This window comes from Amycolatopsis sp. TRM77291, assembly GCF_054166285.1.
In genome coordinates, this window is sequence record NZ_JBSZHF010000001.1 from 5,399,099 (window position 1) to 5,456,769 (window position 57,671).

At 62.7% G+C, this 57,671-nt stretch carries 49 protein-coding genes and 1 pseudogene (2 of these 50 running past the window's edge); 26 read left to right on the forward strand and 24 right to left on the reverse strand.

Going from position 1 to position 57,671, the window contains the following annotated elements:
- Positions 1-16: the 3' end of an SDR family NAD(P)-dependent oxidoreductase gene (locus tag ACXIZN_RS24980; protein WP_457957170.1), read on the forward strand. Its footprint begins 719 nt before the window's first position; the window shows 16 of its 735 coding nt (coding positions 720-735); its start codon lies off the left edge, out of view; the stop codon is at positions 14-16.
- Between the two features lie 116 nt (positions 17-132).
- Complete coding sequence (locus ACXIZN_RS24985) at positions 133-756, forward strand: TetR/AcrR family transcriptional regulator (protein ID WP_457957171.1); 624 nt, start codon at positions 133-135, stop codon at positions 754-756.
- Between the two features lie 966 nt (positions 757-1,722).
- Here the strand turns inward: ACXIZN_RS24985 and ACXIZN_RS24990 are convergent.
- Complete coding sequence (locus ACXIZN_RS24990) at positions 1,723-3,213, reverse strand: NAD-dependent succinate-semialdehyde dehydrogenase (RefSeq protein ID WP_457957172.1); 1,491 nt, start codon at positions 3,211-3,213, stop codon at positions 1,723-1,725.
- 239 nt (positions 3,214-3,452) lie between these two features.
- Complete coding sequence (locus ACXIZN_RS24995) at positions 3,453-4,712, reverse strand: aminotransferase family protein (RefSeq protein WP_457957173.1); 1,260 nt, start codon at positions 4,710-4,712, stop codon at positions 3,453-3,455.
- 79 nt (positions 4,713-4,791) lie between these two features.
- On the opposite strand from ACXIZN_RS24995, the gene ACXIZN_RS25000 reads away from it, so the two are divergent.
- The 10 genes from ACXIZN_RS25000 to ACXIZN_RS25045 all read left to right on the forward strand — a co-directional run bounded on the left by ACXIZN_RS25000 (position 4,792) and on the right by ACXIZN_RS25045 (position 17,050).
- Positions 4,792-5,469 carry a GntR family transcriptional regulator gene (locus ACXIZN_RS25000; RefSeq protein WP_457957174.1) on the forward strand — a complete coding sequence of 226 codons (678 nt, stop codon included), beginning with the start codon at positions 4,792-4,794 and terminating at the stop codon, positions 5,467-5,469.
- A gap of 482 nt (positions 5,470-5,951) precedes the next feature.
- The gene (locus ACXIZN_RS25005) at positions 5,952-6,494 is read left to right on the forward strand and encodes an NADPH-dependent FMN reductase (protein WP_457957175.1); all 543 of its coding nucleotides are present in this window, start codon (positions 5,952-5,954) and stop codon (positions 6,492-6,494) included.
- 33 nt (positions 6,495-6,527) lie between these two features.
- Positions 6,528-7,901, forward strand: coding sequence for a carboxylesterase family protein (locus ACXIZN_RS25010; RefSeq protein ID WP_457957176.1), 1,374 nt, complete (start codon positions 6,528-6,530; stop codon positions 7,899-7,901).
- Positions 7,894-8,307, forward strand: coding sequence for a RidA family protein (locus tag ACXIZN_RS25015; RefSeq protein WP_457957177.1), 414 nt, complete (start codon positions 7,894-7,896; stop codon positions 8,305-8,307). The genes ACXIZN_RS25010 and ACXIZN_RS25015 overlap by 8 nt, the downstream gene beginning before the upstream one ends.
- A gap of 108 nt (positions 8,308-8,415) precedes the next feature.
- Positions 8,416-9,522 (forward strand): LLM class flavin-dependent oxidoreductase, encoded by a 1,107-nt coding sequence (locus ACXIZN_RS25020; RefSeq protein WP_457957178.1) that lies wholly within the window; start codon positions 8,416-8,418, stop codon positions 9,520-9,522.
- Between the two features lie 74 nt (positions 9,523-9,596).
- Positions 9,597-10,910 carry a flavin monoamine oxidase family protein gene (locus ACXIZN_RS25025; protein WP_457957179.1) on the forward strand — a complete coding sequence of 438 codons (1,314 nt, stop codon included), beginning with the start codon at positions 9,597-9,599 and terminating at the stop codon, positions 10,908-10,910.
- Positions 10,892-11,641, forward strand: coding sequence for an SDR family NAD(P)-dependent oxidoreductase (locus tag ACXIZN_RS25030; protein ID WP_457957180.1), 750 nt, complete (start codon positions 10,892-10,894; stop codon positions 11,639-11,641). Before ACXIZN_RS25025 ends, ACXIZN_RS25030 begins: the two co-directional genes overlap by 19 nt.
- 1,586 nt (positions 11,642-13,227) lie before the next feature.
- Positions 13,228-14,451, forward strand: coding sequence for an MFS transporter (locus ACXIZN_RS25035; protein WP_457957181.1), 1,224 nt, complete (start codon positions 13,228-13,230; stop codon positions 14,449-14,451).
- Positions 14,452-14,883: 432 nt separating this feature from the next.
- Positions 14,884-15,423 (forward strand): flavin reductase family protein, encoded by a 540-nt coding sequence (locus ACXIZN_RS25040; protein WP_457957182.1) that lies wholly within the window; start codon positions 14,884-14,886, stop codon positions 15,421-15,423.
- Positions 15,424-15,808: 385 nt separating this feature from the next.
- Positions 15,809-17,050 (forward strand): bifunctional 3,4-dihydroxy-2-butanone-4-phosphate synthase/GTP cyclohydrolase II, encoded by a 1,242-nt coding sequence (locus tag ACXIZN_RS25045; RefSeq protein ID WP_457957183.1) that lies wholly within the window; start codon positions 15,809-15,811, stop codon positions 17,048-17,050.
- 620 nt (positions 17,051-17,670) lie between these two features.
- On the opposite strand, the gene ACXIZN_RS25050 is transcribed toward ACXIZN_RS25045, so the two are convergent.
- Complete coding sequence (locus tag ACXIZN_RS25050; protein ID WP_457957184.1) at positions 17,671-18,495, reverse strand: NAD(P)H-binding protein; 825 nt, start codon at positions 18,493-18,495, stop codon at positions 17,671-17,673.
- A 96-nt stretch (positions 18,496-18,591) separates the two neighbouring features.
- Here ACXIZN_RS25050 and ACXIZN_RS25055 point away from each other — a divergent pair, with 96 nt between their 5' ends.
- Entirely contained in the window at positions 18,592-19,308 is a 717-nt protein-coding gene (locus tag ACXIZN_RS25055) for a TetR/AcrR family transcriptional regulator (RefSeq protein ID WP_457957185.1), read from the forward strand.
- Positions 19,309-19,645: 337 nt separating this feature from the next.
- Here the strand turns inward: ACXIZN_RS25055 and ACXIZN_RS25060 are convergent, their stop codons facing one another.
- The 5 genes from ACXIZN_RS25060 to ACXIZN_RS25080 all read right to left on the reverse strand — a co-directional run bounded on the left by ACXIZN_RS25060 (position 19,646) and on the right by ACXIZN_RS25080 (position 25,992).
- Positions 19,646-21,220: an APC family permease gene (locus tag ACXIZN_RS25060; RefSeq protein ID WP_457957186.1), complete on the reverse strand. Its 1,575-nt coding sequence runs from the start codon at positions 21,218-21,220 to the stop codon at positions 19,646-19,648.
- 568 nt (positions 21,221-21,788) lie between these two features.
- The gene (locus ACXIZN_RS25065; protein ID WP_457957187.1) at positions 21,789-22,835 is read right to left on the reverse strand and encodes an LLM class flavin-dependent oxidoreductase; all 1,047 of its coding nucleotides are present in this window, start codon (positions 22,833-22,835) and stop codon (positions 21,789-21,791) included.
- The gene (locus tag ACXIZN_RS25070; RefSeq protein ID WP_457957188.1) at positions 22,835-24,373 is read right to left on the reverse strand and encodes an APC family permease; all 1,539 of its coding nucleotides are present in this window, start codon (positions 24,371-24,373) and stop codon (positions 22,835-22,837) included. The genes ACXIZN_RS25065 and ACXIZN_RS25070 overlap by 1 nt, the downstream gene beginning before the upstream one ends.
- 144 nt (positions 24,374-24,517) lie before the next feature.
- On the reverse strand, positions 24,518-25,213 hold the full coding sequence (locus ACXIZN_RS25075) for a PDC sensor domain-containing protein (protein ID WP_457957189.1): 696 nt from the start codon (positions 25,211-25,213) through the stop codon (positions 24,518-24,520).
- On the reverse strand, positions 25,210-25,992 hold the full coding sequence (locus ACXIZN_RS25080) for a FadR/GntR family transcriptional regulator (protein WP_457957190.1): 783 nt from the start codon (positions 25,990-25,992) through the stop codon (positions 25,210-25,212). Before ACXIZN_RS25080 ends, ACXIZN_RS25075 begins: the two co-directional genes overlap by 4 nt.
- A gap of 124 nt (positions 25,993-26,116) precedes the next feature.
- Between ACXIZN_RS25080 and ACXIZN_RS25085 the strand changes: the two genes are divergently transcribed.
- The 6 genes and pseudogenes from ACXIZN_RS25085 (at position 26,117) to ACXIZN_RS25110 (ending at position 32,615) form a co-directional block, all read left to right on the forward strand.
- Positions 26,117-27,565, forward strand: coding sequence for a (Fe-S)-binding protein (locus ACXIZN_RS25085; protein WP_457957191.1), 1,449 nt, complete (start codon positions 26,117-26,119; stop codon positions 27,563-27,565).
- Entirely contained in the window at positions 27,525-29,129 is a 1,605-nt protein-coding gene (locus ACXIZN_RS25090) for an FAD-binding oxidoreductase (RefSeq protein WP_457957192.1), read from the forward strand. The genes ACXIZN_RS25085 and ACXIZN_RS25090 overlap by 41 nt, the downstream gene beginning before the upstream one ends.
- Positions 29,126-29,431 carry a hypothetical protein gene (locus ACXIZN_RS25095; protein WP_457957193.1) on the forward strand — a complete coding sequence of 102 codons (306 nt, stop codon included), beginning with the start codon at positions 29,126-29,128 and terminating at the stop codon, positions 29,429-29,431. The genes ACXIZN_RS25090 and ACXIZN_RS25095 overlap by 4 nt, the downstream gene beginning before the upstream one ends.
- A pseudogene (locus ACXIZN_RS25100) lies at positions 29,431-30,872 on the forward strand (gamma-aminobutyraldehyde dehydrogenase). Before ACXIZN_RS25095 ends, ACXIZN_RS25100 begins: the two are co-directional and overlap by 1 nt.
- 144 nt (positions 30,873-31,016) lie before the next feature.
- A complete protein-coding gene (locus tag ACXIZN_RS25105) occupies positions 31,017-32,201 on the forward strand; it encodes a hypothetical protein (RefSeq protein ID WP_457957194.1) in 1,185 nt (394 codons plus the stop codon).
- Between the two features lie 246 nt (positions 32,202-32,447).
- Entirely contained in the window at positions 32,448-32,615 is a 168-nt protein-coding gene (locus tag ACXIZN_RS25110) for a hypothetical protein (RefSeq protein WP_457957195.1), read from the forward strand.
- A 110-nt stretch (positions 32,616-32,725) separates the two neighbouring features.
- On the opposite strand, the gene ACXIZN_RS25115 is transcribed toward ACXIZN_RS25110, so the two are convergent.
- From ACXIZN_RS25115 to ACXIZN_RS25125, 3 genes are all read right to left on the reverse strand, one after another.
- Positions 32,726-33,214 (reverse strand): CarD family transcriptional regulator, encoded by a 489-nt coding sequence (locus ACXIZN_RS25115; protein ID WP_457957196.1) that lies wholly within the window; start codon positions 33,212-33,214, stop codon positions 32,726-32,728.
- A 480-nt stretch (positions 33,215-33,694) separates the two neighbouring features.
- On the reverse strand, positions 33,695-34,468 hold the full coding sequence (locus ACXIZN_RS25120; RefSeq protein ID WP_457957197.1) for a hypothetical protein: 774 nt from the start codon (positions 34,466-34,468) through the stop codon (positions 33,695-33,697).
- A 143-nt stretch (positions 34,469-34,611) separates the two neighbouring features.
- Complete coding sequence (locus tag ACXIZN_RS25125) at positions 34,612-35,541, reverse strand: DMT family transporter (protein ID WP_457957198.1); 930 nt, start codon at positions 35,539-35,541, stop codon at positions 34,612-34,614.
- Positions 35,542-35,592: 51 nt separating this feature from the next.
- On the opposite strand from ACXIZN_RS25125, the gene ACXIZN_RS25130 reads away from it, so the two are divergent.
- Complete coding sequence (locus ACXIZN_RS25130) at positions 35,593-35,898, forward strand: ArsR/SmtB family transcription factor (protein WP_457957199.1); 306 nt, start codon at positions 35,593-35,595, stop codon at positions 35,896-35,898.
- Positions 35,899-36,971: 1,073 nt separating this feature from the next.
- On the opposite strand, the gene ACXIZN_RS25135 is transcribed toward ACXIZN_RS25130, so the two are convergent.
- Together ACXIZN_RS25135 and ACXIZN_RS25140 are read right to left on the reverse strand one after the other, a co-directional pair.
- On the reverse strand, positions 36,972-38,126 hold the full coding sequence (locus ACXIZN_RS25135) for an alpha/beta hydrolase (protein ID WP_457957200.1): 1,155 nt from the start codon (positions 38,124-38,126) through the stop codon (positions 36,972-36,974).
- A gap of 133 nt (positions 38,127-38,259) precedes the next feature.
- A complete protein-coding gene (locus ACXIZN_RS25140; protein WP_457957201.1) occupies positions 38,260-38,781 on the reverse strand; it encodes a DUF2076 domain-containing protein in 522 nt (173 codons plus the stop codon).
- Positions 38,782-38,976: 195 nt separating this feature from the next.
- On the opposite strand from ACXIZN_RS25140, the gene ACXIZN_RS25145 reads away from it, so the two are divergent.
- Together ACXIZN_RS25145 and ACXIZN_RS25150 are read left to right on the forward strand one after the other, a co-directional pair.
- Positions 38,977-39,636 (forward strand): response regulator, encoded by a 660-nt coding sequence (locus tag ACXIZN_RS25145; RefSeq protein WP_457957202.1) that lies wholly within the window; start codon positions 38,977-38,979, stop codon positions 39,634-39,636.
- Positions 39,633-40,724, forward strand: a complete 1,092-nt coding sequence (locus tag ACXIZN_RS25150) for a sensor histidine kinase (protein ID WP_457957203.1) — start codon at positions 39,633-39,635, stop codon at positions 40,722-40,724. The genes ACXIZN_RS25145 and ACXIZN_RS25150 overlap by 4 nt, the downstream gene beginning before the upstream one ends.
- A gap of 28 nt (positions 40,725-40,752) precedes the next feature.
- Here the strand turns inward: ACXIZN_RS25150 and ACXIZN_RS25155 are convergent, their stop codons facing one another.
- Positions 40,753-41,256 (reverse strand): hypothetical protein, encoded by a 504-nt coding sequence (locus tag ACXIZN_RS25155; RefSeq protein ID WP_457957204.1) that lies wholly within the window; start codon positions 41,254-41,256, stop codon positions 40,753-40,755.
- Positions 41,257-41,821: 565 nt separating this feature from the next.
- Between ACXIZN_RS25155 and ACXIZN_RS25160 the strand changes: the two genes are divergently transcribed.
- The 3 genes from ACXIZN_RS25160 to ACXIZN_RS25170 all read left to right on the forward strand — a co-directional run bounded on the left by ACXIZN_RS25160 (position 41,822) and on the right by ACXIZN_RS25170 (position 47,399).
- Entirely contained in the window at positions 41,822-42,934 is a 1,113-nt protein-coding gene (locus ACXIZN_RS25160) for a sensor histidine kinase (RefSeq protein ID WP_457957205.1), read from the forward strand.
- An 853-nt stretch (positions 42,935-43,787) separates the two neighbouring features.
- Positions 43,788-45,971: a SulP family inorganic anion transporter gene (locus ACXIZN_RS25165; protein WP_457960594.1), complete on the forward strand. Its 2,184-nt coding sequence runs from the start codon at positions 43,788-43,790 to the stop codon at positions 45,969-45,971.
- A 972-nt stretch (positions 45,972-46,943) separates the two neighbouring features.
- Positions 46,944-47,399 carry a riboflavin kinase gene (locus ACXIZN_RS25170; protein ID WP_457957206.1) on the forward strand — a complete coding sequence of 152 codons (456 nt, stop codon included), beginning with the start codon at positions 46,944-46,946 and terminating at the stop codon, positions 47,397-47,399.
- Between the two features lie 312 nt (positions 47,400-47,711).
- Here the strand turns inward: ACXIZN_RS25170 and ACXIZN_RS25175 are convergent, their stop codons facing one another.
- The 10 genes from ACXIZN_RS25175 to ACXIZN_RS25220 form a co-directional block, all read right to left on the reverse strand.
- On the reverse strand, positions 47,712-48,596 hold the full coding sequence (locus tag ACXIZN_RS25175) for a fumarylacetoacetate hydrolase family protein (protein ID WP_457957207.1): 885 nt from the start codon (positions 48,594-48,596) through the stop codon (positions 47,712-47,714).
- Positions 48,593-49,003 (reverse strand): RidA family protein, encoded by a 411-nt coding sequence (locus tag ACXIZN_RS25180; protein WP_457957208.1) that lies wholly within the window; start codon positions 49,001-49,003, stop codon positions 48,593-48,595. Before ACXIZN_RS25180 ends, ACXIZN_RS25175 begins: the two co-directional genes overlap by 4 nt.
- Positions 49,004-49,067: 64 nt before the next feature.
- Positions 49,068-49,628, reverse strand: a complete 561-nt coding sequence (locus ACXIZN_RS25185) for a cupin domain-containing protein (RefSeq protein WP_457957209.1) — start codon at positions 49,626-49,628, stop codon at positions 49,068-49,070.
- Positions 49,625-50,317 carry a hypothetical protein gene (locus tag ACXIZN_RS25190; protein WP_457957210.1) on the reverse strand — a complete coding sequence of 231 codons (693 nt, stop codon included), beginning with the start codon at positions 50,315-50,317 and terminating at the stop codon, positions 49,625-49,627. The genes ACXIZN_RS25185 and ACXIZN_RS25190 overlap by 4 nt, the downstream gene beginning before the upstream one ends.
- A complete protein-coding gene (locus ACXIZN_RS25195) occupies positions 50,314-51,936 on the reverse strand; it encodes an FAD-dependent monooxygenase (RefSeq protein WP_457957211.1) in 1,623 nt (540 codons plus the stop codon). The genes ACXIZN_RS25190 and ACXIZN_RS25195 overlap by 4 nt, the downstream gene beginning before the upstream one ends.
- On the reverse strand, positions 51,936-52,664 hold the full coding sequence (locus tag ACXIZN_RS25200) for an SDR family NAD(P)-dependent oxidoreductase (protein WP_457957212.1): 729 nt from the start codon (positions 52,662-52,664) through the stop codon (positions 51,936-51,938). Before ACXIZN_RS25200 ends, ACXIZN_RS25195 begins: the two co-directional genes overlap by 1 nt.
- 100 nt (positions 52,665-52,764) lie before the next feature.
- Positions 52,765-53,811, reverse strand: coding sequence for an Ldh family oxidoreductase (locus ACXIZN_RS25205; RefSeq protein ID WP_457957213.1), 1,047 nt, complete (start codon positions 53,809-53,811; stop codon positions 52,765-52,767).
- On the reverse strand, positions 53,808-54,803 hold the full coding sequence (locus tag ACXIZN_RS25210; protein WP_457957214.1) for an amidohydrolase family protein: 996 nt from the start codon (positions 54,801-54,803) through the stop codon (positions 53,808-53,810). The genes ACXIZN_RS25205 and ACXIZN_RS25210 overlap by 4 nt, the downstream gene beginning before the upstream one ends.
- A 376-nt stretch (positions 54,804-55,179) precedes the next feature.
- Complete coding sequence (locus ACXIZN_RS25215; RefSeq protein WP_457957215.1) at positions 55,180-56,625, reverse strand: aldehyde dehydrogenase family protein; 1,446 nt, start codon at positions 56,623-56,625, stop codon at positions 55,180-55,182.
- Between the two features lie 189 nt (positions 56,626-56,814).
- A complete protein-coding gene (locus ACXIZN_RS25220) occupies positions 56,815-57,213 on the reverse strand; it encodes a RidA family protein (RefSeq protein WP_457957216.1) in 399 nt (132 codons plus the stop codon).
- 101 nt (positions 57,214-57,314) lie between these two features.
- On the opposite strand from ACXIZN_RS25220, the gene ACXIZN_RS25225 reads away from it, so the two are divergent.
- Positions 57,315-57,671, forward strand: the beginning of a protein-coding gene (locus ACXIZN_RS25225; protein ID WP_457957217.1) for a quinone oxidoreductase family protein. 588 nt of this gene lie beyond the right edge of the window; 357 of the gene's 945 nt are visible here — the first part of the coding sequence; its start codon is at positions 57,315-57,317; its stop codon lies beyond the right edge, outside the window.

Genomic DNA, 57,671 nt, shown 5'->3' on the forward strand with positions numbered 1-57,671 from the left:
GCTCGCCTCCATCTGACCGCGCTGCTGCATGTGAGCACGCCTGAAGCGCACACTCTGCGCTGTGCCTGGCTTTCTGAACGTCCACGGATCCAACACGAGCATAGAAGAAAACCGAGTCACCTTAGGGGCACCATGCGAGAGAACAAACGCAGCCAGATTCTCGATGCGGCCACCCGCGTCGTCCAAGATCAAGGTATAGCTGCCGTCACCTTCGATGCGGTAGCAGCCGCGTCAGGGGTCTCCCGGGGCGGGGTCATGTATCACTTCCCCTCACGCGAAGCGTTACTGGCATCATTACACGAGCATCAGGCGGAGGCCTGGGAGTCGGCAATGATTGCCGTCGCAGGTAAACCCGCGGGGGAAGCCAGCGATGAGGAAAAAGCAGTCGCCTATGCGCGCGCTTGCTCACAGTCAGCGACAAAGGCCGAACTCCAGCTGCTGCTCGAAGCAGTTGCTGATCCGGAGCACAAGGTTCCATGGATTTCGGTAATCGACCGATGGACACCGGCGATCGACACCTCTGAGGATACCGACATCAACGAGGACCAACTCCGCCGTTTCATCGCGCGACTGGCCACCGATGGGCTATGGATGTACGAATCCCTGTCGGCCAACACTCTCCCGGACAAGGTCCGGGAATCGATTGTTGAGTACATCGAACACTGTATTCTCGCACCTACACAATCGGATCAAACGACCGGAGACCATGCATCACCCCTCCCGATGAAATCGCCCGAACCCAAGTACATCGTCTGAAACAACGCGCCATCGGAACTCGGCGTCGCTGCACGATCAACGATGAAGGCAAGCAGGTCGCGCTGCCGCCATCGAGAAGATCGATTTTGCTGAGGATCAGGGTCAGGACGCGATGTTGGCGTGTCGATGCTCGGATGGGGAATTTGCGTGTGCTCACCGGAGGGGCATCGATGCCGGCATCCACGTTGCTACGGGACTTGCCCAGTGAGGCCGTAGTGATCGGCACCTTCGGCGACGGCGATGAGCATCAAGCCGAGTGCGCCGAGCACGAGGCCCGCAGCCACGGCACGTCCGGTGCCCAGACGCGCGACGAGCGCCCCGACCACGGCGACGGCCAGGATGGACGCGATCGTGGTGGGGCAGTTCGACCAGCCCGGCGGTCAGCGGGCCCAGGTTGCGCACTAGTTGCAGTACTGCGAGAAGAAGAACAACAGGCCCATCAACGCGAAGATCGCGACGACGTTGGCCAGCACCGCGCCGCTGAACGCCGACCACCGGCCCCAGCGCCATCCCGCCCGCCGACGCCGCCGCCGACCAGATCGCGATCGCCCGGGTCCGCTCCGCCTGGGCAGGGAACATACTCCAGATGATCGATAGCGTGGAGTGCATGATCCGCGCGGCTGGGTTCGCGGTCAGTGTTACTTGACGTGGTGCTCGACGGCCCAGGCTTCGCCGACAGAGAGGTCTCGGCAGACCAGTGGGCTGCTCAGAGTGCTGCAGCATGCGTCATGCGTACTCAAGACTTTCAGTGGCCCTCGATGGCCCGGCGAACTCTGGCGGCGTCGCCCTGCCCGTGGCAGTGCGGCAGCGCTTCCTAAATGAGCGCGCCTGCTCCCGGCATCGGGCAACGCCACCAGAGCTGCAGAACTTTCCACGCAGCCCGAGATCCGAGAGCGAAGGGCACCTCTGTGCTAGTCCACCTCGACTCAATCATGCGCTGGTCTGTTCGTTTGTGGTCGACCAAGGTCATCCCCGCGGGACGGCCATATACTTGTACTCGAGGAACTCCTCGATCCCGGCACGCCCCCCTTCGCGGCCCAGGCCTGACGCCTTGATCCCGCCAAAGGGCGCGGCAGGATTCGAGACGATCCCCGTATTGATCCCCACCATGCCGACTTCGAGTGCCTCACCCACGCGAAAGCTACGATCCACATCTTGAGTGAAGATGTAGGCTGCCAAGCCGAATGAAGTGGCATTCGCCCACTCCACGACCTCTTCTTCTGTGTCGAACGGCACTACGGGGGCGACAGGGCCGAAGATTTCCTCGTTCATCAGCCGAGACTCAGGCGGGACGTTGGCGAGCACTGTCGGGGCGTAGAAATAGCCCGGCTGTTCGAGGCGCGAGCCTCCGCAAACAATGGTCGCGCCTCTAGACACGGCATCGTTCACCAGCCCCTGCACCTTGATGAGCGCCTGCTCACCGACGAGAGGGCCGACGTCAGTGCCAGGCTTCGCGCCGTCTCCGACTGAGAGTCTGCGCAGGCGGACGGCCAGTCGCTCAGCGAACTCTGAGGCGATCGGGCGCTGGGCGAAGATCCGGTTGGCCGCCGTGCATGCCTCCCCCATGTTGCGCATCTTTGCGGCAACGGCCCCGTCCACGGCGCGATCCAGGTCAGCGTCTTTGAAGACGATGAACGGGGCATTGCCACCGAGCTCCATCGAGGTGCGCATCACGTGCTGGGAAGCCTGCTCCAGCAGACGAATACCCACCGGAGTGGATCCAGTAAAACTGATCTTGCGGGCGATGCCGCTCGCCATCCAGCGTGAGACCACTGAGGAGGGGTCGGAAGTACAGACTACGTTCAGTACGCCTCGCGGGAGGCCGGCTTCCACAAGGATGTCGACCAACACGAGTGACGAGAGCGGAGTGAGGTCGGCTGGCTTGAACACCATGGTGCACCCGGCGGCGATTGCCGGCCCAATCTTGCGGGTCCCCATCGCAAGCGGGAAGTTCCACGGGGTGACCAGCACACACGGCCCGACCGCTTCTTGAGAGACGAGGATGCGTGTGCGGCCGTCACCACTGAGAGTCTGATCACCGCCGATTCGCACCGCTTCCTCAGAGAACCAACGGAAGAACTCTGCGGCATAGAAGACCTCAGCCTTGGACTCGGCGAGTGACTTACCCATTTCAGTGGTCATGATCAGCGCTAGATCGTCCTGGCGTTCCATGATCAGCTCATAGGCTCGGCGCAAGATTTCGCTTCGCACTCGGGGGGCAGTCCTACCCCACTCCTTCTGAGCCTGTCCGGCCGCCTCGATCGCACGTTGCGCGTCCAACTCACCGCCGTCGGCCACGGTTGCGACGGTCTCTTCGGTTGCCGGGTTCACCACACCGAAACGGGCACCGGAAGCGGCCTCGGTCCACTCGCCGTTGATGAACACGCCAGTATTCACGTCGGCGAGGACATCGAAAGCATGCCGTGACGTACGTGGTCGGCTGAGGTCGATGGTCATGTTCAAGCTCCTTGGCTTTTGTCTCGAGGCGTTTCGGCTCGGACGACGATCGAGACGTCCTTACGAATAGCAATCTCCGCAATGCCTTATCGGGTATCGGGCAGCTCGTGCGTCCGATACCACCCGATCTGTGAGGCATACTGCCCGTTGGCGGTCGAAGGTTTGCGGCCCGTCAGTTGTGCGTCCGACCCGCTCCGCAAGACCTGTTCGCACACCGATAGACAGGGCAGACGATATTTTCAGACTGCGGCTGGCTCCACTGCCGGGATACCACTCGCCACCACCTCCACGATGCGGCGCACCTCCTCGTCGGTGACGACGTAGGGCGGGCTTATCTGGAGGGTGTTTCCGCGCAGCACCCGTAGGATGACCCCTTGTGCCAAGGCGAAGTCGGCCACGGCATCCGCGGAGACAGCTGGATCGAGAGCGATGCCGCCCAGCAGCCCGCTGTTGCGCACCTCCATGACACCGTCCACTGCGCTGATTTCCCGCAAAGCAGCGTCGAGAACTCCCGATAATTCGGTAACGCGCGGCAGCAGGTGTTCTGTCTCCAACAGGTCCAAGTGCTTCCACGCCACAGCACAAGCCACTGCATGACCAGCATAGGTCGTGCCGTTCCGGAAGATCGGTGCCGCCGGCCCCTCGTAGAAGGGAGTCCAGATCCTCGGACTGACCAATACGCCGCCGAGGGGCACATAGCCGGAGGTGATGCCCTTGGCCATCAGGAGCATGTCCGGGCAGAATCCGAAGTGCTCGCTGGCGAACATCGAACCAGTACGGCCGAAACCTGTGATCACCTCGTCTGCGATCAGCAGCAGCTCATGTTCAGCTGCGAGCCGCTGCAACCCCTCCAAGTAGCCGGGTGGTGGCGGGAAGACACCACCGGTGCCCATGATCGGCTCAGCGATAATGGCCGCGATGCGATCCGCTCCCAGCTGCTCAATCTGCTTGCCCACCGCTTCGATGTCCAAGTGGTGCATCCGAGCAGTCTCGGGGATGAGAGAGTCACTGCCGTAGCCTTCACGGTTGAAGTCCAGGCCCGCGATACTCGTGCCGTATCCATGCACACCGTGGTATGAGAACTCGCGGCTCAGGATGATCTTCTTGTCGATGCGACCCTGCAGTTGCCAGTGACGCCTGGCCAACTTGCATGCCGTCTCCACCGCCTCGGAGCCACCGCTTCCGAAGATTACCTTCGCATCTGCGAACGGCGCGAGAGGGCGGAGGCGATCCGCAAGCCGGAGAGCCTGGTCATTCGCATAGCGGTTGAAGACGTGGTAGGTCTCCAGCTTCCGCATCTGCTCAAACGCCGCCTGGGCAAGCTCTTCCCTGCCATGACCGACATTGGCGTGCCACAGACCGGCAGTGCCGTCAAGGAGCTTCTGCCCGGTATCGGTCGTGACGTAGGCGCCGGCGCCTCCGGTGATGACGACCCGGCGATCCGTAACGGTGGGCATGTGCGCCTGCGCGCTCCACAGGGCACTAGTGCTCAAGGACATCCATTCACCTCAAGATTGTAGGACAGTTGCGCAGTCATAACATACTTCAGCACTACAGGATGGCGCTAGACTTACGGCCATGTCCGTATTCGAAGACATCGAGTTGAACCGCAGGAGCACGGCTGAGCAGGTCGCCGACGGGCTCGCGGAGAAGATCGTGCGGGGCGAGTTACGACCCGGCGAGCGCATCCGCGAGAGCGTGATCGCCACGACGCTAGGGGTGTCTCGCAACACGATCCGCGAGGCGATGAGGCTCCTGGAGCGAAGTTCCCTGATCACATACACGTTCAATCGGGGCGCAGTGGTGAAACAGCCTTCCAGCATTGAGTTACAGGAGGTTTACCACGCTCGCCGAGTACTCGAAGTCGCAGGCGTGAGCACCCCTGAGCCCACCGCGGCGGCAATGACCCGACTCGATGAAGCCTTTCAACGGTTGACGGAGGCGTCCCATCAGGGAACGCCGGCTGATCTGGTGGCCTCGGATCTGGCGTTTCACGCCGCCCTCGTCGGACTGGCCGGCAGTAGCCGGGTAGATCAGTACTTCGCCGAGCTCACGCAGGAACTGACCTTCTATTTGATGATCATCACGGTCCGTGATCACGAATACGAGCAGCCGGAAGGCCTCATCGACGAGCACCGGGCCATCCTCGATGCCGTCAAGGACGCGAATCCCGGGGCCGCAGGCGTGCTGGTCGGCGAACACATCGATCGAAACGCCCGCCGCGTAGAGCAACTACTCGATGCACAAGCGCCCTGATCCTTGGTCGAGCCTTGACCGTCCATCCCCGACCCTCCTCGCGACGGGCACGAAGCTCACCTTCCGGATGAACCGAGGAAAGGCGCGTTGTTCCTCGGTTCATCCGCCGATCGCGACCTTCGCCAAGCGGCACTCCCCTACTGAGCCACTGCCGACAAACACAGAGGTCGATCACAACCACGCCTCGCGCTCCCAGTCACAGACCCGCACGGATTCCGCGCTTCCCATGAAGCTCGCCGCTCAAGTCAGTGACATTCAGTCCTCGCCCGCCGACGCTCAGTCCTCACGAGACACAGAAGCTTGGCTCAACTGTCCTACAATGCTAATGTCTCGTCATCATGACGGACGTCATGATGACGGCATCAGGGTGTGTCGAGACAGCACCCTCGGCGCACCGACCACGTCGCCGCACGGCCCGCGTCGTCGTTAGGCGGCACCACCCGCGACGACTTCATCCACTCGAATACAGTCAGCGAGGCAAGATGACGCTCAAGATCTCCATCGTGGTCGGTAACCCAAAGCCGGCTTCGCGGACACTGAAGGTCGCCGAAACGCTCGTCCAGAAGTTGTTCAGCGACGCAGCGCGCCAGGTCGAGGTCATCGACCTCGTAGACCACATTGACGAGATCTTCGCGTGGCCGAGTAAGAAGATGGACACGCTCAACGAGCGCGTGGCCACCAGCGACGTGGTCGTGTTTGCTTCGCCGACCTATAAGGCGACCTACACTGGCCTCCTCAAGGCATTCCTGGACAGGTACCCCAACAACGGGCTCGCTGGGGTGACGGCGATTCCGCTACTGACCGGAGGAGACCCCACACACTCCTTGGGGCCGACTGTCAATCTTGCTCCCCTACTGGTCGAACTAGGCGCCACGGTCCCAGGACGGGGCTTCTACTTCGTCATCGGACACATGGACCGCCTCGACGAAGTCGTTCAAAGCGCAGCCGACGAGTACGCCGCAAACCTCCGTCAGCTAGCCAAAGTTGGCATGAGCTTGCACAGCAGTGCTCCCGCACACAGCTGACGCTAGACGCCCGAAACAGAGGAGGTGACGAGAATGGGAGCTAGCCTCGCTTTCCGCGGCATCCGCTACGCATACGCAGAGCGTTTCGGTTCGGCGAAGTTGCTTGCGTTCCAAGGCGCTGAACCCGAGAGACCGCGTGGCCCCGTCCCGCCTCAGAACCCTTCACGATTCGACGTGCTACTCGGCCCTCCAGCCCCACTTGAACAAAGTGAGGACTGTCAGGTTCTATCTGTCTTTACCCCGGAACAGGCGGGCCGTCGTCCAGTAATGATTTGGTTCCACGGAGGCGCGTTCATCACCGGCGGTGGCGAGCTCCCGTGGTACGACGGGACCCATTTTTCCGCTGAACATGACGTGGTAGTTGTCTCAGTGACTGCCCGACTGGGAGTTCTCGGATACCTCGTCCCCGACGGCTCAGCGACCGGCGAGCAACCGAGTCCGGCGATGACTGACCAGATGGTCGCCATCGAATGGGTACGCCGCAACATCGAGCTTTTCGGCGGCGATCCTCACAACATCACCTTGTTCGGACAATCCGCAGGCGGTTTCTCGGTCGAAGTGATGTTGCGATGGGGATTGGGACCCCATGTGCGTGGAGCGATAATCCAGAGCGGATTCATCAAGCAACCGAGCCTCACTCATGATCAAGCTAGTATGGCCCACCAGGCAGCCGACTTCGTGACGCTTCTCGGCAAGGACCCTCGCTCGTCATCGGTAGACGAACTACTGTCCGCGCAGGCAGAGTTCGCGAGGCAAGCAGGCACTGTCGAGGTCTGGGGGCCCATCAGGCCGCCATCGGAGAAACCCATTCAGTTGCCGTTGCTCGCCGGCTGGACTCGTCACGACACCCTGCCGTATATCTTGATGGACAACAACATATTCGAACCACAACCTGAGCATTTCGACAAATTCGCCAAGGAAGTTGCACTCCGAAACCACAACGAGATCAGCGAGGGCACATTCGAACTTCTAGACGACGCAGTTTCCCATGACCAACCGGCCTGGCTGTATGAGTTCGACTGTGTTATTCCCACATCGGGGTGGGGCTCGCCGCATTGCATCGAACTGCCGTTCCTCCTAGGGGATCACCAGGCATGGAGTGCTGCCCCCATAATCCGCGGGGTGGACAGCCAAGCGCTCGAAGAGCAGGGCCGACGGGTGCGCTCAGTATGGACCTCTTTCGCGCGACACGGAGCGCCAAGCAGTGGCTGGCATCGATATGACCCGACAACGAGGATGGTCAACCAAATAAACGTTGCATCCAGGGTAAACACCGCGATTGCTGCGAGCGGAACAGCGCATGGTGCGTCGTTCTCGAATCCCGAAACGACCAGCCAGATCAGCATTGGAGCCGCCGATTTCGGCCGCCACCAATCGCGACCGCACGGAGGAGATGAACATGCCTGACATGGAGTTTTTCCGACCCACCTGGGAATGGGACAGTGATATTCCACTTACTCAGATGGTGAAATGCGGCGACTTTCTCTGGCTGTCCGGGCAGACGGCGTTCGACGAACGGGGGGAGATCGTGGGCCGCGGCGACCTTCCAGCCCAGGCTCGCCAGATCTTCACCAATATGCAGCACGTGCTTGGCCTTGCGGGGTGCGACTTGACCTCAGTCGTGAGGCTTACGAACTACTTCGCGGCTCCCCTGGACGACATTGCGTTAGCCAAGGAGTATTGGAAAGTGAGGCACGAGTTCTTCGGGGATCACCGTCCGGCCAGCACGGGCATGCAGGTGGCCGCCCTGATGACGCCGGAAATGCTACTCGAAGTCGATGCAATCGCGTACGCGCCGGGCGTCAAACTATGACCAGGGGAGGTCGCACAACTATCGAATAAGAAGCGACGATCCTCGTCGAATGATTCGAGGACGACAGTTCAACGGATATCAAAGGTACGCCGAAGAAGGATACGAGAAATGTCGAAAGCAATCAGCGTAGGCGTGTTCGTTCCCGTAGGGAACCATGGCTGGATCCACTCAGTGAACTCCCCGGCGGCGGAGACCGGAACCTACGAGAGGGTCAAGGAGGTCGTGCAGGGGGCGGAGAGGCTCGGGTTCGATTTCGTGTTGAGCCCCGCGATCTGGCGCGGCCGCAAGGGACCGTCGCAGCACTGGATGCACGCACTCGAATCCCTGACAACGTCCGCAGGCCTTCTGGAGGCTACCGACCGGATCAAAGTGTTCAGCACGGTACACATGACAGTCTACCCGCCGGCGACTGTGGCGAAGATGATCGCGACACTGGACCAGATCGGTCCGGGCCGTGTGGGCCTTAACCTCGTGACAGGGTCGAGTTACCTGGACCTCTCGCATGTCGGCCTGTGGAATAACGAGTTCGACCACGACAGCCGCTACGACCTGGCCGACGAGTGGATCGAACTGGTGAAGAAGTTCTGGACCGATGAGGTCATCGATCACAAGGGCAGGTTCTTCCAGACTGAGCAGGGACACATGGGGCCCAAGCCTTCGCGCATGCCCGAGCTGGTGAATGCCGGGTCCTCGCCCCGGGGGTTCCGGTTCGCCGCGGAGAACTGTGATACCGCCTTCATGGTCGTCAGCGACGAGCCATCGTTCCTGGACAACGCCAAGCTGGCTAAGCAGACCGCGCGCGACATGGGCAAGCACGGTCTGAAGACCTTCGGCCTGATCACCCTGATCCCCGGGGAGACCGACGACGACGCGCAGGCTCTGCTTGAGCACTTCGACGCAGGTGTAGACCGGGAATGCCTTGCAGATATCGCTGCCGGATACGCACAGAACAAGGACGCTGCCAAGACTGGCACGAACTCGAAGTTCTTCGCCGACGACGCACCGGCAAGCTCGGTCATGAGCGGTGCCATGAGCGGCTCGTATGAAACGCTGGCCCGTCGTATCGCCCACACGGTGAAGGAGGGCGAGTTGGACGGAGTAATGGTCATCGTCCCGGACTACGTCAAGGATTTGGAGGCCGTCGCCACGCGCATGTTCCCGCTCATGGCCGAGCACGGCGTCACCACCGACCTGACCCAGCCAAGCAACGTCTGACCCCGCAGTCCGGCAGTCCGTACACGCCGGACGTCACCACCTGGCCAATGGCGACCAGGGAAAGGTTGGGAACGATGACCAACTGGGATGCGATAGTCGTAGGCGGCGGCTTCGCGGGAATCATGGCAGCTCGCGAACTGTCAGAAGCCGGTCTCACTGTGCTCGTCCTCGAGGGGAGAGACCGGCTCGGAGGTCGGACCGAGTACCGGGAGATGCTCGGCACGGACGCGAATATCGAACTGGGCGGGACGTACCTTGATGACGCTCAGCCTCACGTCCAGCGTGAGGCCAAGCGTTACGGGGTCGAGTTGCGATTGCCACCCGAGCCGAACCGGTTCATCTGGCACCTCGATGGTCGGCGCTGGGAAGGCGGGTTTCCGGTGCCGTGGGAGGAGGCCGTCGAAGCCGAACGCGCTCTCGCTGAGATCCGTGCCGCCGCTGCTCGAATCAGAATGGATCAACCGCATTATCAGCAGGGCATCGAGGACCTCGACGTATCCATCCAGGATTTTGTCGACCGGCTCTCGGTAGGACCCGTGACCCGAGACTTCTTGTTGGCATGGGCAGCGCTCTACACCGGCGACGATGGGCTCGAGGCCTCCGCGCTCTACCACCTGCACTCCATCTCCACTTTGGGTGGAAGTCCTGTGGCCCTGGCCCCCTCGCTAATCCTAGCCAGCGGGACCAGCTCGCTCATCGAGGCCATCGCGGGCGACTGTACCGGAGAGATCAGGCTCTCAACCCGAGTGACCTCAGTCGTTCAGGGCGAGGAAGGGGTTCTTGTCACCACTGAAGCCGGCGAGGAGCTCTGTGCGGGCCGTACGGTCATCGCAATCCCTGTCAATACTCTCAAGGACGTCAGCTTCGATCCACCACTCGATGAGGCCAAGCAAATGCTTGCGCGCGAAGGCCACATAGCCCGCGGCTACAAATTCTTCGCCCTTGTCGAGAACATCCCCGAGGCTGTCCAAGCAGTCGGCAGAGGCGTCGAGGGTGGAGTCATGTGGCTTTCGACCGACCGCTGGATCGGCGAGCGGAATCTCCTGGTTGGTTTCTCCAGCCCTGAGGAGGGCTTCTCCCCATTCGACATCCGGGATGTCCAGGTGGCGGTCGAGGCATACATCCCAGGTGCGCATGTCGTGGCGGTGGATGGATTTGACTGGAATATGGACCCATTCTCTAGAGGCACATGGATGGTGCCTCGTTCGGGACAGATGACCGGTCTGCCGGGACCACACAACGCCGATGAAGGGCGATTGCACTTCGCCGGCGCTGACCTATCACTGCGGTGGTTCTCGTGGATCGAAGGCGCCCTGGAAACAGGACATGAGGCCGCGCATCGTCTGATCGCGGCAGCACAGCGACAAGATTGGAAATCAACAGCGTGAGCAATGTTGTAGTGGTCACAGGCGCAGCCAATGGCATTGGTGCCGAAACAGCGAAACTCTTGGTGCAGGACGGCTATACAGTCGTGGGCCTGGATCGGGAGCCCGGCGACATCGAGGGCGTCACGTTCTACGAATTCGACGTCACACAGGTCGACCAGCACAGCGCCGTGCTCGACCGGATCGAGGCCGAGCACGGTCCCATCTCTGCTCTGGCGAACGTGGCTGGTGCCTTCGTGGCTACCAGTCTCGAGACGATGACACTGGACCAGTTGCGTAAGCAGCTGGCCGTGTTCCTCGAGGGTGCCGTCTTCCTCGCCCGGACAGCGGGCTTAAGGATGGCGAAAGGTGACGGTGGACGCATCGTGAACGTGAGCTCCACTGCGTCATTCTCCGCGATGCCAGACGCCTTGGCGTACAACACTGCAAAAGGTGGATTGGACGCTGCTACCCGATCGATTGCCCTTGAGTTGACACGCCAAAACGTCCTCGTGAACGTTGTAGCTCCCGGGTTTGTCCGGACACGGATGTCCAGCGATCCGGAAACCGGGCTCAACGAAGCGGAAACTGACTGGTTCAAGACCGACTTCGTGGACAACGGCCGCCTGCCGATCGGTCGCACGGCGGATCCTTCTGAAGTGGCGGCGGCGATCGTGTTCCTACTGTCGAACCGCAACACCTACATCAGTGGCGCGACCCTGGTCGTCGACGGTGGAATGACTTCGACGATGTGACCGTCAACGACTGAAACCGGGGTCAGCTTGAGTCAGTTGGCCCCGGTTCCTCCGCTGCCGTATGCCCACGCCGCAGCGTTGTAAACCTGGGCCCGTTCATGAGGTTGCGTTACCATCGTAGTTCCGTCGTAGCGGTGAGGAAATGCAGTTTCAACATGTGCAGCATCGGGGACGATGGAGTTAGCATGGACGAAGGGGCAACGCGATCGCCATGCGTACTTTGCCTCCGTGCGTAGAGCCTCAATGCTAGACGTGGTTCTGAGAATGCCGACGCTGACCGCGGACCCACCTCGTTGGAGGTCGCCGTGTGAGTTCGGACATTGCGACGGATGAGGTGGTGCCGGGATCAACCATTTCCTCTCCGGCCATTCGTCATCAACAGCTGATCGTCACCTTGTACAGACTTTTCAGCTGCGAAGCTGGCAGTGTGCTCCCCGTCGCCATCCTGATCGATCTGCTCGAATACCTCGGTTACGACGAGCAGAGGCTCGCTTATCGACTCAAGGCCAAGGGATGCTGCGTAGCCACACATGTTGGGGCATCGCCGTCTACGAGCTGTCTGAGTCAGTACAGGAAGCTTCGTAGAAGGCGATAAAGGAACCTTGCTTTCGAACGTCGCGACGACGGTGCCTACGACTGACTTCTGGCCGTTTCTCCATACCTGAGGCACAGCGAAGTCCGTGCCTCAGCTGCGCTCACCGCTTACCGAACTGGGCTTCGATATCGTCGCCTCTGGGGTGCGAGTCGCCTCCGCCTAGATAGCCGATCGCGCCAGACACCTGCTAGCCGAGCAAGGACTCGGTGGCTACGTAGAGTTTCTTCTCGAGGTGGGCACCTCTTGCGGGGCATGCTAGCCAAGATGGCTCCAGCGGTGGGACTTGAAAGAGATCAACCCCCTTATGACAGAGCGACACGACGCCTACGGCCACGCGGGTGGCCACTGGTTGGTGAGTGCTTGCCCGCATGGTCGGTTGCATCGCCAATCGGCAACGATAACGTGCACGTTGCACACGACGCCGCTGTTGTCAGCGGAAACGAACGGCGGTATACCCGCCCGGGCACCGGCGGGTATACCACCGACGTGACTCTCTTGAAGGAACCAGCAGGTCATTCCCGTACTCGCAACGACGTTACAGGCTAATTACACCCCTCAGAACTGCTAGGCACGGCTCAAAGCCGGTGTTAATCTGCACGCCATCGTGACGATCGTCACGAGGTCGCCATTGGGCCACAAGACCCCGATGGCGGGAGCGCCGGGCCACAAGATCTCGGTTCGCGTGAGACCGCGTGTTGCGCCAAGCGGTCGCCAACCCCGAACCTTCCTTCGCAACGCACATATTGGTAGGACGTCGGTCGCCGTGTATTGCCACGGCGGCGTGGAATTACGACACCCTGCCGTTCTCGGTCCCGCAACCACGATCGCAAAGCTTCACGTTGGACGCCTCGGCAATCCGGAAGCGTTGCGACCGCGGTTAGGGACGCAATGCCGACCGAGGGTACCTACAAGAGCATGTGGCATCTCCTGCCAAATGATCAACATCTCGGGGTGAACTGCCAGAACTTTCAATCCGACGGAAGGACGCATCGTGGCCCGACTGCAGGACACCGAGACGCCTCGAGCTCTCAAAACCATAATATGGCCGGTTGTGGCCTACAGCGTCATCTACACCCTCCTATTCCTGATCGTGAATCTCCTGCCCATATACACCGGCGTGTTCATCGACGTGGGTGGACTGAACGAGGTCGACGCAGGGTGGGTGAACTCGACCTACTTGGCCACGATGACGGTTGCCGCCATCTGCTTCACCTTCGCCCTCGCCAAGTTCTCTCTCCGACGACTCGGCTTTGCCGCAACCACAGTCATGGTTGTCGGCTTGTGTATCCCACTGTTGGCCACCGGCCCGAGCGCAGTCCTGCTGGCTATGGCGGTTGCAGGAATTGGGACTGGAGCACTGTTCGCGATCGCGAACGCATCGGCGGCCATAGAGAAGTACCCAGTCCTCATCTACGGGGCAGGAATCGTCCTGTCGAACCTGGTCACTGCCGCCATGCCTAACTGGCTTTATGACGCTGTGGAGGCGTGGGGTGTCCCCGGTCTTTTCGTGCCCCCGCTGGCATTAATTCCGCTGGTCCTCGTCTCGCTACTTGTGCTTAGGCGACGGCCGGCGCCCGTCGAAGTACCGCCTGACCTGACCCCGCGGACCATGTCCAGCACGTATAACCGGACCGCGGTCACGCTACTGGTGGCAATCTTCCTGACCAACCTGTTTCTGATGACCTATTATGCCTTCGCCGACCGGTTGCTCGTGAGCCTCGGTTCCGACTCCGATGCGGTTGCACTCGTGTTCACTATTGTCTACTTCGCGGCAGCGGGCGGCGGCGTGATCGCGATGGTGATGGCGCGCAGGCCGCATGGCCTGCCTACTGGCGCGGTGGCATTCACAGCACTCCTGGCGATTTCGATCCTCGTCGCAACCCTGAGCCACTCCCCTTCGCTCGTCGGGACCGCGATCGTCGTCGCAGGAGGTGTCTCGATGCTCAACATGTCAGTGCAGCTCGGGGTGGCCGCAAACGTCGACCCCTCCGGGCGAGTTGCCGCGGCCGCGACTGGTGCGCAGTTCGGGGCGTGGACGCTGGGCCCACTTCTGGGTGGTTGGCTACTCAAGACACACGGCCTCGGCGGAGTCGCCGTATTCGTCGCCGCACTCGGGGCACTCTCCGTCGCGCTGCTGGTTCTCGCCAACGCACAATGGCGCAGGTCGCGCGCCGCTACCGGCATCGGGCAGCAGGAGAGCCCCTCCACAGCCTGAGCCTTCTACCCCGGCCTGCGAAGCAGATACCCCCATCTGCCTCAGATTCCCGAAGAGGGCTGATGGCCGGCGCCGCAGCAGGGAAGGCGCCGGCCAGACCCATCTGACGCAGGAGCGATGTGCCTGACTGCCCGCGGTTCGCCACGGGAGAGCCTTCGAGCTGTCCGTCAGCGACACCCGAGAGGACAAATCCCAGGGGTTGGCTCCCGGAAATTTGGTGTTAGAATGACGTTCACGTGACGACCGTCACGAGATCCTCATCGGGCCACAAGATCTCGGTGATGCGATCGCCGGGCCATAAGATCTCGGTATCTCCTGAGATGTGTCGGTGCATGCGCGCTGACACCGGTGGACTCGGCCTCTCCCGTCAGCGTCGCTGCGTCCGTCGTGCCATCTCAGGTCCGTGGTTTCCTACGAACCAGGAGATACGTCATGACGTCTGTGCAACCGTTCCAGGACCGTGTGCAAGGTGAGGCCATCGAGCCGCGTGCATTCCGCGACACTCTCGGATGCTATGCCTCCGGGGTAACGATCATCGGCGGGTTCGACAAGGCCGAACCAATCGGTTTCACCTGCCAGTCGTTCTACAGCGTCTCCGTCGAGCCTCCTTTGGTCTCCTTTAGCGTCATGGTGACCTCGACTTCATACCCCCGGATCCGTGAGACAGGAAAGTTCTCGGTCAACGTCCTCTCCCACGCTCAGGACTACATCTCCGACCAGTTCGCCCGGAAAGGCACCGATAAATGGGCCGGAGTGCAATGGGGCCTCTCGCGCAACGAGAACCCGATCATCACCGGCACGCTCATGTGGCTCGACTGCGAACTATTCGCCGAGCACGAGGCCGGGGACCACTACATCGTCATCGGGCGAGTCAACGAGATGAGCTCAGCCGAATGGCATGACGGTGAGCCGCTCCTCTTCTTCAGGGGCCAGTACCGGCATCTGCACGCATGTCGATCCGTGGCCAGTTGAGCCCACAGAGCGACCAAGCCGATAGAACATGTCTTGTTGCCTGACAACCACCGCCCAAGGGCTATGAGCAGTCACTCACAGGCCCGTCCTCGAACAAGCCTGCACAACAAAAGTGTTGTCGACGTACGACAGACACCGTTAGGCAACTTGACTTGTTCAAGATCAGTCAGATTCGTGGTACTTCGCTGGGCGGTAACTGGCTCACTACCTGGGCACAACGAAACTGGGCTCACCCCAGAGCGAGAACACCAGCACGGCACCTGCTGGTCCTACCCTGCTCGACGCCCTGGCCGTGTGGGTGGACTCCAGAGGCGGCCACCCACACGGCCAACTTCATCCACAGTTACCTGTCAAGTCGCGCCCTACGCGGCGGAGAGAAGGATCGATGAGCACCCGCCACTCGCCCGCCGAGGCGGTACAGCATGCGCTCGCAGCATTAGCCGAGGGCCGAATGATTGTGGTTGCCGACGGCGCTGATCGAGAAGACGAAGGCGACCTCATCGTCGCAGCCGAGTTCGTCACCGCCGAGCAGATGGCCTTTTTGGTCCGCCATGGCACTGGCATCGTATGCACACCTATGCCCGCGGAACGGGCGGACGACTTACGACTGCCACCAATGGTCACCGACAACACCGACGCCCACGGCACAGCCTTCACCGTCAGCGTCGACCACATGAGCACCGGGACCGGGGTCTCCGCGGCAGATCGCGCAACCACCTCCCGTTCCCTGGCTTCCCACCGCACACAGCCCGGAGAGCTCCGCCGACCAGGCCACGTCTTCCCGCTTCGAGCACGAAAGGGCGGTGTACTCGTGCGACCAGGTCACACCGAAGCCGCCGTCGACTTGACCATGATGGCGGGGCTTTCCGGAGTGGGTGTCATTACAGAGATCACTGCGGACGACGGCACAATGCCCAGCGGTGCTTCCCTCGCCGCATTCGCCCGCCAGCACGACCTTCCCTATCTCACCATCGCAGATCTGGTCCACCATCGACGTGCGACGGAACGCACGGTGGAACAGTTCGCCACGTCGAGCATGCCCACAGCCTTCGGCACCTTCCGAGCTGTCGCCTACAGGTCCACCATCGATAGCAGGGAACATCTCGCCCTGGTAATGGGGGATGTCAGCGAAGCCGGACGCGCGGAGCGAGGAGCACTCGTACGGGTCCACAGCGAGTGTCTAACCGGCGACACGTTCGGCTCGCTACGTTGCGACTGCGGAAGCCAGTTCAAGCAGGCGATGCAAGCGATCGCTGAGGAGGGGTGCGGAGCGTTGATCTATCTGCGTGGCCATGAAGGACGTGGCATTGGCCTAGCCCACAAGATCCGAGCCTATGCTTTGCAGGACGAAGGCCTCGACACAGTAGACGCTAACGTCGTCCAAGGCCTGCCGGCCGACTCACGCAGCTACGGCGTGGGATCGCAGATCCTCCGCGATCTCGCTATCAGTCGACTGCGGTTGATCACCAACAACCCCGCCAAGTTCGGTGGCCTCGCCAGCTACGGGCTTACTATCGTCGACCGTGTCGCGCTGCCGATTGTGGAAACGCCGCATAACGTGCGGTATCTGCGGACCAAACACGAGCGGATGGGACACCAAATAGAGATGCGCAGCGCGGAATCGTGACGTGCTCTCCAGGAGCATTTCCGCCCATGCCCATCGATCGCCCTGACGGAGCCACTTCTGTACCGCGTGGCAGGCGAAAGTCGCCGCAGCGTTCATCGCCCAGTCACCGGCTGTAACCCATTGGCCCGCAACAGTCGGTCATCGATTAGCAATGGAACCGGCCGGAAGTCTCCGAGCGGGCTCAAGCGGGTTTGCACCGCGGAAGCGCTGTTCGTAACGAAGTCGGACTGAACACGAGGGCAAATAGAAGCGATCCCGAACCGGAGCTCGTCTGCATCGGCAGTGCTCGACGAGAGGGTCATGTTCGAACGGAGCACAATGCTCACCTGAGTCCTGGCGCGAGGACGCGCGCATCGACTCAGCGCCTGGACGGCTCCCGCGGTGGCCGAGTTCACCTTCTCGCCCTGCGCGAACCCGACGCCGAAACCTCCCAGATACGTGCTCCTATTCTTCTGCAGGCCGAAGACAGTGATTCTCCATGACCGATCCGAGTTTGAATGCCAAAATGTAACGAAGCAGATCAGGGTAGTTACCGATGCAAACTATAAGGACAGAGATCTCCTTTAGCTGAGCTCTCAGAGAAGGAAAGAACTCGGAAATTTACGTCGGATGGCCAATGTTCAAGCATCCCATACGCCCGTAGCCGCCGTTTCACGCGCGTACTCGGAGAAGTCCTTAGGCAGCCTGCCAAGCACCTCTTCGACGCCGCCGGCAAGGTCGGCCTTTTCTCCGTCCATGCTCTCCAACAGGTCGTCCGTGTACTCGCCCGACATACCGTGTGATTCCAGACTTGCGCGAAACCGCCCCTGGGTTAACGGAATGTACGCGACTTCCTCCCCGATGGCCTGAGACAGGTCGGCAGCCAGGTCGGGGAAGCTGAGCACCCGCGGACCGGACAGCTCGTAGAGCTTGCCCACATGCCGGTCATTCGTCAACGCCGCGACGACGACATCGGCGATGTCGTCCGCATCGACAAAGGCATCCTTATAGTTACCCTCCGGCCAAGCGATCTCGCGTGCTCGGACACCATCGAGGAAGAAGTCCTCGCTGAAGTTTTGATAGAACCAGCCAGGTCGAACAATGACCCATTCCACGCCCGACTTCTTGACACCATGCTCGCTCACAGCAGCGGCTTTTAGAGCCCTGGAAGAGAGCATCACGATTCGCCTTACATCGTTGGCTGCAGCCAAGCTGGCGAAGCGCTCGATTTGCTCCGCGGCTCCGGGGCCGACGAAATCGGGGTGATTGAGGTAGACCAGCTCGGCGCCCTCGAGCGCCGCCTCCCACGTACTGGACTTCTCCCAGATGAACGGCGGCACCCCTGTACGCGAGCCTTTACGCACCGGGTAACCGAGACGGCTGAGACGGTCGGCGATCCGGCGGCCGGTCTTGCCGTTGGCACCGAGTACCAGCACGGTGGCCGGGGAGCGATTGATTCTGTCCATGATTCTCCTCATGGGTTGCCACTGCGGAAGGCGCACTTGCTACGTACACTGTGCAGTTACTATACAGCATATAGACCAGCGCTGTATACTGTGCGCATGACAGGCAGCAAAACCGTCGGACGGCGCGAACGTCTTCGCATTGAGACCACAGCAGAGGTCAAGAGCGTGGCTATGCAGCTGATGGCGTCGGGTGGTCCAGGGGCGATCACGTTGCGTGCTATCGCCCGGGAGATGAGGATGACACCCAACGCCATCTATGGCTACTTCGCAAGCCGAGACGATCTGGTGACCACGTTGATCAGCGACGTGTACTCCTCATTCGCCGACGCTATCGAGGTTGCTGTCAACGACGTCCCCGCTGCGGAGGTCAGCGGCCGGATACATGCATGGGCGTCCGCCTTTCGAAATTGGGCTCTGGCCAATCCCGAAGGCTTCCGCCTCATTTACGGCGACTCCGTACCCGGCTACGTTCCGCCGGCCGGGGGAGCCGCACCAGGAGCAGAATTACGGTTCTGCAGAAGTCTAACCACTCTGACAGCCGCCGCGTGGCCATACGCTGAAAATCTCCATGCGGAAAGTGCCTTTCAGTGGTCCGATTTCGACCCGATCTTCCGAGATGAGATACGGCAAGACTTCCCTGACTTGCCGCCGGCGGCGATCGCTCTTTCTCTCCGCATCTGGGGTCGCGTGCATGGCATCGCGGCATTGGAGATCTATGGGCATCTACGAGCCGGGACGACGAACATGGACAAACTTTTCCAGGAGGAACTCGCCCAACTGGTACGATCGTTGGGGATCCCATCGAACTCGTGACTCCCCGCCTGGCGACATTGACACCCGAGACAATGGGACAGGCCACGCACCGAAGTTGGTATAGGCGTTTGAAGTACTCACGAAAGTGACGACCTCACCAACCACACTCGACAACCAGACACAATCGCCATCTTCAGAGGGCCTGCACCGCTACCGCGGCTCATCTGGCGAATTGATAACGCCAGTACCCCGGCACTGTTCCTGCTCCACCATGAACACTATCGAACCACATGATCAAAGGCCATCGCACGCCATGATAAACGGTTACTCGGGAAGGCTTCAGCATGCGGTGGCTGCAAAGCCCGTGCTTGCCACACCGCGGCGGTTCACGTGAAGGTCAACGCACTACTTCAGTGCCGCCACCTCGAGCACCGGGGTCGTCGACCGCACCGAGGGTGTCGAGAACACCGGAGGCGCGGAGCCGACGCGCCCGAACCTCTCGTGCCTCCTCCGCGCTGTCACCGGCTCCAAGGTCTGCGTAGACCTCGGGGCGGTTGCGACGCAGCCACATCGCAACCAAGAATCCCGTGATCAGAACTGCGGCGATCAGGACCGGCAAGTAGTTCGTCCAGGGCTCAGAGCTGCCCGTGATGTAGCCGAAGCCCCACAACTCCAGACCGATCGTGACCACGATGAGGACGGATGCGAGCACGGGTGCCGCACCCGTCTTCCACCAGTGCCCCGCGGAAGCCGGCAGCCGGCGGAAGAAGCCGATCACGGACATGCTGCTGAGCAGCAGCAGGACAGTCGAGCCGATCGTAGCGAGGCCGAAACCGATCGGAGTCAACTGCACGTAGGGCGCTGCGCCGAAGACGAGGCAGGTCGCGGATGCAAGGGTTGCCAATCCGATCACGGCGTAAAGACAGGTGTTCGGCGCACCGTACGAGTTGGTGGAGGAGAACCACCGAGGGAGCAAGTCGTCTTTGGCGAGCCCATTCAGGTAGCGTGCAGCAAAATTGGTCAAACCAAGTGTGCCTAGGACATTTGATAAGATCAAAGCGGCCGAGAAGACCACTGCCCCGGCTGGGCCGAGGTACTGCGCCATCAGTGCGAGTACGTATCCGATGCCGCCGTGCTCCCCTATTTCGGTCTGAAGGTTCGCGATGCCGACATGGCTGATGAGTGCCCAGGATGAGAAAATTGCAGCAGCGGCAAGAATAGCCAGCGAGCCGTAGAGAGCCCGGGGGATTGTGCGCTCCGGTCGCGTTGCTTCCGGCGCGTACATGGCGCCGGATTCGAAGGACTGAAAGCCGAGGACCGCAAAGATCAACGCGACTCGCCAGTCGCCGTACTCGAAGGTCGTCGGGGTGAACACCGCGAAGTCGAGACCGTGTTGAACGACGACTGCGACGACGAAAGCCGCCATGACCAGTATCTCGATCGCGACGATGATCAAGCCGACCACGGCGCTCACATCGATCTCCCGCCGTACGAGGAACCCCACCATGAGGATCATCGCGACGAAGACCCAAGGAAAAAGCTGATCCGGAGTGGCTGTCGGGAAGAGGCCGATGGTCGGCAAGATCGCGGCAGTGACGTACGCACCGACCGCCCAGCCACCGACGACGACTGCGGCGTAGGTGACGGCGCCGACATAGGCTGCGCCCACACCGACGCGGCGACCGAGGCCCTTGGCGATGTAGCTGTAGTACGCGCCCGGCCGGGAGATGCGGCGAACCATTTGAACGTATCCGACGCAGAAGACACCGACCACGACGGCGGCGATCAGAAAGAAGATCGGCACGGTCGGGCCGCCGAACAATAGCCCGAGAGGCGTCGTATTGGCCATCAGGGACATCGGGGTGAGCGTGCCGATGATCAGCACGATCACCTTCCACGTGCTCAGCGTTCGCCGTGGCGGGGCCACTCCCAGTGCGCCGTCTCGTCCCGATGCGGCGGCAATCTCTGACATGTGGGAACTCCTTGGTAGTCGGGGACGCGTGATGTGATTCGACACCACGCGCTCCCGAGGACGGCTGCGAACACCGGTGCACTGAGCAGTGCGTCGTTCCCAAAGGAGCCCGGGAATCATCCGGATCTGTCTCGGCGTACCGTGCCCCGTCCGCGCAGGTCCTCGCGTGTCGGACCGTTGGATGGACTCACTCGGGCGTTTTCGCTGTCCGAACGCCTGCCGTATCGCAGAGTCGAACTGCGGACATGTTGTGCGTCAATTCCGCTGGGGGAAGATATTCGTCATGCCGAAACCATTCCGTTGGTCATCGACAGAGGACAGGTCTTTACGTCGGTTGTGCGCGACTGGGCTGCCCCGCATAGACCCGATCCGGTCGTCAACGGAAACGGCATGGCAGGCCCGGGGAATAGCTTGCACTAACCGGCTCATGGTGAGGCGGCGACAACTGCGCCGCCTCACCAATAGATGCTGCCTCGTCTTGAGGCCACGACCCGCGGGCAATCTCGCGCGTCATGCAACCCTGCTATCCGAAAACCCCGGTAGCCCTACCGCCTCATTGGACGAGCCCTCACACGAACGCAGGCATCACGTCGTCGTGCAGCAGCTGTAGTTGCTCCTCGACCGTAGCGACGCCAGGTATCTCACGTCCGGTGAACGCCTTTACCAGCGAGGCATCGGTGATCGCGGCGATGAGGTGGTTCACGCCGGCCGGCTCGATTGCCTTGATCTTCGTGATGATCTCGTCTGGCGTGCCCGCAAACGACAGTTTCTCCGCGATCTCGGGCGTGGTCAGCTCGATGCCCTTGGCGAGATCCCCACCCGCGATCGCGTCGATAATCGGCTTGAGGCTCGCCGGGTCGACGCCGTTGCGCTCCAGCTGCTCGGCCGGCATCGATGAGGCGTAGATGCCGACCATGCTGCGTGCGGCGTCCTTGGCTGCGGCCGAGTCGCGGCCGACCGCGAGTACGACCCAGGCACCGAAATCGAGCGAGGTCCAGTCCTTGTCAGCGCGCTCGGCGCCTATCCGCAGGTGCTTGGCGGCGTACTCGTAGGCTTCGCGGGTGTAGCTCAGCGCGTGGTGGCAGCCGTCGGAGTGCTCCGCCGACGCTTCGAAGGAGCGTGGCCCACGCATGGCACCCAGCTTGACCGGCACCCGTTTCTGAACCGGCCGTGCAAAGGTGAACAGCCCTTCGTACCTGAAGAACTCGCCGTCGAAGGTGATTGCGCCGTCGTCGAGGAAGGTGCGAATGACCTTCGTACCCTCGATGACGCGGGACAGCGGCTTCTGCTTGCTCCAGTCCATCTTGTACTGCGCGAGCAGGCCGAAGTTACCGCTGGAGAGCACGACCTCAGCGCGGCCGCCAGACAGCTCGTCGAGGGTCGCGGCGGCCTGGGCGATCAGCGTCGGCTCGCGCAGCACCACCGACGACACGCTTGGACCGAAGCGAATTCGCGACGTCTGCTGCGCCGCGGCGGCAAACAGTAGCCATAGGTCCTTATGCCACGTCTCGTCGGCGGCGTAGCAGGCGTGGAAGCCGAGCTCGTCGGCGAGCCGGATGGCGCGCAGCGACTCCTCGAGCGGGTAGTCCGGGAGCATGACATAGCTGAACTTCATTAGTTCTCCTCACTCCTCACGGTGGTGCGCGCGTCACGACTGATCGCCTGCAACCGGGTGGCCACTTCGATCGCGTCGCCCTCGGGGATGTCGCCGGATCGCCGGTCTGGCCGGCCGAGGAACAGGTAGAGCAGTCCGGAGCCGCCGACGACGCAGATTCCGACGGCCACGATCCAGCGGTCGAGGAACGCCTCAGCGTCAGCGGGCTGCAGCAACAGGATCATCGCGAAGATCCCGTAGGCCAGCGCGAGGATGTTCACGACGATCCCCCACCGGCCGAGGTTCCATACGCCAGCCGGGCGCCACCCCTTCAGGCGCTGGCGCAGGGCCGCCAGCACGACCGCCTGGAATGCCACGTAGATGCCCAGCACTGCGAACGCGGTAACGCGGGCGAGCGTGTCAGGGCGCCAGAACACGAACAGCGCGATCAGCAGCGGTACCACGCACACGACCAGTAGGGCATTGGTAGGCACGGCGTGGCGGGAAGAGACGTGCGCGAGCCAGCTGCTGACCGGCAGCATTCGATCACGCGCGAAGGAGTACAACAGCCGGCTGCCCGCCGCCTGCAGCGAGAGCACGCAGGAGATGAAGGCAACGACGGTGACCACGAGGAAGACCTTCGAACCAGCAGTGCCGAGCGTGCTCACCAGGATCGACGGGATTGGGTCGGCGTCATCGCCGGCGATGATGGACGGCAAGTTCGAGGCAGCCAGTACGTATCCGGCGTAGGAGAGGAAGCCGGAGATGCCGCCGACGAGGATCGTGAGGATCATCGCGACCGGGATGCGGCGGGCGGGGTCGGTGACCTCCTCGGCAACGTCACCGCATGCCTCGAACCCGTAGAAGAGGAAGAGCCCGGACAGCGCCGCAGCGAGGAATGTGGCGACGTAGGCGCCGTCACCGCCGGCGCCTAGGGTGTCGAAGAAGACCGAGAATGGCTGTACGCGCCGGAACAGCAGCAGGTACATCCCGAGTGCGATCACCCCAACTAACTCGGCCGCGAGCCCGATCCTGGCGATCCGGGCCAGGGAGCGGGTACCGCTGTAGTTGGCCGCGAACGCGACAGCCAGGAGGCCCACCACTGTCAGTAGCGTGACACCGGGAGTCGCCTCGATGCCAAACAGCGCGGCAACGAAGCCACTGCCGAACTCGGCGACGGAGGTGATTGTAACGATGACGGCCCAGATGTAGATCCACGAGACAATCCAGGCGTAGCGGCGGTTCCACAGCCGCCGCGTCCACGGGTAGATACCGCCTGCGAGGGGGTACTGCGACACAACCTCGCCGAAGACGACCGCCACGAACAGTTGACCGAGGCCGACGATCACGATCCACCAGATCGCCGGTGGCCCCCCAATGGTGAGGCTGTAGGCGAATAGCGAGTACACGCCCACCAGCGGTGACAGATAGGTGAAACCGAGGGCCATGTTGGCCCACAAACCCATGCTGCGCTCGAACTCGCCGGAGTAGCCAAGCGCGGCGAGTTGGGCTGCGTCGTCCCCTGTGTCGTCACGAGCGAGCGGTTCGGATCCGGACACCAGGCCTCCTCCATCCGCGACAGACAACGGCTGTGTTGTGCAACGGGTCACAGTAAACGCGGCTAAAACATATAGACTCAGAGTTCATATATCAAGCCCAGATGTTCGGTCGTCGCGACACTGCGGCCCCATCGGGACCTCGGGCTAGCGCTTGCCGACGTGCAGCCGCCAGGTGACGCCAACGATCGGAGTCCCTGGCCCGAGAAGCTCGTCCCCCACCCTTATCAAGTCGCCTACCAGCCATCGCGGTGTGGTCGATAGCACCACCCGGTCTTCGTCGTTGACCAGCAGGAATGGCTGCTCTGGGGCCCGCAGAAGGTGCAGGAGGTGGGACTCGAACACGCTCACCGGCACGTCAGCGCCGACCACTCCGAGGAATTCACCACCGGCCACGACCGGTCCCGTGAGCGTCAGGAGATAGCGCCCGGTGCCATGGACGTCCACGTACGGGCCCACGACGTGACGTAGTCCAGTGCGGCGCGGTATGTCGAACCAGTTGGTGGTGGTGTAGTCGTAGTAACCGAGGCTGGCCGGGCGCAGGTCAGGGTCGAGCTGCATTAGCCGGTCGGTGGCCGGGTCGATTTGCCACCACAGCAACCGCATCGGCAGGTCCAGCCGCGGGCGCGGTGCGGCGACGAGCCCAAGCCCGACCGCGATCTGCCCCGGCTTCCCCAGCAGGTCCCGCACCTGCTCGGCGATGGTCATGCTGGGGTCTGTATCGGTGAGCGCCCGCAGCGCCGCGATGCGCAGGAGGCTGACGGCCGCGAAGACTTGCTCGATTGCCCCGCTGATGACGGCGCCGATCCGGGAGGCATCGTCGGCTCGTGTCGCGCCGGTCACGAGACCTCCCGCCCTTCGACCCTGGGGACAGCGCCTGCCGTTGCCCGCCGCAGGTGCACCTCAATCTGCCAGCGGGTCCGCAGGTCGATCTGATCGCTGGCCAGTCGCCGCGCCCGATCGGCATTTCGGTCGGCGATGGCGTCGACCACGGCGCGATGGCTTGCGACGATCGCCTCGAGCATTCCGGGGTCGTGCGCGGGCGGCCAAGGCAGCTGTCCCAGCTCTAGGTGCAGCTCCATTTCCTGCATCGTCAACCGCACCGACTGTGCCGAGGCCGCGACCTCGATGTAGTACCGCCCCTCGGCGCGCCGCTGGCCAGTGAGAGATTGGGTGCACGCGAACCGATCGAGGATGTCGCGCAGCCGCGCGATCTCGGTGCGCGAGGCCCGGGCCGCTGCGAGTCCGGCCGCTGCAGCCGCGACAGCACCATGCACGTCCCCGAGTTCACGCAAGTCCGTGGTACCGAGCTGGGCGAGCCGCGCATCAGCTAGCTCGGTGAGTGCGTCGTCGCGGACGCGCACGAAGCTGCCGCCGCCTCGTCCGCGACGGGTCTCGACGAGTCCGAGGTTGCGTAGGTCGCCCAACGCCTCCCGGAGCGTCATCGTCGAGACTTTGAGCATGGTCGCTAGCTCGGCCTCCGCAGGGAGCTGCTCGCCATCGCCCAGCAGACCGAGCGCGACCGCGCTGCCGACCCGCCGCACCACAGCCTCGCTGCGCAGCGCACCGTCGTCAAGCGGGGCGAACACGGCGCGTCGTGCGTCGCCGCTCAGCAACTGCACCGCTCTACCTCCTTGCCCGATTAACGGGAAGTCTCCCATCTGACCACTTAGGCTATAACCATTGAAGTCATAGGTTTTGCTCGCTAGCCTGACCCCACGCCTGACCAGTGACGAGGAGCACCCTGTGACCCAAGTCCAGCCCGAGCGGCCGTCCGATGCCTTGTCCAAACCGTTCACCCCCGGGGACCCTGCGAACCCGCCGGAACTCGCCGAGTACCCAGAGACGCTCGCGAGCGCGGCCCCGGCACCACTTGCCGACGAGAAGACGGCCGCGTTCGTTGAGCAGTGGCGCAATGCCTCGTACAACTGTTTCTCCTCGGGCCACAAATTCTGCCGCGAGGTCTGTCCGGTCACGCAGGTCGAGCGCAACGAGTCGTGGACACCCACTGCGTTCCACGCGAATGTCGTCGCGATGGAACGCGGTGAGCTCGAGATCGCCGACGTCGCCGCCGACTACGTCAACTGCACTCAGTGCGGCGCCTGCGAGTTGCGCTGCCCGAACACGCTGTTCACCGGCGACTTCTACCGGTTCCGCACTCGCACTATCGACGTCGTCAAGGCCGTACGCACGCTCGCCGTCGAAAGTGGGGTACACCAGCCTGCGTGGAAGACGTGGAACGAGCGCACTGACTTGCGCACCCACGAACCGGTACTTGGCGAGACCCCCGTCGGCCAGGAGAACGTCCGGGACTGGGCCGCCGACCTGGACATCCCGATCGGCGGCGAGACCATACTGTTCGTCGACTGCGAGGCAGCGTTCTACCGAACCTCAGTGCCGCGCGCGGTGGCCCAGGTGCTGCAACTGGCCGGCTACGAGTTCGGGTTGATGCGTGAGCAATGGTGCTGCGGCGGCCCGGCGGCCGAGATGGGCTACGCAGACCAGGCAAAGCGGTTCGCCCGGCACAACCTCGACGACTGGCACGCCAGCGGCACGAAGCGGGTACTCGTACTCGACCCGCACGACTACATCAGCTTCACCGAGGACTACCCACGCTATTTCGGTGAAGAATTCGATATCGAGGTCGTGCTGGTGATCGAGGTACTCGCGCAACTGCTGCGTGAAGGGCGACTCACCCCGTCCATACCAGTCGACCGGGCGATCACTTATCACGACCCATGCCGACTCAACAAGCGCAAGGGGATCTGGCAGGAGCCGCGCGAGCTGCTGCGGGCCATCCCAGGTCTGCGGTTCACCGACGTCGACCGGGTAACGCAGTGGTCGTACTGCTCCGGCGGCGGGGGTGGGCTGCCGATCGAGAAACCCGAGCTCACAGCGAAGATCAGCGCTGCCCGGCTGGAGCATGCCGCTGAACTGGACGTTGACACGCTGGTGAGCGCGTGCCCGTGGTCCGAGCGACCGCTTTCGGAGGCGGGTGACGCGCACGACATCGACGTAGTCGACCTTCACGAGTTGTTCGCCGAGTCCCTCGGCATCACCGTGGGTGGCTCGAGGGGCGCGGTCGGCGACCAGCGGCTCGCACAGGAACGTGCTGGCCTGCCGGGCCAGGCCGCCCGGCGCAGCGGATGCGGTGGTGGCGGCTGCAGCGGTGGCTGCGGATGCGGAGGGCACTGAAGTGAGCGCCGACGTAAACGCCGACATGACGATCGGGACCGCCGCGGCCACCCGGGAACCGCTATCGCCCGAGCAGTTGGGAACGGTTGTCGCAGCACTGCGCGGGGTCCTCAGCGAAGATCAGATTCTCACCGCGAAGACCGACCGGTGGAACCGCGCGCGGGTGCCAGCCCCGTTTCCCGTGCACCGCTGGTCCGAGCGCGTGCCTGACGTCGTGGTGCTACCGACGTCGACGCAGCAGGTCGCCGACGTCGTGCGGATCGCTAACGACCTGCGTGTGCCAATCGTGCCTCGTGACGGCGGCACCGGCCTGACCGATGGTGCCGTTCCGTTGCGGCGTGGAATCGTCGTCGACGTCAAGAAGATGAACCAGATCCATGAGCTGGACCTGGTCAACCGCACCGTTACCGTCGGCACCGGCATCAATATGCTCAAGTTGAACGAGCGGCTGGCAGCACACGGACTGTTCTATCCAGACGACCCGGCATCGTATCCGTGCTCGCTAGTGGGCGGACGCATCGGCACGAGCGGCTGGTCGTTGATCGGCTCCCGCTACGGCCACACCCGCGACCTGGTATTGAGCTTCGACCATGTACTGCCGACCGGCGAGGTAATGCACGTCGGCGACGGCATCGGACAGAAGATCACCAAGTCCTCGAGTGGCTACCAGCTCAAGCAACTGTTCATGGGCCATCAAGGCACCCTGGGCATCGCCACGAAGGCCACGCTCAAGCTCTTCCCGAAGCCGGAGGCCGAGCTCTCGCCGTTCTGGGCCTTCGACAGCTACGACTCCGCCTATGCCTGTGTAGGGGCGCTCGCCCGCGCCGGCGTCGCCACGTTCGCTGGCGCCGTCCTGTTCGACGAGTACAAGGTCGCCTACCTCCGTCGAGACGATGAGGCATACATCCCGCAGCCCGCCGACGTCCGCGCGCTGGTGTGCTCGGTGATGTACGGCTATGAGGACGAGGTACGCGCAGGCGGGAAGCGGCTGTTCCGGATCGCGAAGGAGCACGGCGCCCGCTACCTCGGCGACGAGATTTCGCAGGGTGACTGGGCCGCCCGGCACGACCGCTACGCCACTCCTCTGCACGGCCGCACCAAGGCCGGCCAGGTGATCCCGATGTCCTGGCACTGCGAGGACGCGGCCGTCAACTACTCCGAGATCCCCGCTGTCACCAAGGCGTGGCACGAAATCGTCGCCGACTTGCGCCGCCGCACTGACGTTTTCGACGACTGGGGCATGTTCACCTACACCTCCGGCAACACCGGAATCGACTACCTCACCGAGATCGACGTCGGCATCTGGGAGCAGCAGCTCGACGACGACGCCTGGACCGCATGGGTGCAGGCCAAGAAGAAGCTCGCCGCGGTCGCGATCGCACACGGCGGCTCAATTAGCGCCTGCCACGGTTCCTGCCGGGAGGGCGAGGTCGACCTCGTCCCTGAAGAGCTTGGCCGAGGCTTCGACGTAATGCTCGACATCAAACGAGCACTGGACCCGAACAACGTCATGAACCCGGGCAAGTACCTGCTGGACCGGGCCTACGGAGGGAATCCGGGATGACCGCCGAGCAGCCACGCGGGGCCGCACCCACCGCCGCGTACCGCTACGCCCAGCAACACACCCCGCCGGAACCGGCGCGAGTGAGCGAGGTGGCGGTGACGACGTTCGAGCACGTGTACGAGGTCGATCCCCGGCTCATGCAACAACACGTGCTTCAGCAGGTGTTCCCCAACTGGGACACGCTGCGGATTATGCATAGCCGCCACGACCACCTGGCTTGGATGCACCGGCACTTCGCGCACAAGGTGGTCACCGGCTCCGAAATCCTGGCCGAGGTCGAGTCCGAGGGGAACCACGAGTGATGGAGACGCAAACGTACCGGAACTTCGTCGGAGGCGAGCACGTCGACACCGTCGACGGCCGGGTGACAGACCTCGTTGACCCATCCACCGGCGAGGTGCTCGGCACAGCGGCAGTGTCGGGCCCCGAGGACATCGACCGGGCCTACAAAGCCGCGAGCACCGCATTCGAGACCTGGCGCCACACGACCCCAGCCGAACGCCAGCTGGCACTGCTGAAGCTCGCCGACGCGATGGAGGAGCACGCCGGCGAGCTCGTCGCCCTCGAGAGTCGCAACACCGGTAGGCCGCTCGGCCTGATCGCGTCCGAGGAGATCCCACCGATCGTTGACCAGATCCGCTTCTTCGCTGGGGCGGCACGCACTCTGGAGGGCAAGGCCGCTGCCGAATACATGGCTGGGCACACGTCGTTCGTCCGGCGTGAGCCGATCGGCGTGGTCGGCCAGATAACACCCTGGAACTACCCGCTGATGATGGCGGTCTGGAAGGTCGCGCCCGCAGTCGCCGCCGGCAACACCGTGGTGCTCAAGCCCAGCGACACCACACCAGTAAGCACGCTCCGGCTGGCCGAGTTGGCCGCCGACGTCCTTCCAGCCGGCGTGCTCAACGTAGTCTGCGGCGACCGCGACACCGGCCGCGCGCTCGTCGAGCATCCAACCCCACAGTTGGTGGCGATCACCGGCTCGATGCGGGCCGGTATGGACGTCGCCGGGACAGCGGCCCGCGACATCAAGCGAGTCCATCTTGAGCTCGGCGGGAAAGCACCCGTCGTGATCTTCGACGACGCGGACATCGAAGCCGCGGCCGAAGCCATCGCCGTCGCCGGCTACTTCAATGCCGGCCAGGACTGCACCGCCGCGTCCCGAGTGCTCGCCAGCCCACGAATCCACGACGACTTCGTCGCTGCACTCACGGAACAAGCCCGGGCGACATCCACCACGTACGCCAACGGTGCTGGCGACGAAAAGGCTCTTGTCCCGCCGTTGACAACGCCAACCAGCTCGCCCAAGTCACCGGGTTCCTGGAGCGAGCACCCGGACACGCCGAGATCACCATCGGCGGACACCGGCAGGGGGACCGCGGGTTCTACGTCGAGCCCACCGTGGTGACCGGACTCCGCCAGAACGACGAGATGGTGCAGCGCGAGGTGTTCGGACCGGTGATCAGTGTGCAGCGCTTCACCGACGAAGACGAAGCAGTTCGCTGGGCCAATGACGTGGAGCTGGGCTTAGCCTCCAGCGTGTGGACGAAGGACTTCGGCCGGGCTATGCGGATGGCCAAGCGCCTCGACTTCGGCTGCGTGTGGATCAACACGCACATTCCGCTCGTCGCGGAAATGCCGCACGGTGGCTTCAAGCACTCCGGATACGGCAAGGACCTCTCGCTCTACGGGTTGGAGGATTACACCAGGGTCAAGCACGTCATGGCAAATATTGACAGCTGATCCATCGGCACAGTTAACACGTTGCCGAACCAACGGCGGACCGGGAACGCCGAAGCACGTTATGACCCGACCATTGCGTGACCTGCTATTCGCAGAATAGTCCGAGAATTTGAGCGATGGGTCTTATTGGACGAGGAGTAGACAATGGTTGACACCGCGACAATGACGACAGCGGAAGCGAACGAGATCCGGGAGCGCAATCTCGGACTGATCGAGAAGTATCTGGGGAGAGAGGGCATCGCGTGGTGGGATAAGGGAGCTGATGAGGCGGGCTGGTTCGCCGACGACTTCCTCTATCAGCTCCCGTGGGCACCGAGAGGGATGCCCGTCACCTATGCCGGTAATGATCGCCGCGAGTACTTCAAGCTTTTGAACTCTTGGCTCAAGCACTACGAGGTGAAATGGCAGAAGATCAGCCCCCTGATCGATCCTTACGCCTTCTGGGTTGAGTACTACGCCACGGGAGAGAGCGCCTGGGGCAAAGGCGGCCCCTACGAGCAATACGAGATCGTGTTCATGCGACTGGACAAGCAAGGCCGCCTAGCCCGCTGCGTGGAGTATTTCAACCCGGTCAACTGGTGGGTCGCAGCCGGAGAGCCAGAACCCAGGTTCGACTACAACATCGATCGACTACGAAACGGACTCCAGCCCGACATCCGCCCAGAGGAAGACTACTCCCTTCGTCACTATATCGAATGGCGGAAAAACCAGGATGCAATCGATGAAGCGACGGCCGCTAACCTCAAGGGCATGAGCACTCAGGAGATCAGCGATATCCGGGAGCACAACAGGAAGCTACTAAAAAAGTACCTCAGTGCCGAAGCAGCAGGCATGCCCTGGTGGGACGAGCGCCGCACCCCAGGAGCCGACTATCACTCCGAGAACCACTTCACTGAGACGCCCATATCCGCTCCAGGCATGCCCTTAAAGCACGGACCGGGGCACTGGCAGAAGGATAATGAATGGCTTGCCCGAACCGTCATGAGCTTCGACATCGCGGTGGAGTGCTTCTACGACATGGCTGACCCCTACACCTTCTGGTACGAGTACTGCGGTGAGGGCAACATGACCTGGGGCCAGGGCGGCAACTACTCGGTGTGGGAGGTCGTCTTCGTCCGTCTCGACAAAGACGGCAACATGTCGCGCCACCGCGAGTCCTACGACCCCTCAAGGCTCCTTGAGACGGCCGGATCTTGGAAACTGCCCGTCTGCGACATGAACGAAGAGCGCAAACGACATGGCCTGGCGCCGCACGACCAGTACGTCGACGTCATGGAGAACTACGTCCAGCAACGCATCGCCGACGCGGCCCGCGGCATTCAACTCTGACCAGGAGCTTCCTGTAAGTCATCGGAGCCAGAGCACGATGGCGGCGATGGTGAGTTCGGCCTGGTGACAGGTGGCGCGTTCGGCGTAGGGAGTAGCCAGTCACGGAACAACTTGAGCCGGTTGAAGCACCGCTCGACCACGTTGCGCGACTTGTAGACCTCGGCATCAAAGACCGCTGGTCGCCCGCCGCGGGAGCCCTTGGCCGCGCGGCGGGCAACCTGATCGTCCGCTCGAGACTGCCGGAAGGTGATCCACCGCTCCCGCATCGCCTCGCGGCTCAAGAGATGCGAATACGCCTTGTTCGCGATCACCGGTCGCTGGCCGGCACCGCGGACGCCCCGGCCCGGGACGGGCGACGCTGATGCCATCCAGCAACTGCACCGCCTGCCGATTGTCGCCCGCCTGATCGCGTGAGCAGAAACCGTATCGGCAAGCCACCGTCCCACCGAGATCGACCCGACTGCGGTGGCGTTCACGCACTGACTCCCGCCCCACTTCTGCGCCCACGTCCACGAGAAAGGACTCTATCCACGCCCCTTCGCCGCCGCGAAGATGAGTTCCTCGACTGCTGTCTCCGATACCCCATCCAAAGCCAGCGCAATCTCGGCAACTAAGCGTGTCCGAGCCGAGCGCAGCATCTGCCCCTCCGCCGTCACGTTGCTCGAAACCCCGCGCCGGATCAGTTCACGGACGATCACGACGAGGTCCTGCAACCGTCCTGTACTCAAAAGCGCGGAGAGATCCTTTATTCGGCGGGACCACTGTGCTTCCAGCGGGATGCTCGGCCCACGTAGTTCCGCGAAGACCTCTTCAACCTCAGCCGGCGAGAGCATCGACCGAATACCGACGTCACGAACCCGTTCGACAGGAACCTCGATGCGTAAATCCTCACCGACAGCGACAAGCCGCAGGTACTCCGCTGGTTCGTCCTTCAGTACGCGGCTGCCAATCGACTCGATCCTCACCGGACCGTGAAACGGGTGAACAAGAAGCAGGCCCTCATGGAAGGTCACGACTACCTCAGACTGCCAGGAACACCACGTCTGACATCTCACGAGAAGCCGCAAACTCCTCGCCGACGGACCGACCCGCCCGAAGGCGAAGCAAGGTCACGGGACGTGATCCGGCGGACGGTCCGGCCGAACCACACCCTGCAGAAGCGGTACAGCCTTATTCTATCAGTCGATTGGACCTGTCCGCCGTCATTCCATCGGAGTGACGACAGACACACTGGACTCGGTCACCGACCTGTGCAACAACTGACTCCCGTGACTGCACGTCGACGACTCCTGCGGAGTTCCTACTACGAGGAGAGCGCGAGCCTACGGCGAGGTTGCGCCCGCGGACTCGATCACCGTCGACCCATACAAGCTAGTGTTTGTTCCCTGGAGGTCGACTTCCTACTGGTACGCGATACCACCCGGCTGCGCATTTGCCTCCATGGACATGGTTAGCAACCGTTTCTGATAGGTAGCAGCAACGTCCGCTGCAGGTCACATTGCTCGGCCTGCTGACCCGTGCCGCTGGAAGGCCAAATAGGCGGGTACTTGACGGGCGTGCACGTCGTCAAGGTATTGCTTGACCCATTCGTAGTCTGGGTTATCGGCTGCCAGGTAGTAAGCAGCATTGTCGTCGATGTACGGTTTATCCCGCGAACGCAGATTAAGGTTGAGACTGATTCGATGGCCGGTAGCTATAGGTTCGGTTCGATGAAGTACCCGCATGAGCTGCGCTAGCGTGGTTGCGCCGATGCGGTGCGGGATGGACACGAGGTCTGAGAGAGTGTCGCCGGCCTGGAGTTTACTGAGGCCAATCTCGTAGTCTCCGGAGTAGATCTGCAGGCCGCCGCCGGTAAGGTCGTGGATTTCCAACGGGATGATCTCTGTAACTGGCACACCGTCGGCGTGCCAGTCAATGGCACCATCACTGGACGCTGCGCCCATGAAGGTGATTGTGGAAGCGATAACCGAAATGGGATACGGCTCGAGGACGGTTCCGGCCAGTTCGCTGAGCGAGTCGAGACGTCCTGGGTAATAGACGAGTTCTAAAATTTCGGGGATGTGGACGTGTGCCTGCCGGATGTAGCGCAGGTTGAGATGACGCTTGGCGCTAACCTCTTCCTTCATAGCGACTGCTTTTTGGCAGATGATATCAAGAAGCTCTGGGTCGTAGCGATGGTCTTGTTGGACGACTCCTAGGTCTGAAACCTGCCAATGTGTCTCTTTGCCGATAAGCTGCTTTCGGCTTGCCCGGTAATAAGTGGTCACGATTGAATCTCCCCCTCGACGACATCCATGCGTCGGGATGACGTCAGGTCGTTCGCTTCGGGTGCATCTCGAACAATGTCCGATCATGATGCAAGTGCTTCTACGGCAAGGTTGGAAGGGTTACCGCAGCAGAACAACACTGCTCAACGTGCGGCGAACTGCGTTCTGAGAGTGAGGTATCCGGTGACTGCAGTGCATCCGAGCACAAGTCCGATACCGACGAGTTCAGAGGCGGAGAGCGCAGTCTGAGTGCCAATAACGACAAGGGCGACCGTGGAAATTGCTGGCGTGAGGTAACCGAGTGTCGCGATCCAAACCGGCTGGCCACGTGCATTTGCAAATGTCCACAAGATGTAACCGGCCGCCATCGGCACAGAGCCGATGTAGATCGGTTGCAGGAGGTCCTCCCACTGCGGCCACGGCATCGAGGCGGCTAGCGCGATGACCAGAAAGACGCCCGCCCCGGTAGCCACAGCTGGCAAAAGTGAGCCAACTATAGGCAGGCGCATACGCCCGGCCGCAATGGTGTAGCAGGCCATACAAAGTGCCGACCCCGCCGCGAAGAGGTAACCCAAGGCCGCGTTGTTCCCGACATCGGTAGCGGCACTGCGATCGAGCATGAACCAGACACCGACGAGGCCGCTGCCGACGACCGCGAGGTAGAGCCACGGCCGCGACATGCGAGTAGTGAACACACACCATAACGCCACCAGGAGTGGCCAGCTATAGGCCAGCAGGTTAGCTTTAACTACTGGCGCGTAGGTAAAGGCCATGACTTGAAGCCCTGCCGTACCGACGACACCGATGACGCCAACAACGAATGGTGCCGGCCGAAGCCTGAGCCGAAGCCGCACGCCTCGGGCCGACACCATTCGCCCGCAGTCGCCTTCCTCCACGATCCCACTCCCCTGGACCAGGCCGACGACGGCGAGCACCACGCTGGCGGCCGCGAACTCCAGCGCAAGAAACTGAGTGGCGTTCATGCTGGCTAGCGCATTGCTTGCTACCACAGCGTTGGTCGCCCAGGCCATGACTGCAGCACATCCTGCGCCGAGCGCAACACGTTGGAACATGATGCAGGACAGTAGTTGTCCACTTAGCTCATTAGCAAGTAAGCTAAACGGGTGGAAATTCATGAGGTGGGGGCGGCACTGTCCTCTGAGGTGCGTGTCAAGTTCCTGATGTGGTTGAAGGACCCGGATGAACATTTCGAGTCGCGGCGCGAAGGGGACCTGAGCGAGCATGGCGTCTGCTTGTCGCTACTTGCCGAGAAGGCAGGCATCGCTATGCCCACTGCGGTCCGCCATCTGGAACGGCTGAAGCAGATCGGCTTTGTAAGAACCACCAAGGTGACGCCGTACAACTTCCACGCCCGCGACGAGACTGCTATCGCAGCTGGCTTGAGACTGCTCGAGCGCTTGGCGAGGTAGGTCGCCACGTCAGCAGGGCCGTGACGAGGCTGTCTGTGCGGCGATAGGCCCGCGCACGGCCGGTTACCCGGTTCGGCGATCACCGAACCGGACCGCCGTGCGGCGCTTCGTCGTGCCGTTTTCATCAGCCCGGCCCTGATCTCGGTGTGCTGTTACATGACAGAAGGATGAGACATCTCATGCAGCGTTATCTGCCTGGTGACTGGCCGCTGAAAGCTTCCTTTCGCCTGAGATATGTAGCGCTGGCATACGCGCGACTGCGCGGGTTTACCATGGTGAAGGCGACCAGCTTGCCAAACCAGAGTTGTCACCGAGTCCGACGATCGCCATATGTGGTGCTGGTGCCTGGGCAATGGCGGGAAAGGGCCTCGTGCCGGGTGAGGACCTTCAACGGCTCACGAGACGTCCTCTTCGTGTACACGTGGCGTCTGCACGACGCGAACGTCTTCCTGGCATCGGCGATCTGTTCTCCGCAGGCGCTGATGCGCACAGAGCTGACGCGAAGGATCAAACGGACATCTCGCCTCGAGCGAAGCTGGCCAGCCTCGCACCAAGTCGCAATTTACAGCGCATTGAATGCGGGCAAAGTCGCTGACACGCACGGGATTCAATGGCGGTGCGAAGGCGTGTTTGTTACAGACCGACCCGCCCGCGTGCGGGACTGGCGCGCGCAGCTCGACGATCTACTGCATCGAGAGCTGGAGTCAATTGACCCTGCCTGCGATGAGGCCCATGAGTGAGACCTCTTCAGAGACCTGCTTTCCGCCCGACGGCTGCCGTAGTGACCCTAAGATGTTCGGTGCAACTCCTCCCGCACGAAACTACAGTTGCTGACCGCCCAGGAGGTCCGTGTGGAGGACGCTGAACTCAAGAGACCAGGTCGGAGGCCGGATGCGTCCGAACCGCATTGCTGGTCGCGTGGGTTGAGGCTGGACGGCGGTGTTGCTCGGAGCGTAGCTGCCGAATCCAACGGCCGCGCGCACTGCGCCCGCTCGCGCCACTAACGTCAACGCTTACAACGGCAAGGTCGCCGATCATTCTCTGTGTCAGATTGCCAATGGCAGTCCATGTCCTTACGCGTGGCCACGTTTGAAGACCTGGTCGGCAAAGGCGAGTAGGTAGGGCAAGGCGGCGCGGGCCGTGTGCCAGGTGTGGTTGTAACCGCGCTGTAGGTGGACGACAGCGCCTTGCCCGCGAGCGTGGAGTGCGTCGGCGATGCTGTGTGCAGTGGTGATATCAGCGGGGGCACCGGTTCCGGCGGTGAGGATGGTGGCGACCGGGGCCGGGAACGGCATGGTGGACAGGTAGTCCCGCGGCGTATTGGCGGCGACGAGTGCGCGGTCTCCGCCGAGCAACGTCTCGTTGGTTGTGGTGTCGTAGGGCATCGTGAGCAGAAGCGCACTGAATTTGTCGGTGTGATGAAGGCCGATATTCAGGGCGGCGAACGCGCCTCCGGACATGCCGCCCAGCGCCCGATGGGTGCGTTGGGGCACGGTTCGGTAGTACCGGTCAATCGTGGTCACCACCGTTTGTGCCAAGTAGGTTTCCAGGCGAGGACCGCCCGGGAGGTCGAGCCCGTCCATGTCTCGTCCGGGTTGGCCTGCGGTGAGGTCCACGGACACCACGATCATCGGGGCGACGGCACGGTGTTTGTAGACCATACGCAGGGTCCCAAGCGCATCACCCGCGCTGAGCCAGTCCTCGGGAACCGCAGGAAAGCCATGCACAAGGTAGATGACGGGATAGCGTCGGTTGCCGTTGACACGGTCGTGGTAGCCAGGAGGAAGCAGTACGAACGTTCTCCCTGTCGGCACAGCGTTGGGAGGATCCGCGATGTCGTGACGCTCGAGGATCGGCGTGTGGGCGTCGAACGGCCTGGCGAGGCCGGCTTGCTGGGGCTGGGAGTCGGTGGATCCATCGTCGATCATCTCGCCGAGCGCTCGCAGTGGCCCGCCGCCGCGCTGGAGCAGGAGCGCAAGATCTCTAGGCGTGCGGATGTAGCCGACGTAGCTGTTGGTGGCGGTGATCGCGCCAAGTAGTAGGCAGCCCAGCATGGCCGCGATGGCACTTCGGCGTACGCCGGTACGGCGGCGGAACCGGAAAGCGAGTACTCCGGCGGCCACGGCCAGCGACGCGAAAGTGCACCATATCCAGGGCGATTCCAGCGTCCCGGCTGCTTGGGCGTATTCGGTGACTTCGGGAGGGAGTACGGGTACAGAGACGCCCATCGAAGCTCCTTCGGTTGGCGGCCGTGGTGTCGGGCCGGCGGCGGCTCGGGGTATGGGACTGAGCCGCCGCCGGGTTGTACCGACTACAGCCGCTACGCGGGGATGACGTCAGCTGCCGTCGGTAGTTCGAGGGTCACCACTGATCGTCGCCGTCCTGGTCCGTCCAGCCGTCCTGGCCGCCGTCGCCTTGGTGCGGTTGTTCCCCGGCGGAGGCTTCGTTTCCGCTAAATGCTCCGGTGAGCCCTCCAAGCAGTAGCCCGCCGCCGGCGACACCGGCCGCTGCTGCGGCGGCTGTCTTCAGGAACCCGCCCGATCGACCTTGTGGTGCCTCTGCGAACGCCGGCCCGGTGTCGCGGCCGCGGCCGAACATGCCCGACAGAAAACCGCCACCGGGCGGCGCCGGAGCTGCCGGCCCTGGCCCATATTGTTCCGAGTAACTGGTGGAACGCTCTGTGAGCTCGGCGATGCGTGCCTTAGCATTGCGGAGAGCGTCCTCCTGCATCAGGACAGCTCCCACCAGTAGGTAAAGCACGTCGGCTTGGCAGGCGATCTGCTTGGTGATCAGGTCGGCAACCTCTGGATCCTTATACACCGGCTGGGCATGACGTAGCCGGTCGGCAAGGTTCAGGATGAGCTGCCGGTCATCGTATTCCACAGGATCTCCCTTCCTCTGTCACCATGCTGGGCGCAGCCCGGGACCACCGGCACCGGTGACCCGGCCGGAACCGTCCGCCGGGTGGCTGCCCGTGACCAACCGGTCGGCGGGCCGCAGGTCGCCGAGCCACGGGTGGCGGGCTCACGCCTATAGAGGCGACACTGAGGCCGTACGATGCCGGGAGGGTTTCGAAACATGGTTCGGGTGGTCGTCGTCGATGACGAAGAGCTGGTGCGGTCGGGGTTCCGGCTCATCTTGGAGGCCGCAGGCGATATCGAGGTCGTGGCGACGCCGACCGGGGCGGAGGCGATCAAGGAGATCGGGCTGCACCAGCCCGACGTCGTATTGCTCGACATCCGCATGCCTGACGTGGACGGACTGACGATCCTGCGGCAGCTCCGCCGACATAAGAATCCACCCGTGGTGGCGATGCTGACGACATTCGACTCCGATGAATACATCGCGGTCGCGCTGCGCTCAGGCGCGGCCGGGTTCATCCTCAAGGACACCGCACCCGACCAGCTGGCCCAGCTGGTGCGGACCCTCGCCCTCGGCGGGGTCGTTCTCTCACCAAAGGTGACCCGGACGGTGGTCGACGGCTACCTCGACTCGGGTGCGGGCTCAGCCGCGGCAAGCCAGGTCAGCCAGCTGACCGAACGCGAGAGCACCGTGCTGGCGCTCCTCTCGGAGGGCATGTCGAACACAGAGATCGCAGGCCATATCCACCTCAGCGTGGGCACGGTCAAGGACCATGTCAGCGCTATCCTCACCAAGCTCGGCGTCGGGAATCGCGTACAGGCAGCACTCGTGGCCCAGCGCGCCGGTCTGCTGGACAGCCGGGAAACACCGTTGTGAACCGGTTCCCGCCCTGGCTCACCGACAGCGGTCTGATCGCGCTCGCAGGAATCGAGGCAGTCCTCAACAGGCCCGACAGCCCGCTGAGCGTCGCCGCCGCAGCGGTGGCGGTCGGTGCGCTCGCAGCCCGCCGCTACTGGCCCGTCGCGGTGCTTTTACTGACACTTCCCGCGGTGGCTTCCGCAGGTTCGGTGATCGCTACACTCGTCGCGCTCTACTCAGTGGCAGTTCGCTCACGCTCGTCCAACCGTTACTTGCTCGTCGGCTGTGGGATTCTCACCACGGTCGGTTACATCTTTCCTGGCCTTGAATTCGATTTTCCTCGCTCCGACGTCCTGCTCGTCGTGATCTACTCGATCATGTCCGCCGCCGCACCCATCTTCTTTGGGCGCCTCGTGCATGCACGTCACGAGCTCGCACTGCGCCTGGAGGACATCCGGCAAGCAAGAGAACATGAACGCCAGCTGGACGCGCAGGCGGCACTCGCCAAAGAACGCAACCAGCTCGCCCGTGAGATGCACGACGTGGTATCACATCAAGTAAGCCTGATTGCGGTACAAGCGGGCGCCCTCAAAGTCAGCACCTCCGACCCTGCTGCGAAGTCAGTGGCCGAGCAGGTTCGGCAACTGTCAGTCAATACGCTTGATGAACTCCGACACATGGTGAACCTGCTACGGGCGTCCGGAACGCAGGCCACCGAACTCACACCGCAGCCGACACTGTCGGATCTGGAACGACTGGTGACCGGCAGTGGGATCGAAGCACAAATAGTTGGTTCCGTTCCGGCCGGATTCGATTCGGCGATCCAGCGCACGATCTACCGCACTATCCAAGAAGCACTGACGAATGTACGCAAACACGCGCCCGGCAGCACGGCCACGGTCGAGTTCGCCTACGACGACGAGCTCACCGTGACCGTGACCAACTCTCCGCCTACTATGCCGACGCTGGACCTCCCAAGCGCCCGGCACGGACTCGTCGGCTTGCAGGAACGCGCGGCATTGCTAGGCGGATCGGTGACTGCCGCACCGATGCCCGTCGGTGGTTTCCGGTTGAAACTGTGCCTACCACTCACGAACATCCGCTAGAAGAAACCGATTTCCTGTCCGATGCGGATCATGCGGTGCCGATCCAGTAGAGCGGATTGACCCCCTCGTAAGAAATCTTGATGGTGACCTCAGCCGGGTTGACCGGTAGTGCCACGACGATCGCGAACGAGTGGTCCATGCTGGGCAGGACGTCGGCGGAGAGCTTGTCCCCGACGTTCTTGGCCGCGTCAGTGATAACCACCGCAGCGACACCGTTCGTAGTTGCCGCGAAGGCGAATGACGAAGCCCGCAGGGCAATCTTGCTGGTGTTCCGAATAGTAATTTTGAACTTCGCACCGCGCGCCAGCTCTTTCAAACGCTGCGGATCAGCGGGCAAGTCATAGCTTGTTGGATTGGCGACAGAAATGACGCCACGCTTACCCGTCCGCTCCTCTCCGAATTTCATAACTTGCGGAGCCTCGCTTTCCCCTGGGCTACTCGGAGCCACAGAGGACGACTTGCTCACCTGGCCGCCACATCCAGTCAAAATCAGGCAGCCAGACACGATGACGGAGACTATGATGCGTCGCATGAATTCTCCTATGACACCTGGACTTTGCCTCGGTTCAACGTATTCGGATCACAGTGCCGACTTCATCGGACTGCTGGCAATTCTTAACCGTCAGGTAACTGGAGAGCGCCAGCCGGTCGGCCGGATTTTACCCCTCCGCGCGACTGCGACTATCGTCGTCAACCGAGTACGGACAGGTGGGAGGGCACAATTGATCCGGGTGGCAATAGTCGATGGCGGACGCTGATCCGCTTCAACTTTCAGCTGACCCCTTTCACCAATGGGGATATCGAGATCGTCACCACCACAGGAACGTCACCGCGGCGGCGAGATCACCCGGTACCGGCCAGACATCCGCTAGGCCCCTGACCAACGTCCCATATGGAGTGGACATCGGCGGAGGACTTCAATCTATCGGCGAAGCCCTCCCAGTCGAGGGCGGAATGCTAGATCGACGGTCGCTCAAAGTCCCAATGAACCTCCAAGCGCTGCAAGCTCTGAACGCGGTTCGGACCAGCCTCAAAGTGTGCAGCCAAGAGCAAGCAGCACCGCTATCCGCAGGAAAGGTGGCCGACAAGTGGCTACGATGACCAGATCGACCGGTAATAAGCGGCACCTGTCACGGTGGGTCTACGACTTCGCGCCAGTCGGGCTGGCAGCGCTGGACACCTGGCTCAGCGCCAAGCATGTCACGCCCTTCGAGTTCGGTGCGGCGGCGATCGCGACGCTGGCGCTCCTGCTCCGCAGGCACTTTCCGCTCACAGTGCTGGCGATGACCCTTCCGTCACTGATCATCCCGGAATCCGTGGTCCCCGCTCTGATCGCGTTGTACACCGTCGCCCTATACCACCGGAACCGCTGGCTGCTGGCCGGTTGCGCCACGATAATCGCATTCGGGTACGCCACACCGTGGCCGCCGATGCTGGAGGTAGCCCGCAACGACGCTCTGCTGGGGCTGGTCTATGCGACGATGACCGCCGCCGCGCCGGTGTTCCTCGGCATGCTCACCCGCACCAGCCGGGAGCTGTCGGTCCGGATCGATGAGATCGAGCAGGCCCGCGAGCAGGAACGGCTACTCATCGAGCAGACCGCGCTCGCCAGAGAACGCAGCCAGCTAGCTCGGGAAATGCACGACGTCGTCTCGCACCAGGTCAGCCTGATCGCGGTCAGCGCAGGAGCGCTACAGGTCGGCGCCCCCGACCCCCGGGCGAAAGATGTCGCGGCAATCATCCGCGAGCTCAGCGTGAAGACCCTCGACGAACTGAGGTACATGGTGACCCTGCTGCGTGCCGCGGGCGTCCAACCGACCGAGCTAACCCCACAGCCGACATTAGCCGACCTGAAACGGCTCATCGACACGAGTGCAATCCCAGTCCATCGGCACGGCGAACTACCCGCCGACCTCGATGCTTCCCAGCAGCGCGCGATCTACCGCACAATCCAGGAGGCACTGACCAACGCGCGCAAGCACGCACCTGGCGCGACCGTCACCATCAACCTCGAACACACAGAGGACGAGGTCACCGTCACCGTTAAGAATGGACGACCAAGCCGGCCGACGCTGCATCTGCCCAGCGCCCAACACGGCCTCATCGGACTGCGGGAGCGGGCCGAGGTGCTCTACGGTACCTTCGAAGCAGGCCCAACACCCGAGGGTGGCTACCAGGTCCACCTCAGGCTGCCCCTGTCAGTGACCTGACTAACTGGACTGGTCCGTGGCGGGCAGCGCCGACGGGTGACAGGTGGCTACGGGCCGGACGTTCCCTGATGCTGGCCTTACGGTCGCCGGGCCATAAGGCGCGGCTTTGCTCCGCCCGATCCCCTTCTCGATTCTGGAGTAATAGATGGGGCATCGCGATCGTCCTGACGGTGTTCGTTCGTGGCCACCGGCTGTCTACCGTCCGCGACGCCGACCGGAGCATCGTGCTCGACCACGGAGAGATAGTCGTGCACGGCACTCACGCCGAACTACTCGCGAGCAGAGGCCTTTACGCTGGCCTCGTTGCGACAGATGCCAAGGGAACCGTCTGACGTTGTGCGGAAACGTAGACCCCCTACCGAATGCGCGCTGTGTATCCGTACGGGCGCCGTCATATATGGACATGCGCATTAACTAATTCCGATTCGCCTGCGCGCCATCCCTAGCACCAGGGATATCCGTGCCTTGGACCCGTCCACGTAGACAGCATCGTCCCCCAGCCGGCTGGCACAGGTTCCGCCCACCGGCCGGTGATCGCCATCCAGATGACGGGTGGCATCAGAATCGAGTCGCAGACATCCTGGAGATTCGATCAATGGAGTGAGCGACTAGGCCCTAGGCAAGAGACCATGGGCATCTGCGGACGCCTGGCGCGAACAATCATTGCTGCCAGCGAGCAGCAGGACTTTCGTACGCGAACTTCAGATCGACGCGAAGGTCGCCACTCGACCTTCGCACTGCCAGTTCTCTTGGCATCGTCACGCCGACCAATGCCAGGTAGTGACGTTCCATGCAAATGTCCGTCAATGACGACGCGACACCATTTTACAATCACGGAAATTCGTTGGTGATCATGCGTTCTCTTGCCGTTCTCAGACAAGACGTTCCCGCATCCCTAGTGGTCTTCCTGGTCGCCGTCCCGCTGTCACTCGGGATCGCGCTGGCCTCCGGAGCCCCGGTGGTAGCCGGGCTGATCGCCGCTGTCGTCGGCGGGATCGTCGCCGGCGCGCTCGGTGGTTCGCCCTTGCAAGTCAGTGGCCCGGCGGCGGGGCTGACTGTCGTCCTTGCCCAGACCATCGCAACGTTCGGTTGGGGGGTCACCTGTGCGATCACCGTGGCCGCCGGTGCACTCCAGGTCCTGCTGGGCCTGAGCCGAATCGCTCGCGCCGCACTGGCCATCTCGCCGGCCATCGTGCACGGCATGCTCGCCGGAATCGGCGTCACGATCGTTCTCGGCCAGCTTCATGTGATCCTCGGCGGTACCGCGAAGAGTTCCGCGATCAAGAACATCGTCGAGTTGCCCAGCCAGATCGTCTCCCACCACGGTACCGCGACCCTGATCGGCCTGCTGGCCGTGGCGCTGCTGATCCTCTGGCCAAGGCTGCCAAAGCCGGCGCAGCGCGTACCCGGCCCTTTGGCCGCGATCGCCATCGCGACCGTCGTGTCCGTGCTGGCCGGAATGACGCTCCCGCGCGTCAACCTGCCCGGTGACGTGCTGAACATCCAGCTCGTCCCCCAGCTACCATCAAGTGGCTGGGGTGGATTCGCGCTCGCGGTAGTCACCATCGCCGTGATCGCGAGCGTCGAAAGCCTCCTGTCAGCCGTCGCGGTCGACAAACTGCACAACGGCCCCCGCGCCAACCTCGACCGTGAACTGATCGGCCAGGGCGCCGCCAACATGGTGTCAGGCGCGATCGGAGGACTGCCCGTCACAGGCGTCATCGTGCGCAGCTCCACCAACGTGAGGGCCGGAGCGAAGACCCGTGCCTCAGCGATCCTGCACGGCGTGTGGGTGCTGGTGTTCGTGGTCGCGCTAAGCGGGCTGATCCAGAGCATCCCGCTAGCCGCGCTTGCCGGTCTACTGGTGCACGTCGGCGCGAAACTGGTGAATCCCAGCCACCTCCGGCAGGTTCACACTCACGGTGACCTCTACGTCTACCTCGTGACGTTGGTCGGTGTGGTCGCGCTTGATCTGCTCAAGGGCGTGCTCGCCGGTATCGCACTGTCTCTGTTCCTGATGCTGCGCCGCACGATGTGGTCCGGTATCCACGTCGAGCATCACGCTGACGAATGGAGCGTCATGGTCGAGGGGGTGCTGACGTTCCTGTCTGTGCCGCGGCTGACCAAGCTGCTCGCTCAGGTACCCGAGGGTGCCACTGTGAAGCTGGAACTGGTCGTGGACTACCTCGACCATGCCGCGTTCGAGTCGCTGTCGAACTGGCAGCACGCCCACGAAAGGGCAGGTGGCTCGGTGATCGTCGACGAGGTTGGCCACCCTTGGTTCGCCAACGGAAAGGAAGGAAGCCCCACCCTGAGCCGGATCGCGGCCGCGAGGGCGGTGCCTCGTTGGCTCGCACCGTGGTCGGAGTGGCAGGCCGTCGAAGCCGAGGTACCCAGCCAGCGCGGCGGCCCGACCCTGGTCGGGGCGCGCGAGTTCCACCGCAGGACGGCACCACTGTTGAAGGACACATTGTCCGGGCTGGCGAATGGTCAGAATCCGCACACACTGTTCATCACCTGTGGCGACGCACGAGTCGTGCCGAATGTGATCACCACGAGCGGGCCCGGAGACCTGTTCACAGTACGCAACATCGGCAACCTCGTCCCGGCGAACCAAGCCGACCCCTCAATGAACGCGGCCGTGGAGTTCGCGGTCGGCGTGCTGGGGGTCCGCGAGATCGTAGTGTGCGGACATTCAAGCTGTGGTGCCATGGGCGCTCTGGCCAACGGCGCACCGGCCGGGACCCCGTCGCTGGCGGACTGGCTCCGTCACGCCACACCGAGCACACATCGCCCGGAGAGGGTGACCATCAGCGGCACTCGGCCGACGCAGGAACCCGACCGCCTGGCACTGCATAACATTCTGCAGCAATTGGAGCATCTGCGGCACTATCCACTGGTGTCCGAGGCAGAGTCACGTGGAAAGCTCACGCTCACCGGGATGTACTTCGACGTGGGCGAAGCCCAGGTATCGCTGTGCGACGGCCACACCGGCAATTTCGTGCCCGCCGGGACACTCACCCCAGCGCCGGCGTAGTCGAATATCACTCGCTTGGCGAGAAGAAGGATCGAGGGTTCCTTTCCTCACCGGAAGGCACCCAAAGTCCGGAGATCAGGATTCCCATGCCGCGTCAGCGAATCGTTGAATTTAACCGATAGACGGGGTGTCATCCGCCAAGTCGGGGATAGCCTCGATTTCCCTGGAGTCCAAGCGGAAGTCCGGGGGCTGCGCGACTTCGCCGCGCAGCCCCCGGATCACTCACTCCCGACGAACTCTTTGCCTTGAGACACCACATCGACCTGGGAGCACTCCGGCGAAACCACAACAACCGGCGTCGTACTACTCGGCATCCGCATCGGACCCCAACTCGCACAAACATCGGTCACCGGCGGCCAGTCCGAATGCAAGTTCGCTAGAACCTCGCACTAGAGCAGTTGAGCGCCCGAGGAAAGTCCTAAAGCAACATCGCCTTCGCCAGGGAAGTCCCGATCCGGCTACGGGAAACTTTCGCATCCGCAGTGAAGTCTACGATGGCCAGGCAGTCCGTCCCGCGATACTGAGCAGCATCCACCACTATATCGGACAGTGTCAGAAGTCGCCAGGCGACTACGGCATACCATGGCGCATAAACGAAACACCCGACTACGCAGGGTCGCAGACATGTCACAATGGAGCTCGGGGGCGGCCCGTGCGGTCCAGTGAGCGTGCCGTGGTCGACCGACCAGGTTGACCGGCACGTACTGACGGTAGCCCGCACCTGGACTGCGCTGGACCGGATCCGCGACGTGCTGCCGATCTTTGCAGGCAATCCCCGGGCCAGGTGGCCCTCACTGTCGACCGGGATCAGTATTCAGCGCCGTTCTGCTGGGGGGCCGAACAGGACCTCGGGTACCGGCTCGTCAAGACCTGGCTGAGTACATAGTGGACCTGTCCCGCCGCGTGGACATCGGTCGACCTCCGCTTCGGCTCGTGGTATGCATGCTTCGTGACGGCGGAGACGGGAGCGACATGACGGCGGAGTACTTCGTGGTCCGTGGCCAGGTGGAGAAGGGCGATCAGCGAGGCCGGGAACTGGGCTTCCCGACCGCCAACATCGCGCTGCGCGACCAAGACGGCCAAGTCGGCGACGGAGTGTGGGCGGGCTGGGCCGAACGCGCCGACGGCACCCGGATCGCGGCGGCGGTCTCGGTCGGCAGGCGGCCGACCTACTACGGCGCGGACGGCTACCGGCTCGTCGAGGCGCATCTGCTGGACTTCAGCGGCGACCTCTACGGCGAGGTCCTGACCGTGTGGCTCGGCCACCATCTGCGCGAGCAGGAGGCGTACCCGTCGTCGGAGGCGCTGATCGTCGCGCTCAACAAGGACATTGCCGACGCCGCGAAGTGGGCCGCGGACAACCCTGCCGACGGCCTGCCGGATCCGGGGGACGCCGGAGACGCGGTCGTCCGACGCGTCGGCGCGTGACCACGCGTTCAGTCGAATAAACGCAGCTCACAGAGCCACCTCTCCAGCGTGTAATCCGCCCCAGCCCCCTGATCACCTGGCAGACCCACCGGTTGCGGGGACGGTCACCCCCTCAGGTGACCGTGCCCACAACGGAGTTCACATCGACGCCGACGTTGCGGTGTCGCTTATCGCAGTCAACATGGACAGTTCGCTGCCACACTCGCTATGCGGCCAGCAATTCAGCGCTGTTCACGGCATGGGCTGTGAAGGACGGATCTGTCCTGTTATGAGCTTCGAGAACGACTGAGAAGCGCATCCCGATGTAACTGGTCAGGTGAGCTTGGCGGGAACGACCGGGTTGCAGAGGATGCCTAGTGGTCCGCTGCGGGTAACAAGGGTGTCGCCCTCGCGCAGAAAGACTGCTGGTTCTCGTGCATTGCCGATTCCACTGGGGGTTCCGGTGAGCACGACGTCGCCGGCGTGCAGTGTCATTCCCCAGCTCAATTCAGCAACGATCCGCGGGATGGAGAAGGCCATCTTCCCGACAGTGGCACGCTGCATCGTGACGCCGTTTAATTCGCATTCGATAGGCAGGTCGTCAACCCGAGGAATTTCATCTAGCGTGGTGATCCATGGGCCGAGCGGCATGGTCCGGTCCACACTCTTTCCCTTGAGCCATTGGCCTCCGTAGGCGCGCTGCATGTCGCGCTGGGAGACGTCATTGGCGAGGAGGAATCCGAATACATGGTTCCATGCGTCGACTTCGCGGATCGAGCGTCCGTCGCGGCCGATCACAATCGCGATCTCTGCCTCGTAATCCCATTTGGTCGACAAGCGTCCATCGTAGGCGATCGGATCGTTTGGCCCGATGACGGTCTGCGGGCCCTTGGTAAAGAAGGTTGGCCGGCTCGGCATCGAGTCCGGGTCCTGGCCTTCCCGCTTGCCGGCCGATTCGTAGAAGTGGTCGAGGTAGTTCCAGCCAGTGCAGAGGATGTCGCGGTTGAATCGAGTCAGTGGCGGGGCAAGATCAACTGATTCCACCGGCACCGGCTCTACGGCAGCGGCGTGCCGCGCTATGGCTCCAACGGTCCCGACACCGCGGACGACATCATCGACGGAGCCGCTTGATGCCGGTAATACGCGGATGGTGTGGGCATCGTCCGACACGATGCCGATCGCCCGGCCTGACCCGGTCCGTACTGTTGCGAGTTTCACCGGGGGCTCCCGATCGCGGCAATGGCGTTGATCTCGATGAGATAGTTCTTGTTCACGAACTTGGAGACCTCGACCATCGTCGATGCCGGTGCGTGCTCGGTGAAGTACTGACGCCGGACGTCATGGATGGCGTTGAAATCCTCCATGTTGCGTACGTAGACGTCGACACGGGCGATGTCACCTAGAGTGCCTCCGGCCGCTTCCACCGCGGCCTTGAGGTTCTGGCATACCTGATGGGTTTGTGCGGTGATGTCGCCGACGCCGGTGACTTCACCGTCGTCGTTGCGTGCGGTCATCCCGGAAATGAACACGAGCCGGGCAGTGGCAGGGACGGAGATGGCGGAGGCATGTGCGAAGTGGCCGTTCGGCTCGGCGAGCCCGGCAGCGACGATGGTCTCGACGGTCATGCTGGAGGTCCTTGTCTCGGGGATGGCGAACCGATACGCGGTTCTGTGACGTTTGCACGAGAGCTCACCTCGCGTCGTCTGGCGACGAATACCAGTCCGGCTGAGTCGGGTAGTGAGGCCCGTCGTATACCTCGAGGAGGATTGAGTCTTCCTCGGCGAGGGTCGGACCGTGCAGGCTGCCTTTCGGATTCCAGTAGAAAGCACCTTGGGTGAGCGTGATTCCTGTCGGGAGGTAGGTGTATTTGCCGGAGAGGCAGAACATGAACTGGTTCGAGGCGTGGGAGTGCCGCGATGGAATGCCCGCACCCTTGACGAACCTCACCAACGAGATCGATGCGCCAGTGTCCTCGTTGCGCCACAACGCCTTGTGGGTCAAGCCTTCCAGCGTCTTTTCAACCCAGGCCAGGTCGTTGGTTTGCACGAGGATCTCGCGGAACCGGTGCGCTGCGTTGCCATTGACGTCAGGCGCGGCTTGCTCGCGGGACTGATCGGCTGCCTCCCCACCGTACCGCGCAGCGTCGGATAGATTCTCCGTCCACTCCTTCGGGTCGATGCCATCGGGTGTCGGCGGGGTCGGGACGAGTGGCGCATCACCCTGGTAGCTCGGCGTGCCAGCCTCGGTCATGAGTTGCCTCCGTTCAAAACTGCGTCGAGGTTGTCGAGGTAAGAGAGTTCGACGACAAACCACGTTTGAGTGTGAGTCGAAGCATTGGTCACCGTAAGCGCGCCGCCTTCGTGGAAAGTGGTGCCGCCCTGGGGGTCTTCGGCCAAATCGGGGGCATCGACGAGCGCGAGCACATGAGGCAGGGCGGACAGGCTCAAGGTCATCGTGTCGTGTGATGCGACGTCAACAGTCCACACCTTCACATGCGGATGGTCGATCACCGATCGTCGTCCGTCGGGTAGGTCGGGTCCGGCGGTTTCGCCCTCGACGCTTCGAGCGCCTTGGCCGATATCGAGCGGCTCGGATAGCAGTTCGCCTAGATTTTTCAGCTCGACCAACCGGTTCTGGTAGGCATGGTCGCGAAGATTCGTCAGCCTGTGTACCGGAGAGGTCGGCCGGTATACGGCTCCCCCGCGGTACTCGGAAATGAAGCGGGGTGGGCTGCCGTCGAGCCAGTCCATCCGGCCGTCGGAACCGCGCAGGCTCAACACGACGTAGGGATTGTGGTGCAGGTGCCAGGGGTGCTGCCCGTGACCGTCCAGGGTGACGTCCCAGATCCGCACGACTGGGTTGTCGAGTAGTTCAGTGACGCCCACGTCGACCAAGACGACCTGGGTTCCGTCGGATGAGCAGACGACGTCGCCCTTCATGACGCGACCTCCTGGCAGGTATTCTGAAGGCCCACGAGACCGAGGTAATGCGCCTCGACTCGAACGGCGGATTCGGGAGTCCAGGGTTCGAGGAGCGCGATATGTCCGTCGGGGCGAAGCAGCACGACGGCGTCGCCGTCGATGCCGAATCGGGCGCGTACGCTATCGCCTGGGTCGAAGTAGGAGCGGTCCCGCAGTCCTGAATCGTGCGGGGCGTCCCAGCGGCTGACGACGATATGGCGCAATCCGTCGGGAGCGCCAGCTGGGGCCGGGGGCCGACGACGTGCATCGGTCAGGTGCAGGGCAAGGAATGTATCGCGACATAACCGGTGCAGCGACGCCGGGCCGTTGGCCCCGAAGACCTGCAGATCCGGTACGCGCTCCCCCACACGTACCGGCGTCGGCCCGGGGGTCTTCCGCACCATCGACCAGTCGTTCGCACCGTCGACATCCAGTCGCACTCCAAGCAGGGTGCGAGTCATCGCGTCGCCCCACCCCCCGCCACCCATCGCACCCGTCGCCTCAGCACGCCGATCCATCACCGCTCGGGCTGCCTCGGCCATCTCCCCTGAGCCTTCGATAGCCACTGGTGCTTGTTCGTTCTCATAACCGGCGAGCAGGGAAGGCGCGGCCCAACCGCGGAGCACCCACGCCAGCCGCCACGGCATGTTAGAGGCGTCGAGGACACCCGTGTTCAGACCGAGCGCCCACATCGGGGTGATCAGATGAGCGGCGTCTCCCATCAAGAACACACGGTCTTCGTGCCAGCGACTGGCCACCCGGTGGTGGACGGTGTAGACGTTCGTGCCGAGGAGCTCGAGCTGATCGACCTCACCGATGAAACGGCGAGCCTTGTCGCGTAGTTCCTCCCTCGTCGGTTCGGGCTGCCCCGGGCCCAGAGGGAAAAGGAAGCGCCAGCAATGTGGCTGGCGGACCAAAATCATCCACTCGGTGGGGTCACCGAAGTAGGCGAGGTATGGATAGTCACGAGGATTGCCGACATCGAGATCGCAAGTTAGGTCGACAAGCATGTATCGCTGTTCCAGCGTGTGCCCGCTAACCTCGATGCCGAGCTGTTCGCGAACTGTGGACCGGCCACCGTCACAGGCCAGCAACCAACTGGCTTCGAACGTTACCGGTCCCTCAGGAGTGGACAGGTTCAGGGTCACACTGTCCGTGTTCTGTTTGAAGCTGTCGAGGCGGTGCCGCATGCGTAAGGTGCCTGGGGCTCGCTCCTCAAGTCGCGCGGCGAGTACTGGTTCGAACTCGTGCTGGGGGATGTTGAGCACGAACGGAAAACGGGTCTCTCCGCGCAGCGCGTTGGTGAGCACGCTGCCGGTCGACCGGCCGGTTGCCCGGTCCAGCTCACCGATCTCATCGATGCGCAACCCGGCCTCGAGGACTGGGCCGACGGCGTCGTACCGATCCAGAACCTCCAATGTTCGCGTAAGGATCGTACCGGCCTTGGTGTCATTGGACAGGGTGTCATCGAGTTCGAACACCACCACCGGGACTCCATAATGGACCAGACCGAGAGCGGTGATCAGGCCGATGGGGCCGCCGCCCACGATGGCGACCGGTAATTGTTCACGGTCCTTCTCGGTCGAATCGTGGTTCATCAGTCGTCCTCCTTCGCGAAGACACGCTCACGTGTCAGCACGGAACCCGTCATGGTGGCGCCGTCGGACAGGAGGAACAACAGCGGACCGACTACATCGTCGGGCTTGCCGATGCCTGTGGTCTTCTCCCAGTGGGCACGCTCGGAACCCTCGGGGTTGGCTGCCTGGAACTGGGGGGTGTCGATGACGCCGGGGAAGATCACGTTGACCCGGACACGACGGTCCGCGACCTCGGCGGCGAGAGACTTCGCATATGGGACCAGGGCTCCTTTACTGGCCGCGTAAGCGGCCGCCTGCCCACGTCCCACATTCACCAGCCCAGACGCGAACACCACGATCGAGCCGCGTTCGACCGCCGTCATCGTCGGAAGAACCGCCTGGCAGGCCCAGACAACACCGTCGAGGTTGACTGCAATGGTGTCGCGCCACGTTTGCTCTGGCGTATCAGCGACGTCGACTCGAGGTTGGATGGCCGCGCCGGCGACAAGGCCGTCGATACGACCATGTGTGTCGGCAACCTTGTCGACAGCCGCGAACACGGCTGCGCGATCGGCGACATCGACCTGGTGATACTCCAGTCCGTCCAAGGATTCTTCGGGCTCAAGCAGGTCGAACACCACTGCCGTGCCACCGGCCCTGGCGAACGCACGGGACACGGCCGCCCCGATTCCACGGGCTCCGCCGGTCACGATCAACACTTCGCCAGTCGCGTCGAACGAAGACTTCACAGGTTGTTCCTCTCTCCAAACCCCGCCCGAGAACGCCATCGTCCACCGTGCACAGCTGCTAAACTGCCACCGCCTGGCAGGAGATCGTCTGGTCCGGTGATCATGTGAGTTCGCTAGGGAAAGCCACATTGAGACGCTCGGCCGTTGTCCGCAGACTGGCGAGGACGGCATCAGCGATCGCTACGCCGCCAGCGGCGGAACGTGCGGCGTTCTCGGCCTCGCGTTGTCCCGGCAACATGACAGCGCTGACCCCGTGTGCGAGCTTCGACGAACGAATCCCGCGGGCGACCTCGTACATGCGCTGCCGGAAATCAGTCGGATCACCGAAAAACTCGGGGTCAAGTGCCAAGAAGAAGTGAGCGCAGTCGTTCGGAACCGCCGTATCGGCGTAAAGACCTCGGACGCCGGCGCCGAAGGCTCCTCCGGACAGAACACCGGACAGAACATCGATGACGAGTGCCAGCCCATAGCCCTTCGGGCCCCCGATAGGCAGCAGCAAACCCGCAAGGGCCGCAGTTGGATCGGTGGTCGGCTCACCTGTGACGTCAGTAGCCCAGGTCGGAGGGATATCACGGCCTTCGGCCTCAGCGAGCCTGATCTTGCCCAGCGCGGCTTCGGAAAGCGCCATGTCCACCAGGATCGGGTCATCTCCCGGAACTCCGACCGCCACCGGGTTATTCCCTACGACAGCGGTCGCGCCCCCCGGAGCCGGCATCAGCGGTCGGGTGTTGGCCGCAGCGATACCAATACAGCCAGCACGAGAAGCTTGCTGGACATAACGGAACGCGCCACCGAAGTGAAAAGCGCGGCGGGTGGTGACGATCCCAACGCCGTACACCTGAGCTTTGGCGATGGCGATCGACATGGCCTGGTCCGCGGTCAGGACGCCGAGCGCGTGTCCTGCGTCGAGAACTGCGATAGCGCCCTTGTCGACGACGACCTCAGCAGAGGTACTGGTGCTAACCGAACCAGCCTGGATTCTGTCGACATACATAGGGACGAGCATCAGCCCGTGGGAACCGATACCGCGGGCATCAGCCTCGACTAGTGCTTCGGCCACCTGTCGGGCTGCATCAGCCTGGACGCCGCTGGCAGCGAAGATACCAGCCGTGACGTCCACCAGGACATCGGCGGAATAGCTGCTCACTGGTCTGTCCCTTCACAAAGCAATGCTGCGGCGTTCCGGCCGATCATCGACCGCAGCTCGGGGTCGAGGTGGCGAATTGACTCGAAGGGGTCCTCGACTCCCATGGGAAAGGGGTAGTCACTGCCAAGTACGAGTCGATCCGCACCGAATACGGCCAGCGCAAGATCGACGACCTCCGAGCTATGTGCCAGCGTATCCGTCCACAGTGCCCGTGCCGCTTCCTGTGGATCACCCGTCCCAGCGGGGATGCCGGGCCGAGCGGTGGCAACACCACGCGACCAGCGTCCCACCACGGCCGGCATCACACCGCCGCAATGGACCAGGACGATCTTGAGTCTCGGGTGGCGCGTGAGGACGCCGCCGAGGATCAACTGTCCGGCCGCGACCGCAGTTTCGACTGGATTACCGAGCAAATTGGACAGGTAGTAGCTATCCAACCGCTGGTCCGGGGACTCCCCGGGATGCAGGACGAGAGGCTTCCCGGCATCCTCTAGGAGTGTCCACAATGGCCTTAGGCTGTCATCATCGAGTGACACTGAGCCGCCGCCGGCCGAAGCGGTCCAGCCGACGACGTCGGACCCGTCGGCCAGAGCGCTGGCCAGTGAATGCGCGACGACCGGCTGGTCCAAAGGCAGATACGACAAAAGGTCCAAGGAAGGATTGTCACCTATGCGTTCCCGCATTCCCCTGTCGAGGACCCGAACCCAAGTCTCTGTTGCCGCGGCATCCATGCCCTGCCGATACATCGGCGGCGGAGCCGAAACCCAGGCTTTATCAATACCATGAGCAGCAAGCAAACCGGCCAGTCGCGACGGTTCATAGAGCCCCGGAGCTCCAACGCGGGAACCATTAATGACCAGACGACCATCATCGTCGGTCTCCACGTCGTCCAACTGATCGACCAACTCCCGGGGCAACAGCGGAGCCAAGTGGGTGTGAACATCAATTACCGCAGCGACCACGTTTTCCTCCGTCAGCCCTTGAAGTTGCACTTGACCATGGTGACGGTCCGCTGGCTGACTTCGCCTGCGCTCCAATGCCTCGCATTATTGGCCAGCCCCCTGCATGCGGTGGATTGGTCGAAGAACATTCCCGGATAAGCATGAAGTCGACGGTCTCGAATGATATCACCGGCCAATCTCCCGGAGCAGGACTTGCGCAGATCACCGGTGAACACCACCCCGAACCCTTGGGGGCGGACCGAAATGTTTGACTGTGCGGGGCCTCTCCACCGTAAGTGCGTCGAAGAGCGGGCTACGCATGAGGATTGTTTCCTTTCTCGGGGCGAAACCCGGCCCGTCTACGACACCATGCCCGTCGGGGCTGAGTTCACATCCTCGGCTGGCCGATTCCTACGTGCCCGTCTTCTCACCCCAAGTTGATGAAGACCGATTGGGGTTCCGTGTACTCGTCGATGGAATAGGCGCCGAGTTCGCGGCCCCAGCCACTCAGACCGAAACCACCCCACGGCGCGCCAGGGTCGATCAACGGGAGCTGGTTGACGAACACGGTCCCGGCCTGAATTCGTTGGGGCAACGAGTGTGCTGTGGACATGTCGTTGGTCCACAGCACAGCAGCCAACCCGTAGTCGGTGTGGTTGGCGCGTGCTATGGCCTCGTCCATATCGTCGAAGGGCATGACGGCCAGGACCGGGCCGAAGATCTCTTCTCGAGCGATCGTCATCTCGTCAGCCACCTCGGTGAACACGGTTGGGCGGAAGAAGTAGCCACCGGCGAGGTCACCGCCCACACGCTCACCGCCAGTCACGAGCTGGGCGCCTTCCTCGACTCCGCTGCGGACGTAGCTCGCGACACGCTCGAGGTGCTCAGCCGAGACCAGCGGTCCTACGACGGTCCGCGGGTCCTGTCCAGGCCCGATCCGCAGGGAGTCGGCGGCGGTAGCCAGCTTGCTGACGAACTCGTCGACCCTAGAGCGGTGTACGAAGAAACGGGTGAACGCTCCACAAGCCTGCCCGGAATTGAACAACCCGCCCTGCAAGTTTCCCTGGACCGCAGCATCGATGTCAGCATCGTCGCAAACGATGCTCGGTGCTTTACCGCCGAGTTCCAGCCCGATCCTCTTGAGATCATCTGCCGACGCCCGCACGATCTCCTGTCCTACCGCCGTGGACCCGGTGAAGGAGATCTTGTCCACTCCACGATGGGCCACCAGCGCCTTGCCTGCTTGCGGGCCACCAGTGAGCAGGTTGACGACTCCGGCCGGGACGCCTGCTGCACGGCAGATCTCCGCGAGTCGCACCGTGGACAGCGGGGTTTGTTCCGCAGGCTTAAGTATCACGGTGTTACCGGTGGCAAGCGCCGGTGCGAGCTTCCATGCTGCGATCGGAAGCGGAAAGTTCCACGGCGTGATCAGCCCGCAGACACCCAGGGGCACGCGCCGCTGATAGGTGAACTGGTTGGGAATCGAGACCGGTGAGACCTTGCCCTCAATCTTCGTCGCGTAGCCCGCGTAGTAACGGAAGACTTGGGCGGCGAGCGGTACTGAGATGTTGCTACTAACGAAGGTCGGCTGTCCCTGGTCGAGGGTCTCCAGCTCGGCCAACTCCTGTGCGCCGTCCTCGATAAGCTCCGCGATCCGCCACAACAGACGCCCGCGCGCGTCAGGGGTCATCAAACGCCACTCATCCGACTCGAACGCGGTCCTCGCAGCCGTAACGGCAGCGTCGACATCTGCTGATGTCGCCTCAGCAAAGGTTGTGATCTTCTCACCGTTGGCCGGATCGATCGTTTCGCGGGTGGACCCACTGGAGGAGTCGACCCACTCGTCGCCGATGAGCAACTGGGTGGTCTGCATGGAAAGCCTCCTGGGAGCCTGGTCTCAGTACCTAACCTGCCAGCACGGCAGTTCGGTTGCACGGCAGTGGTTCGGCCACCGAACCATGCCTCAGTGATCTTCAAGTGCTGCTCTGCGCGACCTGATCGTGGAATTTAGGACAGGTGACCCAGAGCTCTAATTACGTCGTTGCTCGGTTACCAGGCCGCATCACGCCACAAGTTCCCGTCGCGCCCCGCGCGCCGCTACGACGTCGAATTCGACAAGCATGTTCGGGTCGACGAAAGTGACGTTTCCGATCAGCGCCCCGCATGCCGGGGGTGCCTGACTAAAAAGTTCGGTGAAGACCGGTTCAGTCGCAAGACCGTTCTCGATGGTCGTGGCGTAGGGATGGATCCAGACGATCTCGTCGAGACTTGAACCTTCGCGCTCCAGCAACGACGCAACGCCGGAGAAGGCATCTCGTGTCTGGTCATCGACGGTGGCGCCGAGAGAGCCATCAGGCCTGTGGCCAGTGATGCCCGAAATGAAGATCAGGTTCTCCCCGGCCAGCGAGAGAGCGAAGGGGTGCATGGTTCCCGCCGGGCGAAACGCCTTCCAGATTGCCATGGCGAGCATGGAAGCAGAACGGTGCATGGTGACATGCCGTACGAGTCCGCTCACCGAACCGCATTGCCACAATCGTTCTCTCGCCGCGCCAGAGTATGCTTATGCGCGCAGCCTTGATCCACGAGTGGAAGTCAGGTCCCGTCCTCACCGATCTTCCAGAGGTGCCCCGGCACCCTGGGGAGACGCTCGTCCGGATCGAGGCCGCCACCGTTAGCCACCTCGACGCGACAGTCGCCAGCGGCGAGTTCGTCACCAGCCCGGACCTTCCGTACGTTCCCGGTGTCGAAGGCGCCGCCGTGGTAGTTGAGTCTGACACGCTGCCCGTCGGCCAGCAGGTCATCTTCCGTGATGGAGCGCTCGGTCTCACGGGCGATGGTTCGTGGCGAGAGTACGCATCGATTCCCGACAACGTGCTGGTTCCGCTACAGACACAACTCCCTCCGTCCATCGCCGCGACC

Bases quoted from the DNA above. Each gene is read 5' to 3' on its own strand.
- ACXIZN_RS25160 (WP_457957205.1), top strand. From the start codon at position 41,822: ATGACCAGATCGACCGGTAATAAGCGGCACCTGTCACGGTGGGTCTAC.
- ACXIZN_RS25045 (WP_457957183.1), top strand. From the start codon at position 15,809: ATGAGCACCCGCCACTCGCCCGCCGAGGCGGTACAGCATGCGCTCGCA.
- ACXIZN_RS25000 (WP_457957174.1), top strand. From the start codon at position 4,792: ATGTCCGTATTCGAAGACATCGAGTTGAACCGCAGGAGCACGGCTGAG.
- ACXIZN_RS25145 (WP_457957202.1), top strand. From the start codon at position 38,977: ATGGTTCGGGTGGTCGTCGTCGATGACGAAGAGCTGGTGCGGTCGGGG.
- ACXIZN_RS24985 (WP_457957171.1), top strand. From the start codon at position 133: ATGCGAGAGAACAAACGCAGCCAGATTCTCGATGCGGCCACCCGCGTC.
- ACXIZN_RS25190 (WP_457957210.1), bottom strand. From the start codon at position 50,317: ATGAAGGGCGACGTCGTCTGCTCATCCGACGGAACCCAGGTCGTCTTG.
- ACXIZN_RS25135 (WP_457957200.1), bottom strand. From the start codon at position 38,126: ATGGGCGTCTCTGTACCCGTACTCCCTCCCGAAGTCACCGAATACGCC.
- ACXIZN_RS25220 (WP_457957216.1), bottom strand. From the start codon at position 57,213: ATGGCAATCTGGAAGGCGTTTCGCCCGGCGGGAACCATGCACCCCTTC.
- ACXIZN_RS25180 (WP_457957208.1), bottom strand. From the start codon at position 49,003: ATGACCGTCGAGACCATCGTCGCTGCCGGGCTCGCCGAGCCGAACGGC.
- ACXIZN_RS25095 (WP_457957193.1), top strand. From the start codon at position 29,126: ATGACCGCCGAGCAGCCACGCGGGGCCGCACCCACCGCCGCGTACCGC.
- ACXIZN_RS25025 (WP_457957179.1), top strand. From the start codon at position 9,597: ATGACCAACTGGGATGCGATAGTCGTAGGCGGCGGCTTCGCGGGAATC.
- ACXIZN_RS24995 (WP_457957173.1), bottom strand. From the start codon at position 4,712: ATGTCCTTGAGCACTAGTGCCCTGTGGAGCGCGCAGGCGCACATGCCC.
- ACXIZN_RS25170 (WP_457957206.1), top strand. From the start codon at position 46,944: ATGACGGCGGAGTACTTCGTGGTCCGTGGCCAGGTGGAGAAGGGCGAT.
- ACXIZN_RS25060 (WP_457957186.1), bottom strand. From the start codon at position 21,220: ATGTCAGAGATTGCCGCCGCATCGGGACGAGACGGCGCACTGGGAGTG.
- ACXIZN_RS24990 (WP_457957172.1), bottom strand. From the start codon at position 3,213: ATGACCATCGACCTCAGCCGACCACGTACGTCACGGCATGCTTTCGAT.
- ACXIZN_RS25065 (WP_457957187.1), bottom strand. From the start codon at position 22,835: ATGAAGTTCAGCTATGTCATGCTCCCGGACTACCCGCTCGAGGAGTCG.
- ACXIZN_RS25040 (WP_457957182.1), top strand. From the start codon at position 14,884: ATGACGTCTGTGCAACCGTTCCAGGACCGTGTGCAAGGTGAGGCCATC.
- ACXIZN_RS25015 (WP_457957177.1), top strand. From the start codon at position 7,894: ATGCCTGACATGGAGTTTTTCCGACCCACCTGGGAATGGGACAGTGAT.
- ACXIZN_RS25155 (WP_457957204.1), bottom strand. From the start codon at position 41,256: ATGCGACGCATCATAGTCTCCGTCATCGTGTCTGGCTGCCTGATTTTG.
- ACXIZN_RS25055 (WP_457957185.1), top strand. From the start codon at position 18,592: ATGACAGGCAGCAAAACCGTCGGACGGCGCGAACGTCTTCGCATTGAG.
- ACXIZN_RS25010 (WP_457957176.1), top strand. From the start codon at position 6,528: ATGGGAGCTAGCCTCGCTTTCCGCGGCATCCGCTACGCATACGCAGAG.
- ACXIZN_RS25005 (WP_457957175.1), top strand. From the start codon at position 5,952: ATGACGCTCAAGATCTCCATCGTGGTCGGTAACCCAAAGCCGGCTTCG.
- ACXIZN_RS25195 (WP_457957211.1), bottom strand. From the start codon at position 51,936: ATGAACCACGATTCGACCGAGAAGGACCGTGAACAATTACCGGTCGCC.
- ACXIZN_RS25050 (WP_457957184.1), bottom strand. From the start codon at position 18,495: ATGGACAGAATCAATCGCTCCCCGGCCACCGTGCTGGTACTCGGTGCC.
- ACXIZN_RS25105 (WP_457957194.1), top strand. From the start codon at position 31,017: ATGGTTGACACCGCGACAATGACGACAGCGGAAGCGAACGAGATCCGG.
- ACXIZN_RS25165 (WP_457960594.1), top strand. From the start codon at position 43,788: ATGCGTTCTCTTGCCGTTCTCAGACAAGACGTTCCCGCATCCCTAGTG.
- ACXIZN_RS25185 (WP_457957209.1), bottom strand. From the start codon at position 49,628: ATGACCGAGGCTGGCACGCCGAGCTACCAGGGTGATGCGCCACTCGTC.
- ACXIZN_RS25020 (WP_457957178.1), top strand. From the start codon at position 8,416: ATGTCGAAAGCAATCAGCGTAGGCGTGTTCGTTCCCGTAGGGAACCAT.
- ACXIZN_RS25125 (WP_457957198.1), bottom strand. From the start codon at position 35,541: ATGTTCCAACGTGTTGCGCTCGGCGCAGGATGTGCTGCAGTCATGGCC.
- ACXIZN_RS25215 (WP_457957215.1), bottom strand. From the start codon at position 56,625: ATGCAGACCACCCAGTTGCTCATCGGCGACGAGTGGGTCGACTCCTCC.